The sequence below is a fragment of the Sphingomonas trueperi genome (genome assembly GCF_040545965.1).
GTDB lineage: Bacteria > Pseudomonadota > Alphaproteobacteria > Sphingomonadales > Sphingomonadaceae > Sphingomonas > Sphingomonas trueperi_C.
The window spans coordinates 279613-334614 of record NZ_JBEPMV010000005.1; the positions used below are offsets into that span (position 1 = coordinate 279613).

Consider the following 55002-nt stretch of genomic DNA (forward strand, 5'->3'; position numbering starts at 1 on the left):
TCACCCATGGCCATGCCGATCACGCGCGCGGAGGACATGGCGAAGTCTGGACGACGCCGGGGACGCTGGCGATCATGGCGGCGCGCTACGGGCCGCAGAACGGGCGGCCGGTCGACTATGGCGACAGCATCAAGCTGGGCCCGATCGACGTAGGCTTTGTGCCTGCGGGCCATGTGCTGGGCTCGGCGCAAGTGGTGCTGGACCATGCCGGTGAGCGGATCGTCGTCTCGGGCGACTACAAGCGCCGTCCGGACCCGACCTGCACGCCCTTCCAGCCGGTGAAGTGCGACGTGTTCATCACCGAGGCGACCTTCGGCCTGCCGGTGTTCCGCCATCCCGAGACCACCGACGAGATCGACAAGCTGCTGACCGCGCTCCGCACCGAGCCCGAGCGCTGCGTGCTGGTCGGCGCCTATGCGCTGGGCAAGGCGCAGCGGGTGATCGCCGAGCTGCGCGCGATGGGCTTCGACGATCCGATCTACATCCACGGCGCGCTCCAGGCGCTGTGCGACCTCTATGTCGAGCATGGCGTGGCGCTGGGCGAGCTTCGACCCGCCACCGGCGTCGCGAAGAAGGAGCTGGAGGGGCGGATAATCCTCTGCCCGCCGGGCGCGCTCAACGATCGCTGGTCGCGGCGGCTGCCCGATCCGATCACCGCGATGGCGAGCGGCTGGATGCGGGTGCGCCAGCGCGCCCGGCAGCGCAATGTCGAGCTGCCGCTGATCCTCTCCGACCATGCCGACTGGGACGAGCTGACCCGCACCATCGAGGAACTGGCGCCCCGCGAAGTCTGGGTGACACATGGCCGCGAGGATGCGCTGGTACATTGGTGCAGGCTCCGGCAGATACGCGCCCGTGCGCTCGATCTTTCCGGGTTCGAGGACGAAGACGATTGAGGGAGTTTTGGTGATGGCAAAGGGCAAGACCTGGGCCTGGGTAGGCGGCCTGCTGGGCGGCGCGGTGGTCGCGGGCGCGGCGGCCTATTATGCGTTCGAAAAGGCGAGCGAGCAGCCGCCCTTCACGCTGGTGGAAAAGGACGGCGCCTTCGAGATCCGCGACTATCCCGAGCTGGTGGTGGCGGAAACCCGCGCGATCGGCACCCGCGAGGCGGCGCTGAACGCGGGCTTCTCGCGATTGGCGGATTACATCTTCGCCAAGCGGCGCGGCGACAATGGCGGCAGCGGCGGCGAGAAGATCGCGATGACGGCACCGGTGCTCAGCACCAAGCAGGATGCCAGCTGGCGGACACAGTTCGTGATGCCGTCCAAGTTCACCCTGGAAACGCTGCCCAAGCCGTCCGACAATGTCGACCTGGCCACCCGCCCTGCCCGACGCGTGGCGGTGCTGCGCTTCGCGGGCTCGCCCGACGACGCGGCGCTGGAGAAGCGCGAGGCCGAGCTGCGCAGCTGGCTGGCGGCCAAGGGGATCAATGGCGGCGCGGTGGAATATGCCTTCTACAACTCGCCCTTCATCCCCGGCCCCTTGCGCCGCAACGAAGTGCTAATCGCGCTGTAACCTGGGGGGTGGAGGCGACGCGTACCGCCACCCCAACCGTCATCCCGGCGAAAGCCGGGATCCATTCGCCTCTCGCTTGCAGCAAGAGCCGATACGCAGACCGCAATGGATCCCGGCTTTCGCCGGGATGACGACTGTTGGGCTGCCACAGCCCACCACTTCTGCCGCGATCTTGCCGCGGACCTTGCCTAACGAGACCCAATGACGATTCGCCCGCTCCTCGCCGCCGCTGCGGCCTTCGCTTCGTTCCTCGTCCCCGCCGCCGCCCACGCCCAGGCCCGCGATCCGTTCGGCGAGTGCCTCCGCGCCCGTACTAGCCGCGCCGACCGCGACGTGCTGATCCGCTGGGTGTTCGCCGCCGTCGCGCAGAGCGCCGCGGTGCGCGACATGGTGAAGGTCGACGAGGGCCGTCGCGTCCAGGCCAGCCAGCAGGCGGGCCAGTTGATCACCCGCCTCGTCACCCGCGACTGCCGCGCGCAGGCGATGGACCGGATGAAGCGCGATCCCGGCGCACTGCAGAACAGCTTCACCGCGCTCGGCCGCGTCGCGCTGATGGACCTGGCGCAGGACCCGAACGTCGTCGGCACGCTGGCGGGCGTGCTGCAGTATACCGACATGGGCAGCATCACGATGATGCTGATGGAAGGCGGCCTGCGTCCCGGCGGCTGAGTCCGCTCAGCGTGCGAAACGGACCCGGGCGACGACCGGATAATGGTCGCTCGGGTAGATCTCGCCCCGATGGGTATCGATCGTCGCGATCCGCTCGACGGTGAAGCCGCGCGTCAGGATCCAGTCGATGCGGTTCTCGCCCTTGCCGGTGAAGCCGTGGAAGGTGAAGCCGGGCCCCGTCCGCGGCGCCCCGCCCAGCCAGGCATCCGCCAGCGTCGCGGTCAGCGCCCGGTGCGCGCCCGAGCTGTCGACCGTGTTGAAGTCGCCGGTCAGGATCACCGGGAGCTCCTTCGGCCCCGCAGCGATGCGCGCCGCCAGCAGCTTCGCCGCCTGCTCGCGCGCGCCTTCGTCCTGGTCGCGATGCGGGAAATGGGTGTCGTAGAAGCGGAACTTGTGGCCGTCCTTCGTCTCGAACGTCGCCCAGTTGACCATCCGGGGCAGGTCCGTGCCCCAGCTCATGCTGCCCGGCTTCTCGGGCGTCTCGGACAGCCAGAACTGGCCCTGCTCGACGATCTTGAGCCGGTCGCGCCGGTAGAAGATCCCCATATGCTCGTTGGCATGGCCGCCATAGCGATCGGTGCCGAACCAAGCATATTGCGGCAGCGCCTTGACCACGTCGTCGCCCTGGCGCTGGAACAACTCCTGCGTGCCGATTAGATCCGGGTCCGCCGCGCGGATTGTCGCGAAGGTGAGGTCGCGGCGCTTCTCCCACAGGTTCGCGCCGTCGCCGTCGCTGGGCATGCGGATGTTGAGGCTCATCACCGTCAGTTCAGGCGCACCCTGCGCCAGCGCCGGCACGCACGCCAGCATCGCGGCAAGCGCCGCCACCAAACCCCAAATCCGCTGCATCAACCCGCTCCTTCGAGTGCCTTCTGGCGCCGGCGTTGCACCGAGCTGCCAATGCCCATCGCCTCGCGATATTTCGCGACCGTGCGCCGGGCGATATCGAAGCCCTTCGCATTGAGCATTTCCACGAGCGTGTCGTCCGAAAGAATTTTCTTCGGGTCCTCGGCAGCGATCAGCGTCCGAATCGCGCTCTTCACCGCCTCGGCCGACACCGCCTCGCCGCCATCCGCCGACTGGATCGCGCTAGTGAAGAAGTATTTCAGTTCGAAGAGGCCCCGCGCGCAGCTGAGATATTTGTTGCTGGTGACCCGGCTGACGGTCGATTCGTGCATCTCGATCGCGTCGGCCACCTGGCGCAGCGTCAGCGGGCGGAGATGCGCGACGCCCTTCAGGAAGAAGCCTTCCTGCTGCTTCACGATCTCGCTCGCCACCTTGATGATGGTGCGCTGGCGCTGGTCGAGCGCCTTGACCAGCCAGTTGGCGCTGGCGAGCATGTCGGTCAGCCAAGCCTTGCTCGCCTTGTCCTGCTTGCCCCCCGAAACCTCGGCATAATAGGCGCGGTTGACCAGCAGCCGCGGCAGCGTCGCGGCGTTGATCTCCACCGCCCAGCCATTGCCCCTCCGCGCGACGAAGAGGTCGGGGGTCACCGCCGGCACCGGGTCGCCGCCATAGCGGCAGCCGGGCTTGGGATCGTAGTTGCGCAGCTCGCGGATCATGTCGGCGAGATCCTCGTCGTCAACATTGCAGATCCGCCGCAGCCGGCCGAGATCGCCGCGCGCGACCAGCTCCAGATTGTCGATCAGCCGCGCCATGCACGGATCGTAGCGATCGGCCTCCTTGGCCTGGAGCGCGAGGCATTCGGCAAGGTCGCGCGCGCCGACGCCGGTGGGGTCGAAGGTCTGGATCACCGCCAGGACGGCCTCGACCCGCGCGAGCGGCACGCCCAGCCGTTCGGCAATCTCGCGCAGCGGCACGGTGAGATAGCCGCACTCGTCGATCTGGTCGATCAGATGCTGGGCGATGAACAGGTCGGGACCCGAGACGCTGGAGCCCGCCTGCGCCAGCAGATGATCGGCGAGGCTGAGGTCGCTGGTGCTCAGGCTGTCGAGATCGGGCCCGTCCTCCGACCCGCCGCCGCTGGCGCCATTGATGCCGAGCCCGCCGTCCAGCCCACCGATCGAATCGCTCGCCGAATCATGGTGGAAAGCTTCGGTCGCAAGGTCGACGTCCAGCGCCGCCTCGCCGCTCGCTTCGCCGCCGCCGAGGATCAGCTCGCTCGCATCCGCGGGGCCGTCGCGCGGCTCGAACTCGTCGCCGCTGTCGGCGGGCTCTGACGGGCCGCCATCGTCCCCGCCCTGCGCATCGAGCAGCGGGTTGCGCTCGACTTCCTCGGCAATGAAGGTCTCGATCTCCAGATTGGACAGCGCCAGCAGCTTGATCGCCTGCTGGAGCTGCGGCGTCATCACCAGCGATTGCGACTGGCGCAGATCGAGGCGAGGCGCGAGACTCATCGCATTTAGAGCGAGAAGCTCTCGCCGAGATAGAGGCGACGGACATTCTCGTCGCGCACCAGATCGTCGGGCGAGCCGGCGAACAGCACGCGGCCGTCATAGATGATATAGCCACGGTCGACGATTTCGAGCGTCTCGCGGACATTGTGGTCGGTGATCAGCACGCCGATGCCGCGCTGCTTGAGCTGCTTCACCAGGTCGCGGATGTCGCTGATCGAGATCGGATCGATGCCGGCGAACGGCTCGTCGAGCAGGATGATCGTCGGGTTCGCCGCCAGCGCGCGGGCGATTTCCGCACGGCGCCGCTCGCCGCCCGAGAGCGCCATCGCGGGCGAGGCGCGCAACCGGGTGAGGCCGAACTCGTCGAGCAGTTCCTCCAGCCGCGCTGCACGCACCTCGCGGTTCGGCTCGGCGAGTTCGAGCACCGCGGCGATGTTCTTCTCGACGCTCAGCCCGCGGAAGATCGAGGTTTCCTGCGGCAGATAGCCGAGGCCGAGGATCGCGCGGCGGTACATCGGCAGGCGGGTAATGTCCTCGCCGTCGAGCATGATGCGGCCGCTGTCGGGCTTCACCAGACCCATCACCGAATAGAAGCAGGTCGTCTTGCCCGCGCCGTTCGGGCCCAGGAGACCTATCACTTCGCCGCGCCCCACCGAGACCGAGACGTCGGTCAGCACCGTGCGTTTATCGTAGGATTTGGCGATCGAGACGACCGCGAGGCCGCGATCGGGAAGCGGCACGGGATCCGGGGCGGAGCTTTCGGGGGCGGCGATGGCGACGTCGGTCATGACGGCTCCTGCAAGGTGAATGCTGTTCTGGTCCCCGCCAAGCGCGCGGCCGCTTGGCAAGGTTCCTGCATGATTACGCGCGCGAAGGGAAGGCTTTGCACGGCGTACCGTGGCATTGCCTCGGCTTACTGCTTCGGCGCGTCGCGATTGGGCACGGAGAAGCGGCCGGTCACGCGACCACCCGAATTCTGCGTCGCCGGGCCCGCCGGTGCGCCGCCGAAGGTGGCACGGCTGGTATCGAGGTTGATCGTCAACCGCGGGCCCGCCGCATTGGCGACGTTCGACCCCGCCTGCTGCAGCGTGACGTTGCCGATCATCGTGATGATCCGCCGATCGACATCGTATACCGCATAGCTGGAGCGCGCGGTCTGGTTGGGCCGGGTCACCGTCACCCCGCCGGTCGCGTCGAGGCGGGAAGCCTGAGGCGAGCCGTTGAGCGCGCTGCCGCTATAGGCCACGGTCACCCGCGCCGCGCGCAGCGTCATGTCCGACTGCTTGATGACGACGCCGCCGCTCAGGATCGCGCGGTTGGCCTTATCGTCGAGCTGGATGTTGCGCGCGTCGAAGTCGATCGGCGCATTCGAATCGTGCCGCGCCTGCGCGGAGGCGGGCACGGAGGCAAGCAGCAGCGGAAGCCCGAAGGCGAGCGGAGCGAGAGCGCGGGTCATCAGGGCCTCCTTGCCGGCTTCGGCGTCATCCGCAAGTGCGCATTGCCTTCGAGCGAGATCAGCCTCTTGTCGAGATCGGCGCGCAGGCGATCGGCGCGGAACGTGCCGGTGGGCGTATTGCCGGTCACCGCACCCCCGCTCTCCAGCTGTCGCGTCTTCAGGTCGATCGTCGCGTCGTTGGTATTGAGAAGGTAGCCGTCGCTTGTCTGGAAGCGGATCGGCCCGTCGATCATCATCTGATCGGTATTGAGATTGTAGCGCCCGTGATTCGCCACCAACGTGGCCGGCCCGTCGGTCAGGCTCAGCCGCGCGTTGAGCTGGTTGAGCTGGACCACCGGCTCAGCCGAGCTCTTCTGCACCGCGGAACCCGCGTGCAGCTCGAACTGGCGGCCCTTGGAATCCTCGCCGCGATAATCGGCGGCGACGATCTTCAGCCGCTCGGGCGACATCGCAACCTTGTTCTTGTCGAGCACGAAGCTGACGTCGCCGCCCATGAACAAGGGCGCGCTGATCAGGAACGCAGCGAGCGCGCCGATCAGGATCGGCAGCAGCACCAGCGCGATCCGCACCGCACGATCGTGACCGCTCCCGGGATGGGCCCAGGCGCGGTTCTGTGTGGTCAATCGGGCGGCGATCTCAGACATAGGCTCCCTTGTGGGGAGCCGAAACGGCCGAGACAACCACTCGATCCGTCGACTCACGCATGGGCAAAGATATCCACCTCGGGCCAGCCGGCGATGTCGAGCTCCGCGCGCCAGGGCAGGAAGTCGAAACAGGCCTGCGCCATTTCCATCCGGCCCTCGCGCTCGAGTCGCTTGTCGAGCTCGACCTTCATCGCATGCAGGAAGCGCACGTCGGACGCGGCATAGTCGCGCTGCGCGTCGGACAGCTCCGGCCCGCCCCAGTCGGACGATTGCTGCTGCTTCGAGATGTCCGCACCGACCAGCTCGCGCGCGAGATCCTTCAGGCCGTGGCGATCGGTATAGGTGCGCACCAGCCGCGAGGCGATCTTGGTGCAATAGACCGGCCCCGCCGTGACGCCGAGATAGAAGCGGATCGCCGCCAGATCGAATCGGGCGAAGTGGTAGAGCTTCAGTCGCTCCGGATCGGCCAGCACTGCGCGCAGGTTGGGCGCGGCATAGTTGGACAGCGGGCCGAAGCGCACCAGATGCTCGTCACCCGATCCGTCCGACAGCTGGACGAGGCACAGCCGATCGCGCGGGGTGATCAGCCCCATCGTCTCGGTGTCGACGGCGATCGAGGCGCCGGGTGCGAACACGCCTTCCGGCAGATCTTCTTCGTGAAAATGGACGGTCATCGCGTCCGCGTAGCGGGGTTGGCGCCGCACCTCAATGCTTTGCCGTGCCTGCACGGTTTTGCAATTCACGATTGCATAGAATACAGGGCGCCTTCGACCAGCCCCGCACCTCCAGCTGGTCGCAAAAACAGCACGCTTCGCATGCTGGACGCGCTCTTACCGTGGCGCGGCGGACACTTTCCTGCCGCAAAGCAGCCATGCGCGCGATTTTCGTTCGCGCGCCCGATTTTTTTGGGGTATGACCTGCACTGTGGCACTACGTTAGTGCCGTAAGACCTGCGTTTTTCGTCCGGCGCTCGGTTTTGATTGGTAGTTTGAGGGCGAACCGGGAAGACGAACAGGGCATGAGTTTCGATAGAGGACGTCGCGGCGAGCGCGGTGGGCGCGGCAGAGACAAGCGCGATGGTTTCGGCGACGATAACTTCGGCGGCGGCAGCAGCTTCGGCGGCGGCTTCGAAGATCGCGGCGGCTTCGGTGGCGGCAATCGTGGCGGCTTCGGCGGCGGCGGTGGCGGCGGCTTCCGCAGCGGTGGCGGCTTCGGCGGCGGCGGCGGTGGTGGCGGCTTCGGCGGCGGCGGCGGCGGTGGCTTCCGCGGCGGCGGCGGTGGCGGCATGCCCCCGCAGGTGATCGGCGAAGGCACCGGCGTGGTGAAGTTCTTCAACGCGCAGAAGGGCTTCGGCTTCATCGTTCGCGATGACGGCGGCGAAGACGTGTTCGTGCACATCTCGGCCGTCGAGCAGGCAGGCCTGACCGCGTTGGCGGAAGGCCAGCCGCTCGGCTTCACGCTCGTCGATCGCGGCGGCCGCATCTCGGCGACCACGCTGAAGATCGACGGCGAGCCGATGGAAGTCGTCGAGCGCGCCCCGCGCGAGCAGGGTGCAGGCGGCTTCGGCGCCGATCGCGGTGCGCCGCGTGGCGGCCCGCAGCGCCAGCTGACCGGCGAGAAGGCGACCGGCACGGTCAAGTTCTTCAACGCGATGAAGGGCTTCGGCTTCATCCAGCGCGATGACGGGCAGCCCGATGCGTTCGTGCACATCTCGGCCGTCGAGCGCGCCGGCATGCCGACGCTCAACGAAGGCGACCGGCTCGAGTTCGAGTTGGAGGTCGATCGTCGCGGCAAGTACGCGGCGGTGAACCTTTCGCCGCAGCAGTAACCCGCTCGGGCTACTGACGGATCGAAGAGGCCGGGCGGCAACGTCCGGCCTTTTCTATGGCCTCCCTCCGGCTGGAGCATCGCGCGTGCAGATCGCGGTCCTCACCTTCGACGGCTTCAACGAGCTGGACAGCTTCGTCGCGGCGGCAATCCTCAACCGGATGCGCAGCCAGGGCTGGGCGGCGCACATCACCTCGCCCACGGAAGAAGTGACCTCCCTCAACGGCGTGACGATCCGCCGCCAGCGCCCGCTGTCGTTCGCCGCGGAGGCCGATGCCGTCATTATCGGGAGCGGCAGCAAGACGCGGGAGATTGCAGCCGACGCCGAGCTGCTCGCGCAGATTGCGCTGGATCCGACGCGGCAGCTGATCGGCGCGCAATGTTCGGGCACGCTGCTGCTCGCCAGGCTCGGCCTGATCGGCACCCTGCCCGCCTGCACCGATCTCACCACCAAGCCCTGGGTGATCGAAGCCGGGGTCGAAGTGCTCGACGCGCCCTTCGTCGCGCATGGCAATGTCGCGACCGCGGGCGGCTGTTTGGCCTCGCAATATCTCGCCGCCTGGATGCTCGGGCGCGGCGGCTCGCTGTCGGCGGCCCGCGAGGCGATCCACTATGTCGCGCCGGTCGGTGAGAAGGCGGCGACGGTCGCCCGGGTTCTGGGCGTCGTCGCGCCGTTCCTTGCCGAGACGCGCAACGCGGAGTCGCACCTCGTCGGCGCTTAGGCGACCCCGTCGCCGGGCACCGCCGGTCCTTCGAACAAGACCGGCGCGGCCGCCTCGATCGTGCAGACCAGCCCTTCCGGCGCGAAATCGAGGCGCACCTCCGCCTTGAGGTCGCCCGCCAGCGCGCGTTCGAGCATGCGCGTGCCGAAACCACGGCGGGTGGGCGGAGTCACCCGAGGACCGCCCCGCTCGTGCCACTCCAGCAGGAGCCGCAGCGGCGCTTCCTCCACCCGCCAGGTAAACTCGACCCAACCAGACACGGTCGATAGCGCGCCATACTTGATCGCGTTGGTGCACAGCTCGTGCAGTGCCATCGCCACCGTCACCGCGATACGCGAATCGAGCCAGATCGTCGGCCCGCGCGCGCGGACGCGATCGGCGACGCCGCACGAATCGAGCGCACCTTCTACCACCTCGGCCAGTTCGGCTTTCTCCCAATGCACGCGCGTCAGCGTGTCGTGCGCGCGGGCGAGCGCCCCCAGCCGCCCCTCGAACGCCAGCTGCGCCGCGGCCGGATCGGGGTTGCGACCGATCGTCTGCCGCGCGAGCGATTGCACGACCGACAGCATGTTCTTCACGCGGTGGTTCAATTCGTCGATCAGCAGGCGCTGGCGCCGCGCAGCCTCGGCCAGTGCCCGCTGCGCCTCGCGTAGCTCAGTAGAGTCGAAATAATAGCAGATCACGCCTTGCCGCCCTTCGGGCAGGCGCGCGCGGTGCAGCTCCCACTCATAGCCTTCGACCTGGCCGACATCCGCGCGCGGCTCGACGAACGCATGGGAGCGATAGGGCTCGCCGGTCTCCAGCGTGCGGCGAAAGTGACCGACGATCTCCTGCGCGACCGGTTCCGGCCACAGGATGCGCATCGCGTCCTCGAACGGGCGGCCGATCACCGGCCGGACATTCCGGAACGCGCCTTCCTGGCTACGCTCGTTCATCGCGACGATCGTCAGCGCATCGTCGACCAGGTAGATGCCGAATGGGCATTTGTTGATCAGCTCGACGAAGATCTCGCTTTGCCTCGCCGTGTGCTCGGCAACCTCGCGGACCCAGTCTTCCGGAGCATCGCCCGCGACTCGGCGCAGCAAGGCATCGCGGCCGCTAAAGCGTTCCGACAATGCCGCGGATTCGAAGCCCGATCTGGTAGGCATGGCATCTCCTCCAGGCAGCATTGCGGACGCGACAAACCGATGCATGTCTCAGAACAGGCTTAGCTTCCTGTGCAACGGTTTGTCCAATAGACGCGGGGTACGCCCGATCGCCGCGGGACGATGCATGCCCGCTACCGTCGACGGAACCCCTCAGGTCACCATCCGCCGCAGCCCAGCGATGGTATCCGCCTCGGCGGCGGGCTTGTCGGTGCGGATGCGGGCGATGCGAGGAAAGCGCATCGCCAGCCCCGACTTGTGTCGCTTCGATTCGTGGATCGAATCGAACGCCACCTCGAGCACCAGCGACTTGTCAGTCTCGCGCACCGGACCGAAGCGGTTTACCGTGTGGGTGCGGACATGGCGATCGAGCCATTTCAGCTCCTCGTCGGTGAAGCCGAAATAGGCCTTGCCGACCGGGAGCAGTTCACCCGTCTCGGTCCAGGCGCCGAACGTAAAGTCCGAATAGAAGCTGCTGCGCTTGCCCGAGCCGCGCTGTGCATACATCAGCACGCAATCGGCGGTGAGCGGATCGCGCTTCCACTTGTACCACAGCCCTACCCGGCGCCCGGCAACATAGGGCGAATCGCGCCGCTTGAGCATCACCCCTTCGATCGCCGCGTCGCGGGCACCCGCGCGGATTTCCTCCAGCGCGGCGAAATCCGCAGCATCGATCACGGCGGAAATGTCGAAGCGTTCGGCATCGAGGCCGGGTACGAATGCCTCCAGCCGCGAGCGCCGCGCGTGCCAAGGCAGTTCGCGGACATCCTCGGTGCCGTCGAACAGGATGTCGTAGAGCCGGACGAAGGCGGGAAACTCCGCCAGCGTCTTGGCCGAGACGACCTTGCGACCCAGCCGCTGCTGGAGCGCGTTGAAGCTGCCCGCCTCGCCGCCCTGCACCTCGCCGCGCACCAGCAGTTCGCCGTCGAGCACGCCGGGCGTCGCAAATGCCGCCGCCACTTCGGGGAAGCTGCGGGTGATGTCGTCGCCCGCGCGGCTGTAGAGGCGGGTCTCGCCGCCGGCATGGACGAGCTGGACGCGGATGCCGTCCCATTTCCACTCCGCCGCATAGTCGGCGAGCGTGACCTGCGTCTCTTCCAGCGCATGCGCGAGCATGAACGGGCGGAACACCGGCACATCCTCCGCGCGCGGCTGCTCCGCGCGGCCCTCGGCCCAGTCGAACAGCACCGCATAGGGTGGATGCAGGCCGTGCCACACTTCCTCCACCGCATCGACATCAAGCCCGAAGGCCTGGGCAAGCGCGGTCTTGGCCAGCCGCGCCGAAATGCCGACGCGCAAGGCGCCGGTCGCCAGCTTGAGCAATGCATAGCGCTCGTCGGATTCGAGTCGGTCGAGCATCGCCGCCAGCACTGCAGGCGCGTCGGAGCGGGAGAGCCCGCCCAGCGTAGACACGACCTGCGAGAGGGTGAGCGGCGCGCTTTCGGGGGAGGGCACTTGCGGCTCGGGCCAGAGCAAGGCGATCGTCTCGGCCGAGTCACCTACGAAATCGCGGCTCATGCCGTACAGCACCGGATCGACTCGCGATTCGATCATCGCGCGCAGCAGCGCGGGCTTCACGGCCGGCAGATCGAGCGCGCCGGTCAGCGCCGCCATCGCCCAGCCGCGATCGGGATCAGGCGTCGCGCGCAGATAGTCGCCGATCAGGCGGAGCTTGGCATTACGCGAGCGGGTGTAGATCAGCCGGTCGAGCAGGTCGGCAAAAGCGCGCATGGTCAGATAGATGGGGGCGCCGCCCCGGTCGCGCTAGGGCGAGGCGCTGCATAGTCGAAGCGTTCGCACGCGCAGCAAAGAATGGTTCGACGGCACTCGGCTTTGGCGTACGGAAGGGTCATGAAGCGCTTCCTCTTCGCCCTGCTCGTACTGATCCTGCTGCTCGCGGGCGGCCTTGGCTTCGGACTATGGACGGCGATGCGGGACCCCGTCGTGCGGCGGCTGACCATTCACATGCGCGACTGGCCTGTCGGCGCGGCGCCGATGCGCGTCGTGCTGATCAGCGACCTGCATGTCGCCGGCCCCGAAACGCCGCCATCGCGGCTCGCGCGCATTGTCGGCCAGGTCAACGCGCTGCGGCCGGACCTGGTGCTGATCGCCGGCGATGTCGAGCAGCATCGGCGGGTAACGACGCGCGTCTATGGCGCAGCGGAGGCCACCGCGCCGCTCGCCGCGCTGCGCGCGCGCTACGGCGTGGTCGCGGTACTCGGCAATCACGATTATGGACGGTTCGACAAGACCGATCTGCCGCCCTGGCTGGAAAGGCAGGGCATCACCGTGCTGCGCAACGATGCGGTGCGCCGCGGGGTGCTGACGATCGCCGGTGCCGACGATCTCTACCATGGCAAATATCGGGAAAAGTCGCTCGACCATGCCGCACGCGCCCTGCCGGGGCCGACCGTGGTGTTGAGCCATACCCCCGACATCGCCCCAACGCTCCCCGCCCGCTATCCGCTGGTGCTGGCCGGACATACCCATTGCGGCCAGATCGTACCGCCGCTGATCGGGCCGATCACCGCCTCTTCCGACTATGGCCTGCGCTATGTCTGCGGGCTGATCCGCGACCCTGGCCGCGACGTGCTCGTCACCGCCGGGATCGGCACCAGCAACGTGCCGCTGCGCATCGGCGCGGTGCCCGATTTCTGGCTGCTGACCTTCGACGGGGCGGCGCACTGAGGATTCGCAAAGCTGCCTTATTTCGCCCCTAGCTTCGCGCTCGGGCGCGCATTGCGCCCGTCCAGGGAGGGCTTTTTCCGATGAAGTTTCTTGTCGCAGGCGCGATTGCCGCTGCCATGCTGAGCCCCGCCGCCATGGCGCAGCAGACCCCCGCGCCGGCCGCCGCTCCGGCAGCCGCAACCAAGTTCGGTCTCGATACGCCGATCGAGACGCTGCTCGCCGATGAAAAGGCCAAGGCGGTGCTCGACACTGACATTCCGGGCCTGTCGTCGCACCCGGCGCTCGACCAGTTCAAGGCGATGAGCCTGAAGGCGGTGCAGCCTTTCTCGAACGGCGCACTGACCGACGAGATGCTCAAGAAGGTCGAAACCGACCTCGCCGCGATCAAATAAGCGGCAAAAGGCCGGCGCGCGCCCGCAGCGCGCGCCGGCCTATCTCCCCGGCTCAGCCCTTGCGGCTGGCCTCGAACAGGAACCAGGCGCGCTCTTCGGCCTGGTCGGTCCATTCGTCGACGATGCCGCTGGTGGCATTGTCCTTGGCCTCTTCGGCCGCTTCCTTCACCGCGCGGAAGCTCTCGACCAGCTTGAGATTGTCGTCGCGCAGCTCGGCGAGCATGTCGCCGGGAGCCACGAACTCGGCGTCATTGTCCGAAATGGTCTGGCGGCGCGCGATGTCGCCGATCGAGCGCAGCGTGGTGTTGCCGGTCTTGCGGACGCGCTCGGCGATCGCATCGGTCACGCCCAGGATCTGCGCGGCCTGATCGTCGAGCATCAGGTGATAGTCGCGGAAGTGCGGGCCCGATACGTGCCAGTGGAAGTTCTTGGTCTTGAAATACAGCGTGAAGCAGTCCGCCAGCGCGCTGTTCAGGGCATCGGCAACGCTCTTGGTGTCGTTGCGGTTGAGGTCGGTCGGCGTCGCGAGTGCGGGATTTTCGGCCATGGGTTTTCCTCCTGAGGCGGTCGATTCGTTGCCCTAACGATCGGGATATAGGGTCCGGTTCCCCCAAGGAAACAGCCATACCCTAGGATAAACCCGATCAAGCTGATCGATAGAGTCGATGCCGCGCGCGGGCGCTTCGGCGCCAACACACTTGACTTTCCCGGGCGATTCGCGCATCCGCTCCCCCCTGTCAGCGGTGTGCCACAAGCGCGCCGCTCTTTTCTTTTCGCACGAATCAAGGGTTCCGGGTCATGGCAAAGCCGACCACCGTAAAGATCAAGCTCGTCAGCACGGCGGATACGGGCTTCTTCTATGTCACCAAGAAGAATCCGCGCACCCAGACCGAGAAGCTGAGCTTCCGCAAGTACGATCCGGTCGTGCGCAAGCATGTCGACTTCAAGGAAGCGAAGATCAAGTAAGGCTGCCGGGCGCGCTGGCCGCGCCCGCGCTGTTTGATCGCATCGCGCCGGATCCTCGCGGGTCCGGCGTTTTCGCTGCATCGATCGCTTAGTCCTCGATTTCGGCCATCAGCTTTTCGACCTGGTCGACGAATCGCGCCAGCGAGATCGGCTTGGCGACATAGGAACGCGCGCCCGCCGCGCGGATCCGCTCCTCGTCCTCATGGCTCGAATAGGCGGTCACCGCCATGATGGGGATGCGGCCGAGCACCGGATCCGCCTGCATCTGGCCGATCAGCTCGAAGCCGGTGACGTGCGGCAGCTGCACGTCCATGATCACCAGATGCGGCTTGAACCGGCGCGCGCTGGGCACGGCCTCGCGCCCGTCGCGGACCGGCTCGGCTTCATAGCCATGCGCGCGCAACAGGTCGCAGAACAGCTTCAGGTTCAATTCGTTGTCCTCGACAACGAGTACTCTTTTTGGCACGCGCTACCTCTACTCTGCGGGGCGGTGTTAGGCGATGGCGGGCGACGTGACAAATCCCGAAACGGTGGCGCTGCAGGCACTCGTCTGGATTCTAAGTGATTCCGGCCGAGCCGGCCGCTTGCTGGACCTTACCGGACTCGATCCGGACACGCTGCGCGCCCGCGCCGGCGAACCCGCGCTGCTCGCCGCCGCGATCGGCTTTCTCGAATCCTACGAGCCCGACCTGATCGCCTGCGCCGACGCGCTCGACCTTTCCCCCGCGGCGCTGGTCGATGCCCGCCGCCAGCTGGAATCCGCATGAAACCGCTGCTGATCACCGATTGCGACGAAGTCCTGCTGCACATGGTCCGCCACTTCGGCGAATGGCTGGGCGACACCCATGATATCGACTTCGCGCTCAACGGCAGCGAGTTCGAAGGCGCAATGCGGCGCCGCGGCGACGGCAGCACGCTGGAAGGCCCGGAAATGTGGGCGCTGCTCGACGGCTTCTTCCCCGCTGAAATGGAACGGCAGACGCTGGTGCCGCACGCCCGCGAGGCGCTGGCCCGGATCGCCGAGGTGGCGGACATCGTCGTGCTTACCAACCTGCAGGACCATTGCCGCGATCACCGCATCACCCAACTGGCGAATCACGGCATCGTCCACCGGGTGGAGTGCAACCAGGGCGGCAAGGGCAACCCCGTCGCGCGGCTGGTGGCGGAGCATGGCGCCTCGGTCGCGGTGTTCGTCGACGATCTCGCCACGCACCACGAATCGGTCGCCAAGCATGCGCCCGACGTGTTCCGCCTCCACATGGTGGCCGAGCCGAGCCTTGCGCCCAAGGTGCCCCCTGCCCCGCACGCCCATGCCCGCATCGACGACTGGCGCGAGGCGCAGGCGTGGATCCTGGAGCGCTTCGCTCAGGCCTGAGGGGCCCTTGACCCTGCCCGCGCCCGGTGGTTGGGTTCGGGAATGACCACTGTGATCGATCGCAAGCTCGCCGAGCTCGGCCTCGCCCTTCCCGAGGCCGCCGCTCCTGTCGCCGCCTATGTTCCGGTTGTCGAAGCCGGCGGGCTGCTCCACGTCTCGGGCCAGCTGCCGTTCAAGGATGGCGCGCTGATGACCGGCCGCCTTGGCGAAGACCGCGACATCGCCTTCGGCACCGAAGCGGCACAGCGCTGCGGCCTGATGCTGGTCGCGCAGATCAAGAAGGCACTCGACGGCGACCTCAGCCGCGTGAAGCGCGTCGTGAAGCTCGGCGTGTTCGTGAACTCGACCGCCGACTTTACCGACCAGCCAAAGGTCGCCAATGGCGCGTCCGAGCTGATGCAGGCGATGTTCGGCGAAGCCGGCCGCCACGCCCGCAGCGCCGTGGGCGTCGCCGCCCTGCCGCTGGGTGCCGCCGTCGAAGTCGACGCGATCTTCGAAATCGCCTGATGCCGGGCGCGCTTCCCCGCGGCCCGAGGCCCGGGAAGCGCGCCTGTGGCCCGTGAGCAACAGTTTGTAACAAACGCCCGCCCCTTAAACGGAAGACTATTGTGCGCAGCCCGTACGATCGGGCAATCTTTTGTTGCAAATCGGAAGTCGCCGGGTCGTAGAGCCCAGAACAACGCGATGCCGATTGCAGCAGGTGAGGAACCCTTTAGTTTCCATTGAAAGGGATTCCATGCGCTTCTCCTCGATCAGCCTCGGCGCGCTGCTGCTCGCCACGACCGCGCCCGCCTTCGCGCAGGAAACGGCCCCGGCCCCGGCGATCACGCTGAACGGCACCGCGACGGTGATCAGCGACTACAAGTTCCGCGGCATTTCGCAGACCGACGGCAACTTCGCCGTCCAGGGCGGCCTGACCATCAGCCATGCGTCGGGCTTCTACGTCTCCGCCTGGGGCTCCTCGATCGATGACTACGTCACCACCCACGGCACCGCGCACCAGGAGCTCGATCTGATCGCGGGCTTCAAGCACAGCTTCAAGAACGGCGTGACCGTCGATGTCGGGGCGCTCTATTATGTCTATCCGGGTACCCGCCCCGGCTTCGCCGGCGACAAGAGCTCGTCGGACTTCATCGAGCCCTATGCTTCGGTTTCCTACGCGATCGGGCCGGTAACTGCGAAGGCGACAGTGAACTATGCGCCGAAGCAGAAGGCGCTCTCCCTCGATCAGGGCCAGACCGGCACGCTGAAGAACGAGGACAATGTCTATCTTGCCGGCGACCTTTCGGCCGCGATCCCGAAGACGCCGATCAGCCTGACGGGCCACCTGGGCCACACGTTCGGACCCAGCTGGCTCGTCCCGATCCAACGCAAGGAATATACCGATTGGGCGGTGGGCGCGGCCTATACCTGGAAGAACCTTACGCTCGGGGTCTCCTATGTGGGTACCGACGTGAAGTTCATCACGCCCACCGGCAAGGATGCCGCCAAGGGCAGCGTGCTGGGATCGATCGGCGTCAGCTTCTGATCGCACGGCCTGGGGCAGGGGCGCGGGAGCGGCGAGGGCCGCTCCCGATTGCCGCGCCTATCGTGCCCCTCCCGCTTGGGGGCTGACGGTTGAGGGCGCCACCGGGCGATCGCCATCCCCTCCCCTAGCTCCTCCCGCAAGCGGGAGGGGAACGCGCATCTCAAGTGTAGCATCCGCCAAACGAAAAGCGCCGGCCCGCATCGTGCGGACCGGCGCTTTTCGTTGTGCCCGAAGGCGCGCGCTTACTGCGGCGTCTTGACGCTCGCATCCTTGTTATCGCCCTGGGGCGACTTGAGGATGTCCTGGGTCGTGCGGCCCTTGTCGACCACGGTGGTCGCGGGGCTGCCGGCATTGCTCCGCACGCCGGCATCGGCGCTGGCCGCGCCCGCCTGGTCGAGCGTCGCGGTCTCGGCCTGGCTGCGCGCCGCGGTGCCGCCGAACAGCGCCTCGAGCGCCTGGTCGGACGGATTGGTGTCCTGCGGGCGCGCCGCACCCGGCTGCGGCGGACGCAGCGAGAAGTCCGGCGGAATCACCAGCGGTGCCTGGCGGGCGACCGCGAACTCGTCCGGACGCGCCCGATCATACCCCTTCTTGCCGCACGCCGAGAGCGAGGCCACCAGGGCGACGCCGGTCGCGACGAGGATCAACTTACGCATTGAATTTCTTCTCCACAGGGGCAGGCGACTTGGGGTTCTTGTCGCGAACGAGCAGGGCACGAAGCAGCAGGATCACCACGCCGATGGTAATCGCGGCATCGGCCACGTTGAAGACCAAAAAGGGGCGCCACTCGCCGAAATGCAGATCGGCGAAATCGACGACATAGCCGAGGCGGCTGCGATCGAGGATGTTGCCGCACGCCCCGCCCAGCACCAGGCCGAGCGCGACGACGTCACCGGTCTTCTTCTCGCGCAGCATCCACACGCAGACGCCCACCGCGATGCACGCGGTCATCAGCACCAGCAGCCAGCGCATCGTCGGGCTGTTGGCCGAGAGCAGGCCCAGCGACACGCCGATATTCTTGACGAAGCGCAAGTCGAAGATCGGCAGAAGCGTCAGCGAATCATTCTGCACGACCAGCCCGAGCGGGCCGGTGACGATGTACTTGGTGAGCTGGTCGAGCACGAACACCGCCAGCGCCGCGGCGAAGCCATAGAGGCGAACCTGCTTCATCACGACACCACCTCTGCGCAACGGTCGCACAATGCCCCATCCTGCGTCACTTCGGGAAGATGGCGCCAGCACCGGCCGCATTTGTGGCGATCGGTGGGCGTCACCGTGACATCGACTGCCTGATCGACCTTGGACACGATGAACAGCTCGGTGAGCTCCTCGGCCGGCATCGGCAGCGTCGGCACGGTCACCTCGGCCTCGAGGCTGGAGCGGACCTTCTTCTCGCGGCGATAGGGCTCGATCGCCTCGGTGACGGTCTGACGGAGCGCGCGGATCGCGGTCCAGTCATGCTCGACCGAGGCGCCTTCCGGCAGCACCGGCCATTCCAGCTCGTGGACCGATCCGTCCTCGCTCGGATAGCGGCTCTGCCACACTTCCTCGGCGGTGAAGGCGAGGATCGGCGCGGCGTAGCGGACGAGCGCGTGGAACAGCACGTCGAGCACGGTGCGATAGGCGCGGCGCTTGGGATCGCTCTCCGCGTCGCAGTAGAGGCAGTCCTTGCGAATATCGAAGAAGAAGGCCGAGAGGTCCTCGTTCATGAAGTCGCCGAGCGCGCGCGCATAGCGATTGAACTCGAACGCCTCCGCCGCCGACCGCAGCTCGGCATCGAGCGCCGCCAGCTTGTGGAGCACATAGCGCTCCAGCTCGGGCATGTCGGCCACCGCGACCTTCTCGGCCTCGCCGAACCCGTCGAGCGCGCCCAGCAGATAGCGGAAGGTGTTGCGGATCTTGCGATACGCGTCGCCGGTGCCGGCCAGCACTTCCTTGCCGATGCGGACGTCGTCGAAATAGTCGGTCTGGGCGACCCAGAGGCGCAGGATGTCCGCGCCGCTCTCGCCGATGATCTTCAGCGGATCGACGACGTTGCCGAGCGACTTGGACATCTTCTTGCCCTGGCCGTCGAGCGCGAAGCCATGGGTGAGCACCGCGTCATAGGGCGCCCGGCCACGGGTGCCCGAGGATTCGAGCAGCGACGACTGGAACCAGCCGCGATGCTGGTCCGAGCCTTCGAGATAGAGGTTGGCGCGGACGCCCTCGCCGTAGCGCGCCTCGATCACGAAGCTGTGGGTCGAGCCGCTGTCGAACCACACGTCGAGAATGTCGGTGACGACCTCATAGTCCTCAGCGCGGTAATCGGGGCCGAGCAGCGCCTGATGGTCGGCCTGGAACCAGGCATCGGCCCCGCCGGCGCGGAAGGCGTCGAGGATGCGGGCGTTGACCACGGGGTCGCGCAGATAGTCGCCGGTGGCGCGGTTGACGTAGAGCGCGATCGGCACGCCCCAGGCGCGCTGGCGGCTGATCACCCAGTCCGGGCGGCCCTCCACCATCGCGCGGATGCGGTTGATCGAGCGCTCGGGCACCCAGCGGGTGTGCTCGATCGCATCGAGCGCGACTTCGCGGAGCGTGGGAGCGTTGCTGTCCGCGGCGCCCTCGCCCTTGGCGGGCGTGGGCTTATCCATTGGGATGAACCACTGCGGGGTCGCCCGGAAGATGATCTTCGCCTTGCTCCGCCAGCTGTGCGGATAGCTGTGCTGGAAGTCGTCCGAGGCGGCGAGCAGCGCGCCCGCGGAGCGCAGGTCCGAGCAGATCGGGCCTTCGGCGCTCACGAACTTCTTGTTGATCACCGATCCCTGGCCGCCGAGCCACAGCCAGTCGGCACGGTACATGCCGGCGCCATCGACCGCGAAGACCGGATCGATGCCGTGCGCCTTGCACAGCAGGAAGTCGTCCTCGCCATGGTCCGGCGCCATATGGACGAGACCGGTACCCGCATCGGTGGTGACGAAGTCGCCGGGCAGGAACGGCCGCGGCTTGGCGAAGAACCCCCCGAGCGCGTGCATCGGGTGGCGGGCAACGGCGCCGGAGAGCTGCGAGCCCACCACCTGCTTGTCAGCCACGGCGTTGACCTCACCCGCGATGTCAGCTGCGTCGAATTGGCCGCCCGCGAACTGAAGACCTGTTCTAGCCAAAAACTTGCTGATCAGATCGAACGCGACGACGTATCGACGGCCGTCGCTCGCTTCGAAGTGGAGGTAGGTGACCCCTTCGCCATACGCCAACGCCTGGTTCACCGGGATCGTCCACGGCGTGGTCGTCCAGATCACCGCATGCGCGCCGACCAGTTCGGGCGCGTTGGGCGCCTCGGTGATCTCGAACGCCACGTCGATCTGCGTCGAGGTGATGTCCTCATATTCGACTTCGGCCTCGGCCAGCGCGGTCTTCTCCACGGGCGACCACATCACCGGCTTGGCGCCGCGATAGAGCTGGCCGCTCTCGGCAAACTTGAGCAGCTCCGCCGCGATCCGCGCCTCGGCGTCGAACTTCATGGTGAGATAGGGATCGTCCCAGTCGCCGAGGATGCCGAGCCGCTCGAACTGGCCGCGCTGCACCGCCACCCATTTTTCCGCATAGGCGCGGCATTCGGCGCGGAAGGCGACGGGATCGACTTCGTCCTTGTTGAGCTTCTTGGCGCGATAGGCTTCCTCGACCTTCCACTCGATCGGCAGGCCGTGGCAGTCCCAGCCGGGGACATAGGGCGCGTCCTTGCCCATCAGGCTCTGGCTGCGGACGACGATGTCCTTGAGGATCTTGTTGAGCGCATGGCCCATATGGATGTCGCCGTTGGCGTAGGGCGGGCCGTCGTGCAGCAGGAAGCGCTCGCGGCCCGCGCGGGCCTCGCGCAGCTTCTGGTAGAGATTAATTCGCGCCCAGCGCTCGAGGATGGCCGGCTCCTTGGCAGCAAGGCCGGCCTTCATCGGGAAATCGGTCTTCGGCAGGAAGACGGTGTCGCGCCAGTCGCGCTGGGTGTCGGTTGCGTCAGTCATGGGTCGCGCGGGATTAGCCGGTGTGCGAGGGGAAGTCATCCCTGCTCTTCTTCTAAGCCCCTCCTCCTTGGAGGAGGGGTTGGGGTGGAGGGATTCCAGAACGTCTGGTGGTCTCGGCGAGACCCTGCCCCACCCCAACCCCTCCCCTGAAGGGGAGGGGCTAAGCGTGCGCTACTCGTGCGCGCCGTTGGGCTTGGGCGTCACCGCCTTGGCGTGCGCGCCGGACTTGCAGGCGCGGATCGTCTCCGGTTCGGGTCTTTCCCCACGCGCTTCGAACACCGCCATATAGCCGCCGGCCGAAGGCATCGGCAGCATCGAGACCTGCGCATAGCCCACCGCCGCGAACTCGCACTTGAGTAACGCGGGCGGCGTGCCGTGATTCTCGGTGGCGCGATCGGCGTCGACCACGATCACCTGCCCGCCCGGCGCCAGCGACGGGCGCAGCCGCCACAGGAATTCGTAGGGCGATTCGATCTCATGGTACATGTGCACCATCAGCACGCGATCAAAGCTGTTCTCGGGCAGCCGCGGATCGGCAGGCAGGCCCAGCCGCACGCTGACATTGTCGAGCTTCTCGCGCACCACGCGGGTGGCGAGCGCGCTGATGTAATCGGGGACGATGTCCTCGGCGACCACCCGCCCCTTGGCGCCGACGCGCTGGCCGAGGCGGATCGTGTAATAGCCTTCGCCCGCGCCGATATCGGCGACGGTCATGCCGGGCTTGATCCCGGCCAGGTCCATCACCTTGCCGGCCTCGTTCAGCCGGTCGCGCTCTTCCTCGCTCGACCAGCGCGAGGAGACGATCGTCGCCACCGGCCGATCGGCCGCCGGGAAGCCCGAGTTCGCCGAATCATGGCTCTCGTTGCGCAGCCCCCGCGGACTGCCGTCGCACGCCGCCAGCAGCAGCGTCACGCCGAGCAGCAGGGGCCGCGCGCGCAAGCTCAATCGACATCCTCCACCGCGACGGCCTCGCCCGTCACGCGCTGTGCTAGCGCGGCAGCCATGAAGCTGTCGAGATCGCCGTCGAGCACGTCGCTCGGCGCGGTGGAGGTCACGCCCGTGCGCAGGTCCTTCACCAGCTGATAGGGCTGGAGGACATAGGAGCGGATCTGGTGGCCCCAGCCGATATCGGTCTTGGTCGCGTTCTGCGCATCGGCCACCGCTTCGCGCTCGGCCAGTTCGCGCTCATAGAGACGCGCGCGGAGCTGGTTGAAGGCCTCGGCGCGGTTCTTGTGCTGCGAACGCTGGTTCTGGCACTGCACGACGATGCCGGTCGGCAAGTGGGTGATGCGCACCGCCGAGTCGGTGGTGTTGATGTGCTGGCCGCCCGCGCCCGAGGCGCGATAGGTGTCGATGCGCAGCTCGCTCTCGTTGATCTCAATCTCGATATTGTCGTCGATCACCGGATAGACCCAGACGGATGCGAAGCTGGTCTGGCGGCGCGCGTTCGAATCGAACGGGCTGATGCGGACCAGCCGGTGCACGCCGCTCTCGGTCTTGGCATAGCCGTAGGCGTTCTCGCCCTTGAACAGCAGGGTCGCGGACTTGATGCCCGCCTGTTCGCCGGCATGATAGTCGACCAGCTCGACCTTGTAGCCGTGGCGCTCGGCCCAGCGCGTGTACATGCGCTGGAGCATTTCGGCCCAGTCGTTCGATTCGGTGCCGCCGGCGCCGGCGTTGATCTCGACATAGGTGTCGTTGGGATCTGCCTCGCCCGACAGCAGCGCCTTGACCTTGTCGGCGTCGGAGCGCTCGGCGAGCTGGCGGAGGCTCTCGGTGCCGTCGACCGCCATTTCCTCGTCGCCTTCGGCCTCGGCCATCTCGATCAGCTCGACGGTGTCGTTGAGCTCGCTCTCGATCGCGCGGGTGGCGCTGATCGATTCGTCGAGGCGGCGACGCTCGCGCATCACGTCCTGCGCCTTCTTGGCGTCGTTCCACAGCGTCGGATCCTCGACGCGCGCGTTCAGCTCGTCGAGGCGGCGCAGCGCGCGGTCCCAGTCGAGCGAGCGGCGCAGCAGCGCCAGCGCGCTGTTGATCTTGTCGACATATGCCTGCGCTTCAGCGCGCATGTTCCAAACCTTCCGAAGTATCCGCCGGCCGCACCACAGACGATGCGGCGATCTCAAGCCATATAGGGTGTGGCGGCCTCGCTAGTAGATTCCGCCCTGTTGTTGCAAGAAGTCGCTATCGCCCTGGCGATCGGCCTTGCGCTGCACCGGGGCCACCGCGGCGGGTGCCGCTTCGACATTGGCGGTGCGGCGGGTGCGGCGCGGATCGCTGTCAGGCCGGAAGGCCTCCCAGATGATCGAGGAGAGCGGATCGTCGGTCGGCCAGCCATATTGGACCGGGCGGCCGCTGGCGCGATCGATGCGGACCATGCGGATGCCCGGCGGCGCGACGAAGGGCAGCGGATCCAGCCCTTCATAGGCGGGCACCGCGAATTCCTTGAAGATCGGCGCGGCGATCGAGCCGCCCTGGGCATAGCCGCCGAGGTTCGTCGGCGTGTCATAGCCGAGATAAAGCCCGCCGATCATCTGCGGGGTGCCGCCGACGAACCACACGTCGGTCGGGCCCGTCGTGGTGCCGGTCTTGCCCATCATCGGACGGTTGAGATCGCGCAGCACGGTCGCGGTACCGCGCTGGACCACGCCCTCGGTGATGTGGACCATCTGATAGGCGACCATCGGGTCGATCACCTGGCGCGCGCGGACGATCGGGCGCGGCATCGCCTTGCCGTCCCAGTCGCGCGCGTTGCACCCCGAACAGGCGCGCCAGCCGGCCGGGAAGATCACCTTGCCGCGGCGATCCTGGACGAAATCGATCAGCGTGGGGTTTAGCGCGCGGCCCTGGTTCACCAGGATCGAATAGGCGTTGACCATGCGCAGCACCGTCGTCTCGCCCGCGCCCAGCGCATAGGAGAGGTACGGCGGCAGCCGATTCCTGGAGACGCCCAGCCGCTGGATCGTATCGACCACCTTGTCCATGCCGGTGGCGTTGGCGATCTGCACGGTCATCAGGTTGCGCGACTGTTCGATGCCCCAACGCAGCGTGTGCGGGCCGGCGCCGCGGGCATTGCCGAAATTGCGGAAGCACTTCTGGCCCAGCCCCGCCCCCTGCCACACGCAGAACGGGCCATCGACGACGATCGACGCCGGGGTCATCCCGTTCTCGAGCGCGGAAGCATAGACGATCGGCTTGATCGTCGAGCCCGGCTGGCGGGTCGCCTGGGTGGCGCGGTTGAACGCCTGGAGGCGGGCATCGAACCCGCCCTGCATCGCCAGGATGCGGCCGGTCGAGGGATCCTCGACGACCATGCCGCCCGACACCTTGGGCACGCTGCGCAGGCTCCAGCTGCCGCCCTCGGGCGCAACGGCGAGGATGTCGCCGACCTTGATCGCATCGAAGGCATGGCCGCCCTTGCCGCGGATCGGCATCTGCGCGGCGCTCTCCGGCAGCGTGCCGGTGTCGCCATCGTCGAAGCCGAGCTGGGCGCTGCGCGAATCGCGGGCGATCACCACGGCGGCACGCCAATTGTCGTAATCGACGCCGATATTCCTGGAGACGAAGGCCGAATACCAGCCATCGCCTTCGAACTGCACCTTGCCGAGCGGCCCCGACCAGCCCCGCCCGCGATCGTAGCGCAGCAGGCCGTCGCGCAGTGCGCGCTGGGCATAGGCCTGGAGCCTGGGATCGAGCGAGCTGCGGATCCACAGGCCGCCGTCATAGACGCTGTACGGCCCGTCCTCGCGCTTCTCGCCGAACTGGCGGGCGAGCTGGCGGCGGACCTCTTCGACGAAATAGCCCCCCACCCGCTCGAAGCGCGGCGTCTGGCGCGGCACGGTGCCGAGCGGCGAGGCGACCGCCTGGTCGTGCTGCGCCTGGTTGATGAAGCCGTTGCGCAGCATTTCGCCGAGCACCCAGTTGCGGCGATCGAGCGCGCGCTGGGTGTTGCGATCGGGATCGTAGTTGGCGGGGCCCTTGGGCAGGATCGCCAGATAGGCCATCTGGGCGAGGCTCAACTTGTCGAGCGGCTTGCCGAAATAGGCATCGCTCGCCGCCGCCACGCCGCCCGAATTGCGCCCCAGCTCGATGGCGTTGAGGTACAATTCCATGATCTGCGGCTTGGACAGAGTGTCCTCGATCCGCCAGGCGATGATGGCTTCCTTGAGCTTGCGGGTATAGCTCGCCTCGTTGCCCACCGCGAGATTCTTGGCGACCTGCTGGGTGATGGTGGAGGTGCCGCGCGGGGTCTTGCCGCGGAGGATGCCCTCGCCCGCCGCGCGCACCAGACCGGGGAAATCGAGCCCGTGGTGCGAGAAGAAGGTGCGGTCTTCCGCTGCCATGAAGGCGCGGACCAGCAGCGGCGGGAACTCGCCATAGCTCAGCTGCACACGCCGCATCTGGGCATAGGCATGGATCGGCGCGCCGTCGGCGGAGCGGACATAGCTCGGCAGCTGCGGCTCGTAGCTGCGCAGCTTGTTGACCGAGGGCAGATCGCGCGCGACGAGCAGCCAGACGGCGAACACCAGCAGCCCGGCGAGCAGCGCCAGGATCGCGAGCGTGCGGAACCACCAGCGCCGCCGCAGCCGCGCCCAGCGGCCGGGCGTGCGTTCGATGGGCTGGGGAATTGGGGGAGTGTCGCCGTCGGCCATGCGGCGCGCGGTGTAGCACCTTTTCGGGCGGAAGAAAGGGAGCCGCGCCCGGTGCTTGTCCCAGGTCAGCGGGTGGCGAGGTAGATTTCGGTCGCCCGGCGCACCGCTGCGGCGAGCCGTGCGCGCGCCTCGGGCGAGCCGAGCGCCTGCGCATCCTCGGCATTGGAGACATAGCCGAGCTCGAACAGCACCGAGGGCATGTCTGGCGCCTTGAGCACCATCAGCGCCGCCATTCGCCGCGGCCGCGCATGCAGCCGCATCGCGGGTGCGACTTCGCGGGCGAGCAGATCGGCATAGCGCGCGGACACCCCCATGGTGCGGCGCTGGGCGAGATCGATCAGCAGCGAAGCGATATCGGCGCGTTCGCTCCCCAGATCGACGCCGGCGAGCAGATCAGCGCGATTCTCGCGCGCCGCCATCCGCGCGGCTTCCTTGTCCGAGGCGACTTCGGACAGGGTGTAGAGCGTGCCGCCCGAGGCCAGCGGGTCCGCCGCGCTGTCGCAGTGGAGCGACAGGAACAGCGCCGCGCCCAGCCGGCGGCCGATATCGGTGCGCTGCTGCAGCGGCACGAACGAATCATCGTCGCGCGTCATCGCCACGCGGACGCGGCCCGAGGCGAGCAGCGCGTCGCGGATCGCGCGGGCGGCTGCCAGCGTCAGTGCCTTTTCGGTGATGCCGTCGACACCCGGCGCGCCGGGATCGCGCCCGCCATGGCCGGGATCGAGCACCACCAGCGGCAGCCCGGGCGGCCCCTGTACCGGCGGCAGCGGCGCGCCCCTGGCCGCCACCGGCTCGGGCATGGCGAGGCTGACGCTATAAGCCTCCGATCGCCAAGCAAAACGCGGCCCGGCGTCGCCTTTCAGGGGTACGACCACCGCGCCATCCTCGACCCGCACCTGCTCGGCCAGCCCGATCCAGCCGGGCAGACCGGTCAGCCAGCCGGCGATCAGGAACAGCATCCAGGACACGGCGTCGCTATGCCGCGCCCGCCCGCGGCCGGTCCAGCCTCCAAATTGATGCGGAGGACTTGGTTAACCGGATGCGAAGAACCATTTGCTACGGCCAGGGATCGAAATCCTCCCAAATGCTTTGTGGCGCTCGGGGGACCCAAATCTTCCAAAGCCGAGCCGGTTGCCGCAACGACATAGCGGTGCTAGGCAGGATATGCTTCCGGCACTGCGCCGGATCAGGCACGCGACGCTTCTTTGTCGCGACAGTTCAGGTTGACGTTCGCATGAGGCAATTTCCCCACCGTCCGCATCGCCAGGCCTTCGCGGCCGGCAGCGTGGCGATGGTGGAGCAAGGGGACCGCTGGTCCGCTCGTGCCCGTGCAGCAACAGCAGTTTTTGAAACCCGCGCTACCCGGATCGGCCTCGCCGATCGTCTGGGGCGCTTCTTGTATCGCGCGCTCGCGCCCCATTCCCTCGAGGAACTGTGCCGGCGCGCCCGGAGAATCATCAATGACCATGCGTATGCTGATCGACGCACGCCACCGGGAAGAAACCCGCGTGGCCGTCGTCAAAGGGAATCGAATCGAGGAATTTGACTTCGAGTCCGCTGAGCGCAAGCAGCTCAAGGGCAATATCTATCTCGCGAAGGTGACCCGGGTCGAGCCGTCGCTGCAGGCGGCCTTCGTGGATTACGGCGGCAACCGCCACGGCTTCCTCGCCTTTTCGGAAATCCATCCCGACTATTACCAGATCCCCAAGGAAGATCGCGAAGCCCTGCTCCGCGAAGAGGCCGAGCATGCCGCGCAGGAAGCCGCGCTGCGCGAAGCCGATGGGGACGACGACGACGATCATCACGATCACGACCATGATCACGACGACCATGAAGACGGCGTCGAGATGGTCGAGCGCGCGCATGACGACGAGGAAGCCTCGGAAGGCGAGGACGCGCCGCAGGGCGGCCGTCGCCGTCGCGGTCGTGGCGGCAATGGCGACGAGGCCGAGGCGCTGCGCCAGCGCCGCATGAATCTGCGTCGCCGCTACAAGATCCAGGACGTGATCCGCCGCCGCCAGGTGCTGCTGGTCCAGGTCGTCAAGGAAGAGCGCGGCAACAAGGGTGCGGCGCTGACCACCTATCTAAGCCTCGCCGGCCGCTACTGCGTGCTGATGCCGAACACCGCCCATGGCGGCGGCATCTCGCGCAAGATCAACTCGGCCGCCGATCGCAAGCGCCTGAAGGGCATCATGGCGGACCTCAAGCTGCCCGCCTCGATGGGCTGCATCGTCCGCACCGCCGGCCTGCAGCGCACCAAGACCGAGATCAAGCGCGACTTCGACTATCTCGCCCGGCTGTGGGACGAGATTCGCGAGAAGACGCTGACCTCCTCCGCGCCCGCGCTCGTCTATGGCGACAGCGACCTGATGAAGCGGGCGATCCGCGACATCTACAATCGCGACATCGACGAGGTGATCGTCGAGGGTGAGGAAGGCTATCGCCAGGCCAAGGACTTCATGAAGCTCCTGATGCCGAGCCATGCCCGCAAGGTGCGGCAATATGCCGATGCGGTGCCGCTGTTCCAGCGCGCCGGGGTCGAGGAGCAGCTGTCGGCGATGTACCATCCGGTGGTGCAGCTGAAGTCCGGCGGCTATCTGGTGATCAACCCGACCGAGGCGCTGGTCTCGATCGACATCAACTCGGGCCGCTCGACGCGCGAGCACAATATCGAGCAGACCGCGACCGCGACCAACCTCGAAGCCGCCCAGGAAATCGCCCGCCAGCTCCGCCTGCGCGACATGGCGGGCCTGGTCGTGATCGACTTCATCGACATGGACCACTCGTCCAACGTCCGTAAGGTCGAGAAGGCGATGAAGGAGGCGCTGAAGAACGATCGCGCCCGCATCCAGGTCGGCCGCATCTCGCCCTTCGGCCTGATGGAAATGAGCCGCCAGCGCCTGCGCACCGGCGTGCTCGAAGCCTCCACCCGCACCTGCCCGCATTGCGAAGGCACCGGCCTGGTCCGTACGGCCTCGTCGGCGGGCCTGTCCGCGCTGCGCATGATCGAGGACGAGGCAGCCCGCGGCCGCGGCTCGCAGATCCTGCTGCGCGCCAGCCAGGAAGCAGCCTTCTACGTGCTCAACAAGAAGCGCGGCGAACTGGCCGAGATCGAGGATCGCTACGGCGTGCTGGTCGAGGTCGAGGCGGACGGCGAGCTGGAAGGCGCGCGCATGACCGTCGAGGCCTCGGGCCCGCCGCCGGCCTATGCGCCCAAGATCGAGCCGCTGCTCGAGGAGCCGGAAGAAGACTTCGTCGAGGAGATCGAGGAAGAGGAAGAAGAGCTCGAAGCCGAGGCCGAAGCCGAAGCCGCCGAGCCGCGCGAGCGTGGGGAACGCCCGGAGCGCGGCGAGCGTGAGGGTGAAGGCCGCGGCAAGCGCCGTCGCCGCCGTCGCGGTCGCGGCCGTCGTGGTCGCGAGGAAGGCGAAGGCCAGGACGAGCAGGTCGAGACCGAAGGCGCCGATGGCGACGTCGAGGCAGACGAGGCCGAGCCGGCCGAAGTCGAGGCAGTGGCCGAGACCGAGGAAACCGCAGCCCAGCGCGAGGAAGGCGAGCGCAACCGCAAGCGCCGTCGTCGCGGCCGTCGCGGCGGTCGTCGCGGTGCCGGTGAAGAGGGTGCCGAGCAGGCAGCCGAGGACGAGGGCGAGCCGGCAGAAGCCGAAGCGCCCGTCGCCGCGCCCGAGCCCGTCGCCGAAGCAGCCCCTGCCCCGGCAGCGGTAGAGGCCGAGCCGGAAGCCCCGGCTAAGCCCAAGCGCACCCGTCGCAAGAAGGCAGACGTTGAAGCGGAGGCCGCCCCGGCCGCCGTCGAGGCACCCGCCGAGGAAGCGCCGGCCAAGCCGAAGCGCACCCGTCGCAAGAAGGCGGATGTCGAGGCGGAAGCCGCGCCGGCCGCCGTCGAGACGCCCGTCGAGGAAGCGCCTGCCAAGCCCAAGCGCACCCGCCGCAAGAAGGCGGATGTCGCGGCCGAAGCGGCCCCCGACTCACCCGCCGTCGAGGCAGCGGTCGCGCAGGACGTGACCCCGGCCGCCGAGGAAGCATCGGCCGAGGAAGGCCAGCCCCGCCGCGGCTGGTGGCAGCGGACCTTCGGCGCCTGAGGAAGATCCCCGGCGCGACCAGCCCGGTCGCGCCGGGGCTTTCAGTGTAGGTTCAGGGCGTTGTTGCCAGGGCAGCCCTTCGAAACGAGTCCCCGGGGAGTATCGAACATGGCGCGCATCCACCGATTGGCCACGCTGCTCGCGATGCTCGGCCTCGCCGCGTTCGCGTCGCGCCCGGCGATGGCGCAATCAGTGCTCCGCGACGCCGAGACCGAGGCGCTGCTGGCCGACATGGCCAAGCCGCTGTTCACCGCCGCCGGGCTCAACCCCGCCAACGGCAAGGTCGTGCTGATCGGCGACCCGTCGATCAACGCCTTCGTTGCGGGCGGCCAGATCGTCTATGTCAATTCCGGCCTGATAGACGCGGCGGATACCGCCAATCAGGTCCAGGGCGTCGTCGCCCACGAAATCGGCCACATCGTCGGCGGACACGCGGTGTTCCAGCGCGACGGCGGCTATGGCAACATCTCGATCCTCAGCCTGTTGCTCGGCGCCGCGGCGATGGCGGCGGGTTCGGCCGAGGCCGGCACCGGCATCCTGATGGCCGGCCAGCGCGCCGCGATCGGCAAATATCTCGCCTATAGCCGCGTGCAGGAATCCTCGGCCGACGCGGCGGGCGTGCGCTTCCTGAACACCGCGGGCATCACCGGCAAGGGCATGCTCAGCTTTTTCGACAAGCTGACGCAGGAGATGCATCGCTACGGCTATTACAGCACCGATCCCGAGGTCGATCCGTTTGCGCAGACCCACCCGATGTCGCAGGATCGCGTCCAGACGCTGAAGGCGGATCTTGAAGGCTCGCCCAACTGGACCAAGCCGCTCGACCCCGATCTCGAGCGCCGCTTCAAGCGCGTGCAGGCCAAGCTGCGCGGCTATACCAATGATCCCAAGAAGACGCTGCGGATCTACCCGAAGACCGACCAGTCGATCCCGGCGCATTATGCGCGCGCCTATGCCTATCACCAGTCGGGCTATCCCGAGCAGGCCGCCGAGGAAACCGCGGCGCTGGTGAAGCTTGCGCCCAACGACCCCTATTTCCTCGAGCTGCAGGGCCAGATCCTGCTCGAATCGGGCCAGCCCCAGGCCTCGCTCGATCCGCTGCGCAAGGCGACGCAGCTCTCGAACAACTCTCCGCTGATCGCCAGCACCTTCGGCCACGCGCTGGTCGCGACCGAGGACAAGGCGAACCTCAAGGAAGCCGAACAGGTGCTCCGCGATTCGCTCACGCGCGACCGCGACAATCCCTTTGCGTGGATCAACCTCGGCACCGTCTATGATCGCGAGGGCGATGAGCCGCGCACCGCGCTCGCCACCGCCGAGCGGGCCAATCTGATCGGCGATGCGCGCACCGCGATGGTCAGCGCGCGGCGGGCGATGGGTGGGCTGCCGCAAGGCTCGCCCGAATGGATCCGCGCGCAGGACATCGCGATGGTCTCCGAACAGGCGATGAAGGACGACAAGCGCAACAAGGGACGCAATCTCCAGTAATGACGCGATCGAGGCTTTTTTTCGCCAGCGCGCTGCTGCTGGCCGCGGTCCTCGGCGGCCTGGTCGTGCTGGGGCTGCAGGCGCTGCTGCCGGGAATCGGCGGCAACAAGGCGCAGGTGGAGCGGATCGTCCACGGCTATCTGCTCGAAAACCCCTCGATCCTGCGCGACATGATGGAGAAGCTCCAGCAGCAGGAAAATGCCGAGGCGGCGAAGGCGCAGGACAATGCGCAGGCGTCCCTCCCCGCCGCGCTGCCCGCGCTGACCACGCCCTTCGCCAGCGCCTGGGCGGGCAATCCCAACGGCGACGTCACCGTCACCGTGTTCATGGATTATGCCTGCGGCTATTGCCGCGCGAGCCTGCCCGGCCTGGCCGAGCTGATCGCCAAGGATCCGAACGTCCGCGTCGTGTATCGCGAATATCCGGTGCTGGGCGAGGCGAGCGTGGTCGCTGCCCGCTTCGCGCTGGCTGCGGCGCAACAGGGCAAGTTCCGCGCCTTCCACGACGCGATGTTCGCCAGCGATGGCCCGAGCAATGCATCGATCAGCGACGCGCTGGCCAAGGCCGGGCTCGATCCTGCCGCTACGCAGAAGCTCGCCAATAGCGATGCGATCGCCAAGGAGATCGACGCCAACCACCGGCTCGGCGTCAAGCTGGCGATGAATGGCACGCCCGCCTGGGTGGTCGGCAAGCAGATCCTCTACGGCGCGCGCGACTATCAGGCACTGGTGGATGCCGTCGCCATCGCGCGGAAGACGAAGTAAGGCCCACGCACACGCAAAGCTGAAAGCATATCCTCCCCCGCCAGGGGGAGGTGGCCCGCGAAGCGGGTCGGAGGGGGAGGATGCCAGAACGATAGCGGCGTGCGTCCTCCCCCTCCGTCGCCTTCGGCGCCACCTCCCCCTGGCGGGGGAGGAAACCCTTATGAGCGGGGGAGGAAACGCTTGAAACGAAAGCGATTGGCCGCACACCTTGCCCCAGGATGAACGCCACCCTAGCTAACGGGCTCCTTCCGGCCGGGGCCACCATCCATGCAACCCATCCTGTCGCTACGCCAGGTCTCCAAGACCTACGCGTCGGGCCATACCGCGCTCGACCATGTCGATCTTGACATCAACCGCGGCGAGATTTTCGCCCTGCTCGGGCCGAACGGCGCGGGCAAGACCACGCTCATCTCGATCATCTGCGGCATCGTCACGCCCAGCACCGGCACCATCCTGGTCGGCGGGCATGACGCGATCCGCCAGCCGCGCGCGGCGCGCTCCAAGATCGGCCTGGTGCCGCAGGAGATCGCGGTCGACATGTTCTCGCGCGTCGGCTCGGCCGCCCGCTATTCGCGCGGACTGTTCGGCAAGGCGCCGGACAACGCCTATTGCGACCAACTCCTCAAGGACCTGTCGCTGTGGGACAAGCGCGACGCCAAGATCATGGAGCTGTCCGGCGGCATGAAGCGCCGGGTGATGATCGCCAAGGCGTTGAGCCACGAGCCCGACATCCTGTTCCTCGACGAGCCGACCGCGGGCGTCGACGTCGAGCTGCGCCGCGACATGTGGAAGCTGATCGGCCGCCTGCGCGACCGCGGCACCACCATCATCCTGACCACTCACTATATCGAGGAGGCCGAGGAAATGGCCGACCGGGTGGGCGTGATCAACAAGGGGCACTTGCTGCTGGTCGAGGAGAAGACCGCGCTGATGAAGAAGCTCGGCAAGCGCGAGCTCGATCTCAGCCTGGTCGAGCCGCTCGCCGCCATCCCGGCCGAGCTTGGCGAATGGCAGCTGAGCCTCGCGGACTACGGCCACAAGCTGCGCTACACCTTCGACGCGCAGGCCGAACGCACCGGCATCCCGTCGCTGCTGCGCAAGCTGCACGACCTGAACATCGCCTTCAAGGATCTCGACACCTCCAAGTCGAGCCTGGAGGACATCTTCGTCGACCTGGTGGGGGCGCAGGCATGAACGGCATCAACTTTCCCGGCATCTGGGCGATCTACAAGTTCGAGATGGCGCGCACGATCCGCACCCTGTGGCAGTCGATCGCGACCCCGGTGATCACCACCTCGCTCTATTTCGTCGTGTTCGGCGGGGCGATCGGCAGCCGGATCGATGCGATCCACGGCGTGAATTACGGCAGCTTCCTGGTGCCGGGCCTGATTATGCTGTCGCTGCTGATGCAGAGCATCGCCAACGCCTCGATCGGCATCTACTTCCCCAAATTCACCGGCACGGTGTTCGAGCTGCTCTCGGCGCCGATATCGGCGATCGAGTTGGTGGTGGGGTTCGTGGGTGCTGCGGCAACCAAGTCGGTGGTGATCGGGCTGATCATCCTCGCCACCTCTGCGCTGTTCGTGCCGCTGCGGGTGGACCATCCCGCCGCGATGCTCGCCTTTCTGGTGCTGACGGCGGTGACGTTCAGCATGTTCGGCTTCATCATCGGCATCTGGGCGAAGAGCTTCGAACAGCTCAACATCGTGCCCTCGCTGCTGGTGACGCCGCTGACCTTCCTCGGCGGCGCCTTCTACTCGATCGACATGCTGCCCGAGCCCTGGCACACGGTGAGCCTGTTCAACCCGGTGGTGTATCTGGTGAGCGGCTTCCGCTGGAGCTTCTTCGGGCATGGCGATGTCGACATCGCCTGGAGCCTGGGCTTTACCGGCGTCTTCCTGCTGCTGTGCCTGGGGCTGATCGTGTGGATCTTCCGCACCGGGTACCGGCTGAAGAATTGAGCGGCTAACTTAAGCCCCTCCCCTTCAGGGGAGGGGTTGGGGTGGGGCAGTGTCTCACCGAGACCAGGCTGCGTTCTGGAATCCCTCCACCCCCCAACCCCTCTTCCAAGGAGGAGGGGCTAAGCAGTTACTTCACCACCGGCAGCGTCACCGCCGACCCCGCACACACCCGCTGCGTCGCCTTGCGGTAATCCTCCGGCTTGGCCTTGTAGATGTTGGGCACGAAGGTCTGCGGGTTGCGGTCGATGACCGGGAACCAGCTCGACTGGACCTGCACCATGATCCGGTGGCCCTTCTTGAACACATGGTCATGGTCGCGCAGCGGGAAGTCCCAGGCGGTCACTTGGTCGGGCACCAGCGGCATCGCCTGTTCGAAGCTCTTGAGGTAGCGGCCGCGGCGGATCTCCATCGCGATCGGCAGTTCATAGCCGTTCAGGCCCTTGGCGTAGGCGCCAAGCGCCGTGGGCGCCTTCTCATAGTTCTCCGGGAACACGTCGATCAGCTTGACGACGAAGTCGCTGTCGGTGCCGCTGGTCGAGGCCATCAGCTTGGCGGTGACCTCGCCGGTGACGGTCAGGTCGTTCTCGAGCGGCGCCGAGACATAGCTCAGCACATCGGGGCGGTCGTCGACGAAGCGCTGGTCCTCCGCTTCCCACCAGCGCCAGTCGGGCGTCGCATAGGTGGCGGACATCGGCCGCGGGCGGAACGGGACCGGGCGGGCGGGATCGCTCACATAGTCGCGACACCCTTCGTCCGCCGCCGGCGCGGTGAAGCTGAGCGCGCCATCGGCATGGAGATACAGGCTCGTCGCCTGGGCATTGGCGAGCGGATAGGTCTGATAGGTCTTCCACTGCCACGAGCCCGACTGGAAGCTCTTCAGCGCGAAGTCGGGCTTGGTGCCGGTGCCGTGCAGCCAATAGGCGAAGAACGGCGCCTCGATCTGTTCGATGAACTGGGTACCGCTGTCGACGCCGAACGGGATCCGCCCCAGGCTGTTCGCCGGCGACTGCCACACGCCGTGCGCCCAGGGGCCGGCGACCATCAGCGCGAGCTTGTTCGGATCGTTGGCGCGCTGCTTTTCCCAGATCTTCCAGCTGCCCCAGGGGTCTTCCTGGTCCCAGTACCCGGCGACGTTGAGCGTCGGCACGGTCGTCTTGCCGAGCGCGTTGGACCAGACCTGCTTCTTCCAATGCTCATCATAGTCCGGATGCTCGATCATCTCGCGATAGCGCGGCACCCGGCCCTGGAAATATTTCTTCTCGATCTCGTCGGGCGAACCCGCGTGGAGGAACCAGTCATAGGTATCGTAGCGATCGTACAGGTCGATGCCTTCGTTATTGGTCTTGTCGGCCTGCAGCCCGTTAACCCAGTCGCTGGCATAGGTTAGCCGCATCGCGCCCCAGCGGTGGAGATCGTCGTTCTTCCAGTAATCGATCCAGGCGGCCTGCGGGCTGGTCGCCTTGAGCGCCGGATGCGGCTTGGCGAGTGCGATCGCGGCGGTGAAGCCGGGATAGGAGACGCCCCACATCCCGACCTTGCCGTTGTTTGGGCGGACGTTCTTCACCAACCAGTCGATCGAATCATAGGCGTCGGTCGCCTCGTCGACGGCGCCCTTGCCGGTCTTCACTTCGGTGGAGAGCGTGAACGGCCCGCCTTCGGACTTGAAGCGGCCGCGCATGTCCTGGAACACGAAGATATAGCCGTCGCGCACCAGCGGCGCCCAGCTGTTCGGCACGCGGCCCGGTGCGGCGTCGGGCGAGCCATAGGGGCTGCGCTGGAACAGGATCGGCAGCGGGCCCGCAACGCCCTTTGGCCGCAGGATGACGGTGTGTAGCTTCACCCCGTCGCGCATCGGGATCATCGCCTCTTCGAAGGTGAAGGGCGCGTCGGTGGCGGTGGGGGTGAGCTGCGGCGGCGTGGCGGCCGCGAGAGGGGCGGCAAGTGCCGCAAGTGCTACCGTAACCAGCCAGTGCCGCATGTTCGTCGATCCCCCACAAAGCAAGGGTGACTTGGTGCGGCAAGACGCCGCCGGGATCAAGCGGGCGGCGCCGCTTACCTGTTAGTCGATGCGGTGCTCGCCCTTGACCCAGCGCACCGTGCCCGAGCTGGCGCGCATCACCACGCTCTCGGTGGTCATCTTGCCCTTCACCCGCTTCACGCCCGCGAGCAGCGAGCCGTCGGTAACGCCGGTCGCGGCGAAGATACAGTCGCCCTTGGCGAGTTCTTCGAGCACATAGACCTTGTCGAGATCCTCGATGCCCCATTTCGCGGCCCGCGCGCGCTCATCGTCGTTGCGGAAGACGAGACGGCCCTGGAACTGGCCGCCGACGCAGCGCAGCGCGGCGCACGCCAGCACGCCCTCGGGCGCGCCGCCCTGGCCCATATAGACATCGATCGTGGTCGTCGGATCGGTGGTGGCGATTACGCCCGCCACGTCGCCGTCCGGGATCAGCATGATGCCGCAGCCGATGCTGCGCAGTTCGGCGATCAGCTTTTCGTGGCGAGGACGATCGAGCACGCAGGCGATGATCTCGCTGGGCTTCACACCCTTGGCGGCGGCGATCGCCTCGACATTCTCGGTCGGAGTCTTGTTGAGGTCGATCACGCCCTGCGGATAGCCGGGACCGACCGCGATCTTATCCATGTACACGTCGGGCGCATTGAGCAGGTTGCCCTCTTCCGCGACCGCGAGCACCGCCAGCGCGTTGGGGCCGGCCTTGGCGGTGATCGTGGTGCCTTCCAGCGGATCGAGCGCGATGTCGATCTTCGGGCCCTTGCCGATCGCCGAACCCACCTTCTCGCCAATATAGAGCATCGGCGCCTCGTCGCGCTCGCCCTCGCCGATTACCACGGTGCCGTCCATGTACAGCTGGTTCAGCGCCTCGCGCATCGCTTCCACTGCGGCAGCATCGGCGGCCTTCTCGTCGCCGCGGCCGACCAGGCTGGAGGCGGAAATCGCCGCCGCTTCGGTGACGCGCACCATTTCGAGCACGAGGACACGGTCGAGAACTTGGCTTGCGTTCGGCATCGGCTCGGGATTCCCTTTTCGATTTGTGCACCGCGATACGGGGCGGCTCCCCCCCTGTCGAGCAGTGCTAACGTTGTCAGCAAAACTGCAAAGGACTTTAGTGCTTTTGGTCTGCATTCGCGCTAATTTGCACGCAGGCATGGGGGATCGACACGATGTTGCTGCCGCTTCTACTGATCGCGCAACAGGCACCGTCACGACCATACTCGCGGACTATCATAGTTTGACGCGCGCCGAAATTCCTTGTCGCACCCCGAATGACGAAGGCGAGATCGTCGTCTGTTCGCGGCGCGAGGCAGATCGCTATCGGGTGCCCTTCGTCGCTCCGCACCTCGGCCGCGATGCCGATGCGGCGCGGCTCAACCGGCTGATCGGGGATCCCAGCCAGCAGGGGATCACGCCGTGCGGCGAAGGCGCCTTCACGGTGAAATGCGGCAGCGTCGGCCTCACCGCGACGATGGGCCTCGACGGCAAGGTGAAGATGCAGCAGCGGGAGCTTGCGCCCTAATCGCGCTGCAACATTTGCACGGTTGCGCAACCCGCATCGCCTCGGCGCGTTGCTTCAGCGGGACACAACAGGAGGGCATATGTTGTTGATCGCGCTGGCACTTCACGGTGCTACCATGACGGGCACAGGACGCGCGGCAGAATTTTCGCGGCCGCGGGTGATCCGCGCGACGCTCAAGCGCTCGGCGCGACCGCATCCCGAACGATCCGCGCTGATCACCCCCTGCGACGTCGACCGCGATTGCGGCACCCGCGCGGCACGGAAACGCTTCCGAGTGGCCGGCGGGCCGGCGCCCCTGGTCGACCGCAAGCTAGAAATGCTCCAGGCGGCGCAGGGGCCGAGCTGCAATCGCACTGGCATGCCGGTGTGCCCTGGTAGCGGCCGTCAGCTGCTCCGCCTCGACTACTGAACCGGCTGCTGCCCCCGGTGGGGGCAGCACTCACGCGTCGAGAATGTGCATCCACATCGGCTCGCCGGTGAGGCTCTGCGAGCCCCGCAGCTTTTCCAATGCCTGGGCGATGCTCCGCTCCGGCGCCTCATGGGTGACGATCGCGACCAGCGCGCTGCCGTCCGGGCTGACGCCGCGCTGAATCAGGCTCTCGATCGAGACGCCCGCATCGCGCATCGCCGCCGCAATTTCCGCCAGCACGCCGACGCGGTCGGCCACGGTGAACCGCACGTACGAACGCCCGCGCCGCTCGCCGCTGTCTGCCGCGGGCTGCGAGACCAGCGCGGCCGCCGGCATCGCATAGGGCGGGCCAAATTCGCCGCGGGCGATGTCGATCAGGTCGGCAACCACGGCGCTCGCGGTCGGGCCGTCGCCCGCGCCTGCACCCTGGAACAGCAGGCGACCGACGAAATTGCCCTCCGCCACCACGGCGTTGGTCGACCCCGTGACATGCGCCAGCGGATGGCCGAGCGGCACGAGATGCGCATGGACGCGCTGGAAAAGCCCGTGCGGACCCGCATCGGCGATGCCGAGCAGCCGCACCCGGTAGCCGAGCGTCGCCGCCTCGGCGATGTCGGCGGCGAGGATGTGGCGGATACCGCTCGCCTTCAGGTCGCCGAACGCCGGCTGGGTGCCGAAGGCGATGCTGGCGAGGATCGACAGCTTGTGCGCGGCATCGATGCCGTCGATGTCGAAGGTCGGGTCTGCCTCGGCATAGCCCAGTGCCTGCGCCTCGGCGAGGATCTCGGCGAAGTCGCGGCCCTCGGCCTCCATCTTCGAGAGGATGAAATTGCAGGTGCCGTTGAGGATGCCGTACACACGGGCAATTTCGTTGGCAGCAGCGCCCTCGCGGAGCCCCTTGATCACCGGCACGCCGCCGGCCACCGCCGCCTCGAACTTCAGCGCTACGGCCGCATCTTCCGCGGCCTGCGCCAGCTCCAGACCGTGATGTGCGATCATCGCCTTGTTGGCGGTGACGAAGCTCTTGTTGGCACCGAGTGCGGCGCGCGCGAGCGCCAGCGCCGGGCCGTCCGACCCGCCGACCAGCTCGACCACCACGTCCGCCTTGGCATGGCGGGCCAGTTCGACGGGATCGTCGACCCAGTCGAAGCGCGCCAGATCGATGCCGCGATCCTTGGTGCGATCGCGGGCGGAAACGGCGACCACCTCGATCGGGCGGCCGGCGCGGCGGCTAATCAGCTCGGCATTGGCGTCGAGCAGGCGAATTACGCCGCCGCCCACCGTACCGAGCCCCGCCAATGCCACGCGCAACGCTTCCGCCATTCCTCGTTCCTCTAAAACTCTACAGCAAGGCGGCGGCCGAGCATGTCGCCCGGCCGCCGCCTGCCGTCCCTAGCGCCTCTCCTTCGTAGAAGGAAAGACAGATTTTGTCGCGACAGCACGTCGCCACGTGCCGTTTATTTCTTGATCAGGCCGATCTCGACCAGCCGCTCATGGAGATAGTCGTGCGCAGTGATCGGCTCCGGATAGCGGTTCGGGTTCTCGGCGCTCACGCAGCCGGGCAGCGTCTTGATCAGGAAGTCCGGCGCCGGATGGAGGAAGAAGGGCATCGAATAGCGCGAATGGCCGCGACGCTCGGCCGGCGGATTGACGACGCGGTGGGTGGTCGAGGGCAGCACATGGTTGGTCAGCCGCTGCAGCATGTCGCCGACATTGATCACCATCGCGCCTTCGGGCGGCTTCACCGCCAGCCACTTGCCGTCACGGTCGAGCAGCTCGAGCCCGGCTTCCTCGGCACCGAGCAGCAGGGTGATCAGGTTGATGTCCTCATGCGCGCCCGCCCGCACCTCGGGCGCATCGGCGGCGACGGGCGGATAGTGGAGCAGGCGCAGCACCGAATTGCCGTCCTTCACCGCCGTATCGAACCAGTCGGGCGCCAGGCCGAGATAGCGCGCCACCGCCGAGAGCAGCTTGTCGCCCGCGGTGTCGAACGCGGCGAACAGCTCGACGAAGGTCTCGCGGAACCCCTCGGGCTGGTTCGGCCATACGTTCGGCGCCATCACGTTGCCGAAGCGGTGCCCGGCGGCCAGCTCGCGGCCGATATGCCAGAATTCCTTAAGGTCGACATGGGTGGCGCCCTTGGCGATCTCGGTCTTGAACGGGGTATAGCCGCGCGCGCCGCCGCCGCCGGGCAGGAAATAGCCGCGCTTCTCTTCCTCGGGCAGCTCGAAGAACGCCTTGGTCAGCGCCCAGGCGCGCTCGATCAGTTCCTGCGGCACGCCGTGATCGCGCACCACGGCAAAGCCGAAGCGCTGGAACGATCCGCCGAACGCCTGGGCAAAGCCCTCCGGATCGTTCGCCTGCGCCGCCAGCGACAGCACCGGAATTTCGGCCAGGGTATCCAACATCACAGTCTCCGAACGCAAAAACCGGCGGTTAGTCCCGCCACCACGGCCATCACAAGCCTGGGAAGATTCCCAATGGCCGGCGCCCTGTCCCGATCGGGATCAGCGGCCGACCTGCATCAGCCCCTTGGTCTTGGCATCGCCCTGCGCGGATAGCTGCAGCGCAAAGGGCTGGCCGTCATCGGTGGTGCCGATCAGGTTATCGTCCTTCGTCGTCACCTTGAAGCCTTGCTTAGTCATGTTGTCGCGGAACCAGTCGCGCACCGTCGTGGGTGCTGCCGGGCTCTCGAACTCGACGATCACTTGGCCGTCCTTGTCGCCGGTGCCATCGTTGACCTTCAGGTTCTTCAGCGTCGACCCGGGATAGAGCGTCACTCCGTCGATGTCGAAATTCTTCGCGTCGAGCGGCATCTTGGGCAGCGTGATCGAGCCCTGGATGCCCGGCGCCTTGATCTGGATGCGGCCGTTCGAATCGGTGGAGATGACGCTGTTGCCGTCGCTGTCATTGCCGTCGAAGTTGATGTTCGCGCTGCCATGGCACGCGGCGAGTGCGATCGGCAGCAACAGGGGTGCGAAACGGCGATTCATGCGGATACTCCTGCGGCGGTTGCACAAGGCAATGTTGTTGCGCGGGCATCCACGTCAATGGGAAAAAGGGTGACGTGGCGGAAGGCTTGGGCCATGGCCGGCTGATGGACGCTCCGCACCTCAGCACCGCTTCCGCCGGCCAGGCGCCGCTGCGCTTCGGCGAGTTCGTGCCGCTGGCCGCCGCGCTGATGGCGCTGACCGCGCTCGGCATCGATTCGATGCTGCCCGCGCTGCCGGCGATCGGCACCAGCCTGGGGGTCGACTCGGCCAATCATCGCCAGTTCGTGATTACGGCTTTCCTGGTCGGATTCGCGGTGGCGCAGCTCGCTTATGGTCCGCTTTCCGATCGGTTCGGACGGCGACCGGTGCTGCTCGTCGCACTCGGCTGCTATGTCGTAACCTGCGCGATCGCGGCGATTTCGGGCAGCTTCGTGCTGCTGCTGGTCGCGCGCGTGGCCATGGGGACGGCGGCGGCAGGCGCTCGGGTGGTGACGGTGGCGCTGGTTCGCGACTGCTATTCCGGTCGCGCGATGGCACGCGTGATGAGCCTGGTGTTCATCGTCTTCATGGCGGCGCCGATCTTCGCCCCCGCGGTGGGGCAGATCATCCTCTCGGCCGGCGGGTCGTGGCGGACGATCTTCTGGGGCATTGGGGCGATCGCGGGACTGGTACTGCTATGGTTCGCGCTGCGCATGCCGGAAACGCTGGCGGTCGACGCACGCCAGTCGCTTCACCCGGCGCGGGTGGTTGCGGACTATGGCCTCATGCTTCGCGACCGGGCGGCGGTGGGCTACACGATCGCGACCGGCCTGCTTTCGGGCGCACTGTTCGGCTTCATCGGATCGGTGCAGCAGGTGATGGCCGACGTGTTCCATCGGCCGGACCTGCTGACCGTGGTCTTCGCCGGCGTCGCGAGCACGATGGCGCTGGGTTCGTTCCTCAACTCGCGGATCGTGATGCGGCTGGGCACGCGGGTGATATCGCATACCGCGCTCACCCTGCTGACCCTAATCGCGGCCGTCCACCTCGCCGTCACCGTGCTCGGCTGGGAGACGCTGTGGAGTTTCGCCGTGCTGCAGGCGCTGATGATGGCCTGCTTCGGCCTCGCCACCTCCAACTTCTCCGCCATGGCGATGGAGAGGATGGGCGCGATCGCCGGCACGGCCTCCAGCCTGCAAGGGTTCGTCACGACGCTGGCCGGCGCGCTGATCGGCGCGGCGATCGGCCAGGCCTTCGACGGCACCACCATCCCCCTGTATAGTGGTTTTCTGCTGATGGGTGCGCTCTCGCTCGTGGTAGTAGCGGTAACGGAACGCGGACGGATGTTCCGCCCGAGCTGAGTCGGAACGCAGCCGGGGCCAGCGCCGTTGCGCATTCGAACCCCGGCGATCCCCGCCGGGCCAGTGATGAGGTTTGGCGATGAGCGGCACCCAGGGTCCCAGCGACGACGTGTATGACGCGGAAGGCTATGACGAGAGCCAGCGCGCCGAAATTCTCGAAGTGACCGGCGACGGGCCGGACGACGGCGCACTGCTGACCGACATCAACCCCGATCTCGGCGGCAGCGAGGACGACGACGACGATCTCGACGAACTGTCGATGGCGGACGACGAGATCGGCGAGGAAGACGACGACGCCGACGAGGATGAGGACGACCTCGACGAGGACGACATCCAGGACGATTTCGACGACGAGGATGTCGACGAGGACGATCTCGACGAGGAACTCGACGACCCGGACGACGTCGCACTCCGCCCGTGACGCTTGACGGCATGGCACCTGCGGCAGACGCTGCCGGTGCCATGCCGACGGACCCGCGAGTCGACGCCTATATCGCTGCGAGCGCCGACTTCGCCCGTCCGCTGCTTGCCTGGATGCGCGCGCGCGTCCACGCTGCCGTGCCCGAGGTCGACGAGGCGATCAAATGGTCGCGGCCGGCCTTCCTGCTGGGCGGCCGCCCCTTTGCGATGATGGTCGCGTTCAAGGCGCATGCAAGCTTCGGCTTCTGGGAACATGGCGCTGCGGCGGGCGAAAGGGTCGAGCAGTTCGATCGCATCGCCGGCTTTGCGGATCTCCCCGACGCCGCTGCGTTCGAGGCGCTGGTGATGGCGGCTGCTGCGCGACTCGCCACCGGTGCACGGCCCAGGCGACCGGCGCCCACGCCCCGGCCCGAGGCCGAGGTTCCGCCGGAACTTGCCGCCGCGCTGGCGGGCGATCCTGCCGCGCAGGCGACCTTCTACGCTTTCCCGCCGAGCGCCCGCCGCGACTATTGCGAGTGGATCGGCGAAGCCAAGCGGCCGAGACCAGGGCGCGCCGCGTCGCCGAAGCGGTCGCCCAATTGCGCGAGGGCAAGCGCCGCAATTGGAAGTACGAATGATGCTTGCCGGGGCCTCTGGAAATGTTACGATATACCGTAGCAAAAAGGAGGAGAGGTCATGCCCAAGTTCGTGTCCACCGCCGAACCCCAGCCGATCGGCGCGATCAACGTCACGCCGTTCATCGACGTGATGCTGGTGCTGCTGATCGTGATGATCCTCAGCATGCCGATGGTGACCCACAAGGTGCCGGTCGACCTGCCGCAGGGCGGGCCCGCCGCCACCGACGACGCAACGCATCGGCTGACGATCGACAAGGCCGGCGCACTGTTCTGGGACGGCGTCCGCCTCGCCGATGCCGCGCTGCCGGCCAAGCTGGCAGCCTTGCGCACCGATGCGGCGGTGCTCCAGCTGCAGACCGATCCGGAGGCGCGGTATGAACGCTTCGACGCAATCCTCGCCTTGATCAAGCGCGCCAACATCGTGAAGCTCGGTTTCGTCGGTAACCAGCCGCTGGCCGATTGAGGAACCGGCGCATCCGGTGGCTCGTTCGCATGTTCCTGTTTTGGAAGAGACCTGGATGCGCCTGACCCCTGCCCTGCTTGCCGCCTGCTCGCTCGCCGCCTGTTCCTCGGGCCTGCCCCCGGCAGCGGACAACACGACCAACGCCGCGAGCACCACCGAGATCAACCAGACCGCGCCCGCCGCGACCGAGCTGGCGCCCGGCAATGAGCAGCTGGAACCGCTCAATCCGCCCGCCCCAGGTCAGCCGGGCGGCCTGCCCGACGACCGCACCCCGGTAAGCGAGGCCAAGTTCACCCCGGACAGCGCGCAGGGCGCCGCCAATGTCGTGCAGACCTACTACGCACTGATCGAGAGCGGTCGCTACGATCAGGCCTGGGCGCTGTGGAGCGACGGCGGCAAGGCTTCGGGCGGGGAGGCCAAGGCGTTCGCGGCGCGCTTCGCCCCCTATTCCGAATATCACGCCAATGTCGGCGCGCCGGGGCAGATCGAAGCGGGTGCCGGCCAGCGCTACGTCACGGTACCGGTGCAGGTCTATGCGCGCATCAAGGCGACCGGCAAACCTTTCTACCAGCTCGGCGAGGTGACGCTGCACCGTGCCGGCGACATCGACGGCGCCACCCCCGAACAAAAGGCCTGGCACATTCGTGCGGTCAAGTTCCAGGCCGACCCCGGCAAGCCGGCGCAGTGATCAGCCGCCGATGACGTTCCGGAGCAACGCCAGATCGTCATTGTCGATCGGCTGCCCCGTCACGTCGGTGGCGTTTTCGGCCGGCGCCGCGTGGCTCGGCGCCTTGCCGACGCCTGCGACGCTCACCGCCGTCCACAACACCCCCGCCGCCCAGAGCAATGCCGCCCAGCGGCTGCGGAACAGGGCGGAAGGGCGGCGCAGCATCGCGTGAACCCTGCTCCCCTTTGGGTGAACGGCGCGCTACGCTCCATGGTTACCGCCCGAGGATTCGTGATGCCCCGCTTTTCCCGCCCGATCACCGCGACGCCTGCCGACATCGACGTGCTGGGCCACGTCAACAATGCAGTGTGGGTGGCGTGGATCCAGGACATCGCGGTCGAGCATTGGGACAGCCTCGCCACGCCAGAGGAGCAGGCCGCCTATGTATGGGTGATCACCCGGCACGAGATCGACTATCGCGGCAATGTCCGCGTCGGCGAGACGGTGACCGGCGAGACCTGGGTGCCCGAGCCGCCGCGCGGCGCCCGCTTCAACCGTCATGTCCGCTTCCTGGGCGACGACGGCAAGGTGCGGGTGGAGGCGGTGACCACCTGGGCGCTGCTTGACCGCGCAACCGGCCGGCTGCTTCGCGTCCCCGCCGAGCTCGGCGAACGCTTCGTCGAGGCGACGCGCTGACGAAGCGAGTCACTCGCGCGACGAACCGTGGTTCGCGCCGTCACCGAACTCGACTAGGGTGCACGCCCATGGCGTTCTCGCGTGTGTTCCCGCTGGCGGTGCTGGCCCTGCCCTTGCTGCTTTCGGCCTGTATCTTCGGCAGCGGCGGCGGCGACAAACGCCCGGCCCCGGCGCCCACCCGGCCGCGCGGCAGCCCGCCGATCACGCTCAACCGGCCGACGCCGCGCGACACCCAGCAATGCTTCACCGATCTGTCGCGCGCCGGCGTACGGTTCGGCGCCTTGCCCGATCGCGACTATGGCGGCGGCTGCATCGTCGAAGGCGCGGTGCAGTTGATCGACATCGGCGTGCCGGTGGGCGGAATCAAGGGGATGCGCTGCCCGCTCGCGCGCGCCTTCACCGGCTGGGTGCAGTACGCCGTGGCGCCGGCGGCGCGACAGATCCTGGGCAGCGATCTCGTCCGGGTGGACACGTTCGGCACCTATGTCTGCCGGGCGATCGTCGGCAGCGCGCAGGCCTCGACCAAGCTTTCCGAGCATGGCCGCGCCAACGCGGTCGACGTCTCCGGGTTCGTGCTGAAGGACGGACGGCGGATCACCATCCTCAAGGACTGGCAAAACCAGGATCCCGCGATCCGCAAATTCCTCGAGACGATCCACGGATCCGCCTGCAGGCGCTTCGCTACCGTATTGAGCCCCAACTATAATTACGTCCATCGCGACCATTTCCATCTCGATATGGGGCGCGGCCCCTTCTGCGCCTGAGGCTTTCCAAGCGGGGCGGATGCGCCTAATCCGCGGTCAATGAGCGATACGAGAGTCCCGTCGCGCGTCTTCCGCCCTGCCCAGCAGGAAGCCGAAGCCGCCAACACCGCCACCGGCACCCCCCAGACCGAGCATCCCGCCTACCGGCTCGCCTTCCAGGACATGGACTTCCTGCTGCGCGAGGACCTGCGGCCGATCCGCTTCCAGCTGGAGCTGCTGAAGCCGCAGCTGCTGCTCGACGAAGCGAACATCGCCTCGACCTTCGTGATCTACGGCTCGGCGCGCATTCCGGAGCCGGCGAAGGCCGAAGCCGTGCTCGCGCTCGCCGAAACCGAGCAGCAGAAGCGGATCGCCGAGAGCCTGGTCGCCAAGTCCAAATATTATGACGTGGCGCGCGAGCTGGGCCGTCTGGCGAGCAACTTCCCGGTCGACACGGCCGGCAAGCGCCACTTCGTCGTCACCTCGGGCGGCGGCCCCTCGATCATGGAAGCGGCGAACCGCGGTGCGCGGGACGTGGGCGCGGAAACGATCGGGCTCAACATCGTGCTGCCGCACGAGCAGGCGCCGAACCCGTATGTCACGCCGGGCCTGAGCATGCAGTTCCACTATTTCGCGCTCCGCAAGATGCACTTCCTGCTGCATGCGCGCGCCGTCGCTGTGTTCCCGGGCGGCTTCGGCACCTTCGACGAAAGCTTCGAGCTGCTGACGCTGATCCAGACGGGCAAGGTCGATCCGATCCCAGTGCTGTTCTACGGCAAGGAATTCTGGAACCGCGTCGTCAACTTCGAGGCGCTGTGCGACGAAGGCGTGATCTCGCCGCGCGACCTGAACCTGTTCCGCTTCTGCGAAACCGCCGAGGAAGGCTGGGAAATCGTCCAGGACTTCTGGCGGAACAAGGAAGTGACGGCGGGCTGAAACCGATCCTCCCCCTCCCGCCTGCGGGAGGGGGAGGAAAGAAGGCCCCCTCGCGCCGCCGCCGCATTGCGCTATAGCCCCTGCCCATGACCGATCCGCTGATCCGCATCGCCGAGGCGCTCGAACGGCTGGCGCCGCCCCCTGCTCCGCCGGCCGATCTGGAGGCGCACCCCGCCTATGTGTGGCGCGGCCGCAACATCGTGCCGGCGCGCGCTTTCGCCCCCACCCCGCTCGCGCTGCTCCAGGGCGTGGAGAAGCAGCGGACCGCCTTGCTCGCCAATCTGGAGCGGCTCGCCGCCGGCCATGCCGCGCAGGACGTGCTGCTGTGGGGCGCGCGCGGCACCGGCAAGTCGGCGCTGGTCAAGGGCGCGGTGGCCGAGGTGCAGGCGCAGGGCGGGCGGCTCGCGCTGGTCGAGGCCGCGACGACGCATCTGGAGACGCTGCCCGAGTTGTTCGCGCTGCTCGCCACCACCGATCGCCCCTTCGCGATCTTCCTGGACGATCTCGGCTTCGACGCCGCCGCCGATGCGCGCGCGCTGCGCTCGCTGCTCGAAGGCGGGGCCGAGGCGCGGCCCGCGAATTGCCGCCTCCTGGTCACTTCCAACCGCCGCCACCTGCTCCCCCGCGACATCGACGCCCAGTCCAGCGCGATCAACCCGCGCGACTCAATCGACGACGATCTCGCCCTTGCCGATCGCTTCGGCCTCTCGCTCGGCTTCCATGTCGTCGACCAGGACACCTATGTGGCGATCGTGCGCGGCTACGCCGAAACGCACGGCCTCCACTTCGAACCGCAGGACGCGATCCAATGGGCGACACGGCGCGGCAGCCGCTCCGGGCGCGTGGCCTGGCAATATGTCGTCGAACTGGCGGGGCAGCAGGGCAAGCGGCTCTGATCGTCTCGCCCCCGCATAATTTTTCTCGGGATTGTCTCGAAAAAACACAGCCTTGTGCGATCGGCGGGACGAACGGAACGACGACAACGCGGTTGCAGCAACGTTGCGGTAACGTTTCGGTCTTCCAATCCGCAGGTCATTTCTCCTCCTAAAACCGACGCAAACGTGCGATCGTTTGCACGTGCAGTACGAAAATCGGCTGGGATTACCTCCATTTCGGCTGATTATGCCGCCTCGCACAATGCAAACCTTCGCATCTTCATCGATGAGAACGTTGTTGTCGTTCCCTTTCATAAACTTAACGTCGGGTTAACGGCCGCAGAGCCGAGTCGCTCACATCGCCGTTAACAAGGGAAAGGGTGCGCCAATGCGTATTCATACAAAGCTTGCTGCTGCGGCAGCCTTACTGTGCGCGGCAGTTCCCGCGCAGGCCGCGCAGATCCTCGGGCAGATCAGCTTCAACGGTTTCGTCCGCCCGGTCGGGGCGTCCAACATGGGTGCTGCCACCGGTCTCGACTTCTACAATTTCGGCATGCCGGGCTCGTCCATGGGCGACGGCGGGGCGCCGGGCACCATCTTCGCCGCGCTGGGAACCACCGGCGTGTTCACCGGCATCACGTGCATCGGGCCGTGCGGCACGATCAAGGACCTGCCGACCTTCACGGGCGGTCCGGTCGCGTCGTTCTTCGACATCGGCTCGTCGATCTTCTTCGACCTCAAGACGATCCAGTCGGTCACCTACTCGGCGGACAACGCCGGCGGCAGCCTCAAGCTGATCGCATCGGGCACCTTCCGCATCGCCGGCTATGACGATACGGCGGCGCTCCTGACCCTGACCACGCAGGGCGACGGCGCAACCAGCTTCTCGGCAACCGCGCTGTCGGCCGTGCCGGAGCCGGCGAGCTGGGGCCTGATGATCGCCGGGTTCGGCATGATGGGCGGCATGCTCCGCGCGTCGCGTCGCTCGGTGAAGGTCCGCTACGCGAAGAACTGAGCTCCCAGCCTCCCTGGTAGCGCGAAGCCCGCCGGAGCGATCCGGCGGGCTTTGTCGTTCGGAGGCTTACGCCAGCCCCTCGACCATTTCCGCCAGCTCCAGCCAGCGCATCTCGGCCGCGTCCTTTTCCTCGCGCAGCTTGGCGATGCCCTCGCTCAGCTTGGCGAACTTCGCCGGATCCTTGGTGTAGAGCGCCGGATCGGCGAGCAGCGCCTCGTCGCGGGCGATCGTCTGGTCGATCTCCTCGATGCGCTTGGGCAGCAGCTCGTAATCGCGCTGGTCCTTGTAGCTGAGCTTGGTGCGCGCCTTGGGTGCTTCCACCGCCGGTGCAGCAGCGGCCGGCTTGCTCGCCTTCTTGGCCTCGATCCGCGGCCGCCGCTTGGCTTCCCAATCGGCATAGCCGCCGACCACCACGTCCACCGTGCCGCTGCCGTCCAGCCCCAGCGTAACCGTGACGGTGCGGTCGAGAAAGTCGCGGTCGTGGCTGACGATCAGCACCGTGCCGGCATAATCGGCGATCACTTCCTGGAGCAGGTCGAGCGTTTCGAGATCGAGATCGTTGGTCGGCTCGTCGAGCACCAGCAGGTTGGACGGCCGGGCGAATTCGCGCGCGAGCAGCAGGCGCGAGCGTTCGCCGCCCGAGAGCGTGCCGATCCGCGCCTCGGCGATGCTGGGATCGAACAGGAATTCCTTGAGATAGCCATGGACGTGCTTGCGCGCGCCCTGCACGTCGATCCAGTCGCCGCCGTCGGCCAGCACGTCACGGACCCGCTTGTCGGGCGCCATCAGGCTGCGCTGCTGGTCGATGATGATCGCATCCAGCGTCTGGGAGAGCTTGACGGTGCCCTCGTCGGGCTGGAGCTCGCCGGTCAGCATCTTGAGCAGCGTCGACTTGCCCGCGCCGTTCGATCCGACGATGCCGATCCGGTCGCCCTTGGTGACGCGGAAGGTCAGATCCTTGATGATCGTCCGCTCGCCGAAGCGCTTGGTGACGTGCTTGGCGTCGATCACCACCTTGGTCTGGTTGCCGTCCGAGGCGGTGGCGAGCGCGGCCGTGCCTTGGGGACCCGTCATCGCGGCGCGTTCGGCGCGCATTTCCTTGAGCTTCGACAGGCGGCCCTGGTTGCGCCGCCGGCGGCCGGTGACGCCGCGCTGGAGCCAATGCTCCTCAATCTTAAGCTTGGCATCGAGCCGCTGCGCGTTGCGCTCCTCCTCGGCATAGACCTGCTCGGTCCATGCCTCGAACCCGCCGAAGCCAATCTCGGCACGACGGATGGAACCGCGATCGAGCCACAGCGTCTGGCGCGTGAGCCGAGTGAGGAAGGTACGATCGTGGCTGATGACGACGAAGGCGCCCTTGTAGCGCGTCAGCCAGTCTTCCAGCCATTCGATCGCGCCGAGATCGAGATGGTTGGTCGGCTCGTCGAGCAGCAGCACGTCGGGATCCTGCGCCAGCGCGCGGGCGATGGCGGCGCGGCGGCGCTCGCCGCCGCTCGCGGTCGCAGCCTCGCGCGACAGGTCGATGCCGAGCTGGTCGGCGATCGCCTCCGCTTCGTGCTGCGCGGGGGCATCGTCGCCGGAGAGGACATAGTCCATCAGCGTGGTGCAGCCGAGCATGCGCGGCTCCTGCTCCAGCAGGATCACGCGGGTGCCCGGCACGATGGTGCGGCGACCCTCGTCGCTGTCGATCGCGCCGGCGATCAGCTTGAGCAGGGTCGTCTTGCCCGCACCGTTGCGGCCGATCAGCGCGAGCCGATCGCGCTCGCCGACATGCAGGTCGAGATTGCGGAAAAGCCAGCCGGATCCCTGAACGAGACCCAGCCCTTCATAGGAAAGCACCGGAGCAGCCATGGTGCAGCACCTAGGAGGCGGCGGGCCTCCCCGCAAGCGGCGAGGCGTGGGCAGCAGCGATGCACCAATGCCACAATTGCCGAACCGCGGCTGACGTTCATGTTCAGGGGCTATTCAATGCCCGGACCCTATGCCATTCCCATGCCGATGTTGGTCAAACCCGTTCTGATCGCGTGTCTTGCGAGCCTCGCGCTCACGAGCCCGGTCCTCGCGCGCCCGATCGGCGCGGAGCAGGATGACGGCCAGCGTGCGGCGCGCGAGCGGCGGCTTCGCGGCCAGAATCTGCCCGCGCGCGAGATCGAGCGGCGAGTGATTCCCCGCATGCCGGGCGCGCAATATCTCGGGTTCGACTATGATCCCGAGCACGACGTTTACACGCTCAAGTTCCTGCGCAATGGATCGGTGATCTGGGTGGAGGTGGACGGCCATACCGGCCAGATCCTCCGGCGCATGGGCAGCTGAGCAGCTTAGAAAAGGACGGGACAGCGAATGCGACTTCTGATCGTCGAGGACGAACCCAATCTCGGGATCCAGCTGCGCACCGCGCTCGAGGGCGCGGGCTATGCCGTCGACCTCGCGACCGATGGCGAGGAAGGCCATTTCCTCGGCTCGACCGAGCAATATGACGCGATCATCCTTGATCTCGGCCTGCCCGAGATCGACGGGCTGACCGTGCTCGATCGCTGGCGCAAGGAAGGCCGCACCATGCCGGTGCTGGTGCTCACTGCGCGCGACAGCTGGTCGGACAAGGTGGCGGGTCTCGATGCCGGCGCCGACGACTATGTCGCCAAGCCGTTCCAGACCGAGGAACTGATCGCCCGCCTGCGCGCGCTGATCCGCCGCGCCTCGGGCAATGCCTCGGCCGAGCTGACCGCGGGCGACATCCGGCTCGACACCCGCTCGGGCAAGGTCACCAAGGCCGGCGAGCCGGTGAAGCTGACCGCGCAGGAGTACAAGCTGCTCAGCTATCTGCTCCACCACAAGGGCAAGGTGGTGAGCCGCACCGAGCTGATCGAGCATATCTACGACCAGGATTTCGATCGCGATTCGAACACGATCGAAGTGTTCGTCACGCGCATCCGCAAGAAGCTGGGTGCCGATGTGATCACCACTATCCGCGGCCTGGGCTACAGCCTCGACGAAGCCAGCTTCACCTGAGGCCGGCTGGGTGGACGCGACGCTGATCTCCGGCGAGGAACAAGACGCCGCGCCCGCGCCCGCCGAGGCGAATCCGCGCGAACGCCGGCCGGTGCGCGTCACCGGTTCGGTCAGCCGGCGCATGCTGCTCGTCGCGACCGCGTGGATCCTGTTGCTGCTCGTCGGCGGCGGCTATGCCCTTGATCGCGTGCTGACCACCGCGATCACCCGCAATTTCGACGACCAGCTCGATTATCTCGTCTCGTCGATGATCGTCTCGGCCGAGTTGAGCTCGAGCGGCGAAGTGGTGATGAACCGCGAACTGGCGGATCAGCGTTTCCTTGAGCCCAATTCGGGCGCCTATTGGCAGATCAGCGGCAAGGGGTTCGAGCCCTTCTATTCGCGCTCGCTCTGGGATCGCCGCCTCAAGGTCGATCAGGTCCATAACGACCGCGAGATCCATTTCTACGACAGCAACCAGTTCCCCGACCAGAAGCTGCGCATCGCCGAGCGTGACCTGACCCTGCCCGGATCGCCGGTGCGCTGGCGCTTCCAGGTGGCGGAGAGCCGCGACGTGCTCGATGCGCAGATCGCCACCGTGCGTCGCACGCTGGTGCGCAGCTTCGCACTGCTGGGCCTGGGGCTGGTGGCGATGGCGGCGCTGCAGACCTGGTACGGGCTGCGGCCGCTGCGCAAGGTGCGGCGGGAGATCGCCAGCCTCCGCGCCGGGCGCACCCAGCGGGTCGGCGGGCCGATGCCCGCCGAGGTCGGGCCGATGGTCGACGAGCTCAACGCGCTGGTCGAGCATAACGATCGCCAGGCCGAGGAGGCGCGACGCCATGCGGGCAACCTCGCGCACGCGCTCAAGACGCCGCTCAGCGTGATCATGAACGCTGCCGCCGCCGGCCAGGAAGACCTGCCCGATACGGTGATCCGCGAGGCGCGGACGATGCGGCGCCAGATCGACCACCATCTCGCCCGCGCCCGCGCGGTCGGCCGCCGCGGCAGCGCGCACAGCCGTGCCGAGGTGTGGCCGTCGATTGAGGCGGTGGAGCGCGCGGTGGCGCGGCTCTACCCCAATGTCCGCATCGACGTGGACGGGGTGAAGGACGCGGTCGCGCATATCGAGCGGCAGGACCTAGACGAGATCCTCGGCAACCTCGTCGAGAACGCCGCCAAGTACGGCGGCGGCAGCGTGTTCGTCACCGCGCGGCTGGATTCTGGGTTCGTCGAGATCCTGGTCGAGGACGACGGCATGGGCATTCCCGAAGCCGATCGCATCCGCATCTTCGATCGCGGCGTGCGCCTCGATACCGGCAAGCCTGGCACCGGTCTCGGCATGGCGATCGTCCGCGACGTCGCCGAAATCTATGGCGGCACCGTCAGCCTGGAGGAGAGCGAGGATCTGGGCGGCCTGCTCGTCCGCCTTCGCCTTCCCGCCGCGGGCTGATTTCGCACCTGCAACATCGTGAAATTCCGCTGTGATGTGCGCCGTGCAGACGGCGATCGTTGCTCTGCGCCCGCGTGACATCGCGCCAAGATCTTCACGGCGCGGCAACGGTTACTTAACCGATATGGTGTAAACTGCGGTGGGGAATGTTCCCCATTGGAGGGCAACCATGAGCAGCATTTCTGCACTTTCCACCGCCAGCACCGCGATGCCGTCGCCGCACGACCGCATCAACGATCGTATTTCCGCCGCCGTTTCCTCGGGCGAGATCAGCGCCACCGATCAGAGCGCGCTGTCGACCGCGCTCGACTCGATCGACTCCAGCCTTGCGTCCGAGCGGAGCAGCGGTGGCAAGCCGTCGGGCGACGTGAAGGCGAAGATGGAGTCGCTGATCCAGGGCCAGGTCGACAACGGCACGCTCACCGAGGACCAGGCGACCGAGCTGAAGGGCATGTTCGCCAAGGGTGCGGGCGGCAAGCATGGTCCGCACGGCGCCCATGGCGGCAAGGGCCCGGAAGGCCCGCCGCCTGCGCAGGATGCGGACGCCGATACGGACGCAAGCGCCGCGAATACCGCGGACGCCGCGAGCGACGCGGTTTCGCAATTCCTGAAGCAGTTGCGCGACCAGGCCGACGATAGCGCCAGCTATTCGGCGTCGGGCGATACCAGCAAGAGCAGCAGCACCAAGTCGACCGGCCTGGTTCTCGATACCCTGGCCTGACCGGCAGGGGGCGGCGCTGCCGGGGCATGCGCCGCCCGATCTTTCAGGCGGGTTCGACCGCGCGCATCGCCTCGGCGGCGATCTCCAGGCTGCGCTTGCGGGCCTGATGGTCGAACATCGCGCTGGTCAGCATCAGCTCGTCGGCCTGGGTGCGTTCGAGGAACGCCTCGATCTCGCGCCGCACCTTGGCGGGACCGCCGATCGCCGAGGCCGACAGCACATGGTCGAGCACGGCATTGCCCTGCGTGCCGAGGCTCTCGCGATAGCCACGCACCGGCGGCGGCAGCTGGATGCCGCGCCCGGTGGTGCGGATCGCGACGAACGCCTGTTGCTGCGAGCTGGCGAGATATTCCGCCTCCTCATCGCTGTCCGCGCCGAACACGTTGAACCCGAGCATCACGTGCGGCTTGGCCAGCGCTTCGGACGGGCGGAAGTTGCGGCGATAGACCGCGATCGCCTCATCAAGCAGGCCCGGGGCAAAGTGCGAGGCGAAGGCATAGGGCAGGCCCAAAGCGGCGGCGAGCTGCGCGCCGAAGGTGCTCGATCCGAGGATCCACAGCTTCACGTCCGCGCCCGCGCCCGGGGTCGCGCGGATGCCGGTGCGGCCGTCATCGGCGAAATAGCTTTGCAGCTCCATCACGTCCTGCGGGAAGTCGTTGCCGTCGCTCTCCAGATTGCGGCGGATCGCGGCGGAGACTCGCTGGTCCGAGCCAGGTGCGCGGCCGAGCCCCAGGTCGATGCGGCCGGGAAACAGTGCGTCGAGCGTGCCGAACGCCTCGGCCACCTGCAGCGGCGAATGGTTGGGTAGCATGATGCCGCCCGCGCCGATGCGGATCGTGCTGGTGGCGTGGCCGACATGGGCGATCACCACGGCGGTGGCGGCGCTGGCGATGCC

General features: G+C 67.3%; 58 protein-coding genes (2 of these 58 cut by a window edge). 33 read left to right on the forward strand and 25 right to left on the reverse strand.

Annotation, left to right across the window (positions count from 1 at the left end):
- From ABIC35_RS16240 to ABIC35_RS16250, 3 genes are all read left to right on the forward strand, one after another.
- On the forward strand, positions 1-896 hold the 3' portion of the coding sequence (locus ABIC35_RS16240; protein WP_121073203.1) for a ligase-associated DNA damage response exonuclease. Its footprint begins 100 nt before the window's first position; only the last 896 of its 996 coding nucleotides appear in the window; its start codon lies off the left edge, out of view; its stop codon occupies positions 894-896.
- A gap of 13 nt (positions 897-909) precedes the next feature.
- Complete coding sequence (locus ABIC35_RS16245) at positions 910-1515, forward strand: SOUL family heme-binding protein (RefSeq protein WP_121073201.1); 606 nt, start codon at positions 910-912, stop codon at positions 1513-1515.
- 201 nt (positions 1516-1716) lie between these two features.
- The gene (locus ABIC35_RS16250) at positions 1717-2184 is read left to right on the forward strand and encodes a hypothetical protein (protein ID WP_121073199.1); all 468 of its coding nucleotides are present in this window, start codon (positions 1717-1719) and stop codon (positions 2182-2184) included.
- Between the two features lie 6 nt (positions 2185-2190).
- Here the strand turns inward: ABIC35_RS16250 and ABIC35_RS16255 are convergent, their stop codons facing one another.
- The 6 genes from ABIC35_RS16255 to ABIC35_RS16280 all read right to left on the reverse strand — a co-directional run bounded on the left by ABIC35_RS16255 (position 2191) and on the right by ABIC35_RS16280 (position 7315).
- On the reverse strand, positions 2191-3033 hold the full coding sequence (locus ABIC35_RS16255) for an endonuclease/exonuclease/phosphatase family protein (RefSeq protein WP_121073196.1): 843 nt from the start codon (positions 3031-3033) through the stop codon (positions 2191-2193).
- The gene (gene rpoN / locus ABIC35_RS16260; RefSeq protein WP_121073194.1) at positions 3033-4541 is read right to left on the reverse strand and encodes an RNA polymerase factor sigma-54; all 1509 of its coding nucleotides are present in this window, start codon (positions 4539-4541) and stop codon (positions 3033-3035) included. Before rpoN ends, ABIC35_RS16255 begins: the two co-directional genes overlap by 1 nt.
- Before the next feature lie 5 nt (positions 4542-4546).
- Complete coding sequence (gene lptB, locus ABIC35_RS16265; RefSeq protein ID WP_121073192.1) at positions 4547-5329, reverse strand: LPS export ABC transporter ATP-binding protein; 783 nt, start codon at positions 5327-5329, stop codon at positions 4547-4549.
- 125 nt (positions 5330-5454) lie between these two features.
- On the reverse strand, positions 5455-5997 hold the full coding sequence (locus ABIC35_RS16270) for an LptA/OstA family protein (RefSeq protein ID WP_121073190.1): 543 nt from the start codon (positions 5995-5997) through the stop codon (positions 5455-5457).
- Entirely contained in the window at positions 5997-6641 is a 645-nt protein-coding gene (gene lptC / locus ABIC35_RS16275) for an LPS export ABC transporter periplasmic protein LptC (protein WP_121073188.1), read from the reverse strand. Before lptC ends, ABIC35_RS16270 begins: the two co-directional genes overlap by 1 nt.
- 53 nt (positions 6642-6694) lie before the next feature.
- Positions 6695-7315, reverse strand: a complete 621-nt coding sequence (locus tag ABIC35_RS16280) for a ribonuclease D (RefSeq protein ID WP_121073186.1) — start codon at positions 7313-7315, stop codon at positions 6695-6697.
- A 344-nt stretch (positions 7316-7659) separates the two neighbouring features.
- Between ABIC35_RS16280 and ABIC35_RS16285 the strand changes: the two genes are divergently transcribed.
- Both ABIC35_RS16285 and ABIC35_RS16290 read left to right on the forward strand, forming a co-directional pair.
- A complete protein-coding gene (locus tag ABIC35_RS16285) occupies positions 7660-8469 on the forward strand; it encodes a cold-shock protein (protein WP_121073184.1) in 810 nt (269 codons plus the stop codon).
- Positions 8470-8554: 85 nt separating this feature from the next.
- Complete coding sequence (locus ABIC35_RS16290) at positions 8555-9190, forward strand: DJ-1/PfpI family protein (protein WP_121073182.1); 636 nt, start codon at positions 8555-8557, stop codon at positions 9188-9190.
- Here ABIC35_RS16290 and ABIC35_RS16295 read toward each other — a convergent pair.
- Together ABIC35_RS16295 and ABIC35_RS16300 are read right to left on the reverse strand one after the other, a co-directional pair.
- A complete protein-coding gene (locus tag ABIC35_RS16295) occupies positions 9187-10338 on the reverse strand; it encodes a sensor histidine kinase (protein WP_121073180.1) in 1152 nt (383 codons plus the stop codon). The two genes, ABIC35_RS16290 and ABIC35_RS16295, sit on opposite strands and share 4 nt — an antisense overlap.
- A 150-nt stretch (positions 10339-10488) precedes the next feature.
- Positions 10489-12066, reverse strand: a complete 1578-nt coding sequence (locus ABIC35_RS16300; protein ID WP_121073178.1) for a cisplatin damage response ATP-dependent DNA ligase — start codon at positions 12064-12066, stop codon at positions 10489-10491.
- A gap of 120 nt (positions 12067-12186) precedes the next feature.
- Here ABIC35_RS16300 and ABIC35_RS16305 point away from each other — a divergent pair, with 120 nt between their 5' ends.
- Positions 12187-13023 carry a metallophosphoesterase gene (locus ABIC35_RS16305; RefSeq protein WP_121073176.1) on the forward strand — a complete coding sequence of 279 codons (837 nt, stop codon included), beginning with the start codon at positions 12187-12189 and terminating at the stop codon, positions 13021-13023.
- Between the two features lie 80 nt (positions 13024-13103).
- The gene (locus ABIC35_RS16310; RefSeq protein ID WP_121073174.1) at positions 13104-13415 is read left to right on the forward strand and encodes a hypothetical protein; all 312 of its coding nucleotides are present in this window, start codon (positions 13104-13106) and stop codon (positions 13413-13415) included.
- Between the two features lie 52 nt (positions 13416-13467).
- Here the strand turns inward: ABIC35_RS16310 and ABIC35_RS16315 are convergent, their stop codons facing one another.
- Positions 13468-13962 (reverse strand): Dps family protein, encoded by a 495-nt coding sequence (locus ABIC35_RS16315; RefSeq protein WP_093298386.1) that lies wholly within the window; start codon positions 13960-13962, stop codon positions 13468-13470.
- Between the two features lie 251 nt (positions 13963-14213).
- Here ABIC35_RS16315 and rpmG point away from each other — a divergent pair, with 251 nt between their 5' ends.
- A complete protein-coding gene (gene rpmG, locus ABIC35_RS16320) occupies positions 14214-14381 on the forward strand; it encodes a 50S ribosomal protein L33 (protein WP_010125625.1) in 168 nt (55 codons plus the stop codon).
- Positions 14382-14469: 88 nt separating this feature from the next.
- On the opposite strand, the gene ABIC35_RS16325 is transcribed toward rpmG, so the two are convergent.
- On the reverse strand, positions 14470-14847 hold the full coding sequence (locus ABIC35_RS16325) for a response regulator (RefSeq protein WP_121073172.1): 378 nt from the start codon (positions 14845-14847) through the stop codon (positions 14470-14472).
- Positions 14848-14893: 46 nt separating this feature from the next.
- On the opposite strand from ABIC35_RS16325, the gene ABIC35_RS16330 reads away from it, so the two are divergent.
- From ABIC35_RS16330 to ABIC35_RS16345, 4 genes are all read left to right on the forward strand, one after another.
- On the forward strand, positions 14894-15148 hold the full coding sequence (locus ABIC35_RS16330; protein WP_436286786.1) for a DUF3572 domain-containing protein: 255 nt from the start codon (positions 14894-14896) through the stop codon (positions 15146-15148).
- Positions 15145-15756: an HAD family hydrolase gene (locus tag ABIC35_RS16335; RefSeq protein WP_121073168.1), complete on the forward strand. Its 612-nt coding sequence runs from the start codon at positions 15145-15147 to the stop codon at positions 15754-15756. The genes ABIC35_RS16330 and ABIC35_RS16335 overlap by 4 nt, the downstream gene beginning before the upstream one ends.
- 42 nt (positions 15757-15798) lie before the next feature.
- Entirely contained in the window at positions 15799-16263 is a 465-nt protein-coding gene (locus ABIC35_RS16340) for a RidA family protein (RefSeq protein WP_121073166.1), read from the forward strand.
- Positions 16264-16492: 229 nt separating this feature from the next.
- The gene (locus ABIC35_RS16345) at positions 16493-17284 is read left to right on the forward strand and encodes a TorF family putative porin (protein ID WP_121073164.1); all 792 of its coding nucleotides are present in this window, start codon (positions 16493-16495) and stop codon (positions 17282-17284) included.
- A 242-nt stretch (positions 17285-17526) separates the two neighbouring features.
- On the opposite strand, the gene ABIC35_RS16350 is transcribed toward ABIC35_RS16345, so the two are convergent.
- From ABIC35_RS16350 to ABIC35_RS16380, 7 genes are all read right to left on the reverse strand, one after another.
- Positions 17527-17940 carry a DUF3035 domain-containing protein gene (locus ABIC35_RS16350; protein ID WP_121073162.1) on the reverse strand — a complete coding sequence of 138 codons (414 nt, stop codon included), beginning with the start codon at positions 17938-17940 and terminating at the stop codon, positions 17527-17529.
- Entirely contained in the window at positions 17933-18454 is a 522-nt protein-coding gene (lspA, locus tag ABIC35_RS16355) for a signal peptidase II (RefSeq protein ID WP_121073160.1), read from the reverse strand. Before lspA ends, ABIC35_RS16350 begins: the two co-directional genes overlap by 8 nt.
- The gene (ileS, locus tag ABIC35_RS16360; protein ID WP_121073158.1) at positions 18454-21279 is read right to left on the reverse strand and encodes an isoleucine--tRNA ligase; all 2826 of its coding nucleotides are present in this window, start codon (positions 21277-21279) and stop codon (positions 18454-18456) included. Before ileS ends, lspA begins: the two co-directional genes overlap by 1 nt.
- Positions 21280-21450: 171 nt before the next feature.
- Entirely contained in the window at positions 21451-22218 is a 768-nt protein-coding gene (locus ABIC35_RS16365; RefSeq protein WP_121073156.1) for a class I SAM-dependent methyltransferase, read from the reverse strand.
- A gap of 2 nt (positions 22219-22220) precedes the next feature.
- Positions 22221-23348, reverse strand: coding sequence for a peptide chain release factor 2 (prfB, locus tag ABIC35_RS16370; protein WP_121073154.1), 1128 nt, complete (start codon positions 23346-23348; stop codon positions 22221-22223).
- A gap of 81 nt (positions 23349-23429) precedes the next feature.
- Positions 23430-25931 carry a penicillin-binding protein 1A gene (locus ABIC35_RS16375; RefSeq protein ID WP_121073151.1) on the reverse strand — a complete coding sequence of 834 codons (2502 nt, stop codon included), beginning with the start codon at positions 25929-25931 and terminating at the stop codon, positions 23430-23432.
- A 65-nt stretch (positions 25932-25996) separates the two neighbouring features.
- Positions 25997-26890 carry an N-acetylmuramoyl-L-alanine amidase family protein gene (locus ABIC35_RS16380; RefSeq protein WP_354278524.1) on the reverse strand — a complete coding sequence of 298 codons (894 nt, stop codon included), beginning with the start codon at positions 26888-26890 and terminating at the stop codon, positions 25997-25999.
- 501 nt (positions 26891-27391) lie between these two features.
- On the opposite strand from ABIC35_RS16380, the gene ABIC35_RS16385 reads away from it, so the two are divergent.
- The 5 genes from ABIC35_RS16385 (at position 27392) to ABIC35_RS16405 (ending at position 34238) form a co-directional block, all read left to right on the forward strand.
- Positions 27392-30025: an Rne/Rng family ribonuclease gene (locus ABIC35_RS16385; RefSeq protein ID WP_220667326.1), complete on the forward strand. Its 2634-nt coding sequence runs from the start codon at positions 27392-27394 to the stop codon at positions 30023-30025.
- A gap of 108 nt (positions 30026-30133) precedes the next feature.
- Positions 30134-31513, forward strand: coding sequence for a M48 family metalloprotease (locus ABIC35_RS16390; protein ID WP_121073147.1), 1380 nt, complete (start codon positions 30134-30136; stop codon positions 31511-31513).
- On the forward strand, positions 31513-32277 hold the full coding sequence (locus ABIC35_RS16395; RefSeq protein ID WP_121073145.1) for a DsbA family protein: 765 nt from the start codon (positions 31513-31515) through the stop codon (positions 32275-32277). Before ABIC35_RS16390 ends, ABIC35_RS16395 begins: the two co-directional genes overlap by 1 nt.
- A 267-nt stretch (positions 32278-32544) precedes the next feature.
- Entirely contained in the window at positions 32545-33471 is a 927-nt protein-coding gene (locus tag ABIC35_RS16400; protein ID WP_121073143.1) for an ABC transporter ATP-binding protein, read from the forward strand.
- Positions 33468-34238 carry an ABC transporter permease gene (locus ABIC35_RS16405; RefSeq protein ID WP_121073141.1) on the forward strand — a complete coding sequence of 257 codons (771 nt, stop codon included), beginning with the start codon at positions 33468-33470 and terminating at the stop codon, positions 34236-34238. The genes ABIC35_RS16400 and ABIC35_RS16405 overlap by 4 nt, the downstream gene beginning before the upstream one ends.
- A gap of 127 nt (positions 34239-34365) precedes the next feature.
- Here ABIC35_RS16405 and ABIC35_RS16410 read toward each other — a convergent pair whose 3' ends face one another.
- Both ABIC35_RS16410 and glpX read right to left on the reverse strand, forming a co-directional pair.
- Positions 34366-36216, reverse strand: coding sequence for a CocE/NonD family hydrolase (locus ABIC35_RS16410; RefSeq protein ID WP_121073140.1), 1851 nt, complete (start codon positions 36214-36216; stop codon positions 34366-34368).
- 81 nt (positions 36217-36297) lie between these two features.
- Positions 36298-37266, reverse strand: coding sequence for a class II fructose-bisphosphatase (gene glpX / locus ABIC35_RS16415; protein ID WP_121073138.1), 969 nt, complete (start codon positions 37264-37266; stop codon positions 36298-36300).
- A 223-nt stretch (positions 37267-37489) separates the two neighbouring features.
- On the opposite strand from glpX, the gene ABIC35_RS16420 reads away from it, so the two are divergent.
- Together ABIC35_RS16420 and ABIC35_RS16425 are read left to right on the forward strand one after the other, a co-directional pair.
- The gene (locus ABIC35_RS16420) at positions 37490-37774 is read left to right on the forward strand and encodes a hypothetical protein (RefSeq protein WP_354278517.1); all 285 of its coding nucleotides are present in this window, start codon (positions 37490-37492) and stop codon (positions 37772-37774) included.
- Positions 37775-37853: 79 nt separating this feature from the next.
- Positions 37854-38183, forward strand: a complete 330-nt coding sequence (locus ABIC35_RS16425; RefSeq protein ID WP_121073136.1) for a hypothetical protein — start codon at positions 37854-37856, stop codon at positions 38181-38183.
- 30 nt (positions 38184-38213) lie between these two features.
- Here ABIC35_RS16425 and ABIC35_RS16430 read toward each other — a convergent pair whose 3' ends face one another.
- From ABIC35_RS16430 to ABIC35_RS16440, 3 genes are all read right to left on the reverse strand, one after another.
- Positions 38214-39506 (reverse strand): homoserine dehydrogenase, encoded by a 1293-nt coding sequence (locus ABIC35_RS16430; protein WP_121073134.1) that lies wholly within the window; start codon positions 39504-39506, stop codon positions 38214-38216.
- 134 nt (positions 39507-39640) lie between these two features.
- Positions 39641-40591: an isopenicillin N synthase family dioxygenase gene (locus tag ABIC35_RS16435; RefSeq protein ID WP_121073132.1), complete on the reverse strand. Its 951-nt coding sequence runs from the start codon at positions 40589-40591 to the stop codon at positions 39641-39643.
- 99 nt (positions 40592-40690) lie between these two features.
- Positions 40691-41176 (reverse strand): hypothetical protein, encoded by a 486-nt coding sequence (locus ABIC35_RS16440; RefSeq protein WP_121073130.1) that lies wholly within the window; start codon positions 41174-41176, stop codon positions 40691-40693.
- Between the two features lie 104 nt (positions 41177-41280).
- Between ABIC35_RS16440 and ABIC35_RS16445 the strand changes: the two genes are divergently transcribed.
- From ABIC35_RS16445 to ABIC35_RS16465, 5 genes are all read left to right on the forward strand, one after another.
- Positions 41281-42516, forward strand: coding sequence for a multidrug effflux MFS transporter (locus tag ABIC35_RS16445; RefSeq protein ID WP_121079064.1), 1236 nt, complete (start codon positions 41281-41283; stop codon positions 42514-42516).
- Between the two features lie 79 nt (positions 42517-42595).
- Positions 42596-42937, forward strand: coding sequence for a DNA primase (locus ABIC35_RS16450; protein ID WP_121073128.1), 342 nt, complete (start codon positions 42596-42598; stop codon positions 42935-42937).
- An 11-nt stretch (positions 42938-42948) separates the two neighbouring features.
- Positions 42949-43593, forward strand: a complete 645-nt coding sequence (locus ABIC35_RS16455; RefSeq protein ID WP_354278519.1) for a YdeI/OmpD-associated family protein — start codon at positions 42949-42951, stop codon at positions 43591-43593.
- Between the two features lie 18 nt (positions 43594-43611).
- Complete coding sequence (locus ABIC35_RS16460) at positions 43612-44016, forward strand: ExbD/TolR family protein (RefSeq protein WP_121073126.1); 405 nt, start codon at positions 43612-43614, stop codon at positions 44014-44016.
- A gap of 55 nt (positions 44017-44071) precedes the next feature.
- Positions 44072-44704, forward strand: a complete 633-nt coding sequence (locus ABIC35_RS16465) for a hypothetical protein (RefSeq protein ID WP_121079062.1) — start codon at positions 44072-44074, stop codon at positions 44702-44704.
- On the opposite strand, the gene ABIC35_RS16470 is transcribed toward ABIC35_RS16465, so the two are convergent.
- Positions 44705-44908, reverse strand: coding sequence for a hypothetical protein (locus tag ABIC35_RS16470; protein WP_121073124.1), 204 nt, complete (start codon positions 44906-44908; stop codon positions 44705-44707). It abuts the gene before it with no gap.
- 69 nt (positions 44909-44977) lie between these two features.
- Between ABIC35_RS16470 and ABIC35_RS16475 the strand changes: the two genes are divergently transcribed.
- From ABIC35_RS16475 to ABIC35_RS16495, 5 genes are all read left to right on the forward strand, one after another.
- On the forward strand, positions 44978-45379 hold the full coding sequence (locus tag ABIC35_RS16475) for an acyl-CoA thioesterase (protein WP_121073122.1): 402 nt from the start codon (positions 44978-44980) through the stop codon (positions 45377-45379).
- Positions 45380-45447: 68 nt separating this feature from the next.
- Positions 45448-46143 (forward strand): extensin family protein, encoded by a 696-nt coding sequence (locus tag ABIC35_RS16480; protein ID WP_121073120.1) that lies wholly within the window; start codon positions 45448-45450, stop codon positions 46141-46143.
- A 39-nt stretch (positions 46144-46182) separates the two neighbouring features.
- Entirely contained in the window at positions 46183-47058 is an 876-nt protein-coding gene (locus tag ABIC35_RS16485) for an LOG family protein (protein ID WP_121073118.1), read from the forward strand.
- Between the two features lie 86 nt (positions 47059-47144).
- Positions 47145-47954 carry an ATP-binding protein gene (locus tag ABIC35_RS16490; protein WP_121073116.1) on the forward strand — a complete coding sequence of 270 codons (810 nt, stop codon included), beginning with the start codon at positions 47145-47147 and terminating at the stop codon, positions 47952-47954.
- A gap of 367 nt (positions 47955-48321) precedes the next feature.
- On the forward strand, positions 48322-48948 hold the full coding sequence (locus ABIC35_RS16495) for a PEPxxWA-CTERM sorting domain-containing protein (protein WP_121073114.1): 627 nt from the start codon (positions 48322-48324) through the stop codon (positions 48946-48948).
- 66 nt (positions 48949-49014) lie between these two features.
- Here ABIC35_RS16495 and ABIC35_RS16500 read toward each other — a convergent pair whose 3' ends face one another.
- Entirely contained in the window at positions 49015-50799 is a 1785-nt protein-coding gene (locus ABIC35_RS16500) for an ABC-F family ATP-binding cassette domain-containing protein (protein WP_121073112.1), read from the reverse strand.
- A 117-nt stretch (positions 50800-50916) separates the two neighbouring features.
- Between ABIC35_RS16500 and ABIC35_RS16505 the strand changes: the two genes are divergently transcribed.
- The 4 genes from ABIC35_RS16505 to ABIC35_RS16520 all read left to right on the forward strand — a co-directional run bounded on the left by ABIC35_RS16505 (position 50917) and on the right by ABIC35_RS16520 (position 54107).
- Positions 50917-51261, forward strand: coding sequence for a hypothetical protein (locus ABIC35_RS16505; protein WP_183049286.1), 345 nt, complete (start codon positions 50917-50919; stop codon positions 51259-51261).
- Between the two features lie 27 nt (positions 51262-51288).
- Positions 51289-51957, forward strand: coding sequence for a response regulator transcription factor (locus tag ABIC35_RS16510; RefSeq protein ID WP_064310484.1), 669 nt, complete (start codon positions 51289-51291; stop codon positions 51955-51957).
- A 121-nt stretch (positions 51958-52078) separates the two neighbouring features.
- Positions 52079-53386, forward strand: coding sequence for a sensor histidine kinase (locus tag ABIC35_RS16515; RefSeq protein ID WP_183049466.1), 1308 nt, complete (start codon positions 52079-52081; stop codon positions 53384-53386).
- A 169-nt stretch (positions 53387-53555) separates the two neighbouring features.
- Positions 53556-54107: a hypothetical protein gene (locus ABIC35_RS16520; protein ID WP_121073108.1), complete on the forward strand. Its 552-nt coding sequence runs from the start codon at positions 53556-53558 to the stop codon at positions 54105-54107.
- Positions 54108-54150: 43 nt separating this feature from the next.
- Here ABIC35_RS16520 and ABIC35_RS16525 read toward each other — a convergent pair whose 3' ends face one another.
- Positions 54151-55002: the 3' portion of an LLM class flavin-dependent oxidoreductase gene (locus ABIC35_RS16525; protein WP_121073106.1), read on the reverse strand. Its footprint extends 147 nt past the window's final position; 852 of the gene's 999 nt are visible here — the last part of the coding sequence; the start codon falls outside the window, past its right edge; the stop codon is at positions 54151-54153.

Bases quoted from the DNA above. Each gene is read 5' to 3' on its own strand.
- ABIC35_RS16440 (WP_121073130.1), bottom strand. From the start codon at position 41,176: ATGAATCGCCGTTTCGCACCCCTGTTGCTGCCGATCGCACTCGCCGCG.
- lptB (WP_121073192.1), bottom strand. From the start codon at position 5,329: ATGACCGACGTCGCCATCGCCGCCCCCGAAAGCTCCGCCCCGGATCCC.
- ABIC35_RS16520 (WP_121073108.1), top strand. From the start codon at position 53,556: ATGAGCAGCATTTCTGCACTTTCCACCGCCAGCACCGCGATGCCGTCG.
- ABIC35_RS16350 (WP_121073162.1), bottom strand. From the start codon at position 17,940: ATGCGTAAGTTGATCCTCGTCGCGACCGGCGTCGCCCTGGTGGCCTCG.
- ABIC35_RS16375 (WP_121073151.1), bottom strand. From the start codon at position 25,931: ATGGCCGACGGCGACACTCCCCCAATTCCCCAGCCCATCGAACGCACG.
- ABIC35_RS16490 (WP_121073116.1), top strand. From the start codon at position 47,145: ATGACCGATCCGCTGATCCGCATCGCCGAGGCGCTCGAACGGCTGGCG.
- ABIC35_RS16480 (WP_121073120.1), top strand. From the start codon at position 45,448: ATGGCGTTCTCGCGTGTGTTCCCGCTGGCGGTGCTGGCCCTGCCCTTG.
- ABIC35_RS16470 (WP_121073124.1), bottom strand. From the start codon at position 44,908: ATGCTGCGCCGCCCTTCCGCCCTGTTCCGCAGCCGCTGGGCGGCATTG.
- prfB (WP_121073154.1), bottom strand. From the start codon at position 23,348: ATGCGCGCTGAAGCGCAGGCATATGTCGACAAGATCAACAGCGCGCTG.
- ABIC35_RS16380 (WP_354278524.1), bottom strand. From the start codon at position 26,890: ATGCTGTTCCTGATCGCCGGCTGGCTGACCGGTCTGCCCGGCTGGATC.
- ABIC35_RS16385 (WP_220667326.1), top strand. From the start codon at position 27,392: ATGACCATGCGTATGCTGATCGACGCACGCCACCGGGAAGAAACCCGC.
- ABIC35_RS16515 (WP_183049466.1), top strand. From the start codon at position 52,079: ATGCTGCTCGTCGCGACCGCGTGGATCCTGTTGCTGCTCGTCGGCGGC.
- ABIC35_RS16495 (WP_121073114.1), top strand. From the start codon at position 48,322: ATGCGTATTCATACAAAGCTTGCTGCTGCGGCAGCCTTACTGTGCGCG.
- ABIC35_RS16435 (WP_121073132.1), bottom strand. From the start codon at position 40,591: ATGTTGGATACCCTGGCCGAAATTCCGGTGCTGTCGCTGGCGGCGCAG.
- ABIC35_RS16400 (WP_121073143.1), top strand. From the start codon at position 32,545: ATGCAACCCATCCTGTCGCTACGCCAGGTCTCCAAGACCTACGCGTCG.
- rpoN (WP_121073194.1), bottom strand. From the start codon at position 4,541: ATGAGTCTCGCGCCTCGCCTCGATCTGCGCCAGTCGCAATCGCTGGTG.
- ABIC35_RS16485 (WP_121073118.1), top strand. From the start codon at position 46,183: ATGAGCGATACGAGAGTCCCGTCGCGCGTCTTCCGCCCTGCCCAGCAG.
- ABIC35_RS16405 (WP_121073141.1), top strand. From the start codon at position 33,468: ATGAACGGCATCAACTTTCCCGGCATCTGGGCGATCTACAAGTTCGAG.
- lspA (WP_121073160.1), bottom strand. From the start codon at position 18,454: ATGAAGCAGGTTCGCCTCTATGGCTTCGCCGCGGCGCTGGCGGTGTTC.
- ABIC35_RS16395 (WP_121073145.1), top strand. From the start codon at position 31,513: ATGACGCGATCGAGGCTTTTTTTCGCCAGCGCGCTGCTGCTGGCCGCG.
- ABIC35_RS16510 (WP_064310484.1), top strand. From the start codon at position 51,289: ATGCGACTTCTGATCGTCGAGGACGAACCCAATCTCGGGATCCAGCTG.
- ABIC35_RS16255 (WP_121073196.1), bottom strand. From the start codon at position 3,033: ATGCAGCGGATTTGGGGTTTGGTGGCGGCGCTTGCCGCGATGCTGGCG.
- ABIC35_RS16250 (WP_121073199.1), top strand. From the start codon at position 1,717: ATGACGATTCGCCCGCTCCTCGCCGCCGCTGCGGCCTTCGCTTCGTTC.
- ABIC35_RS16505 (WP_183049286.1), top strand. From the start codon at position 50,917: ATGCCCGGACCCTATGCCATTCCCATGCCGATGTTGGTCAAACCCGTT.
- ABIC35_RS16345 (WP_121073164.1), top strand. From the start codon at position 16,493: ATGCGCTTCTCCTCGATCAGCCTCGGCGCGCTGCTGCTCGCCACGACC.
- ABIC35_RS16455 (WP_354278519.1), top strand. From the start codon at position 42,949: ATGGCACCTGCGGCAGACGCTGCCGGTGCCATGCCGACGGACCCGCGA.
- ABIC35_RS16430 (WP_121073134.1), bottom strand. From the start codon at position 39,506: ATGGCGGAAGCGTTGCGCGTGGCATTGGCGGGGCTCGGTACGGTGGGC.
- ABIC35_RS16285 (WP_121073184.1), top strand. From the start codon at position 7,660: ATGAGTTTCGATAGAGGACGTCGCGGCGAGCGCGGTGGGCGCGGCAGA.
- glpX (WP_121073138.1), bottom strand. From the start codon at position 37,266: ATGCCGAACGCAAGCCAAGTTCTCGACCGTGTCCTCGTGCTCGAAATG.
- ABIC35_RS16270 (WP_121073190.1), bottom strand. From the start codon at position 5,997: ATGACCCGCGCTCTCGCTCCGCTCGCCTTCGGGCTTCCGCTGCTGCTT.
- ABIC35_RS16295 (WP_121073180.1), bottom strand. From the start codon at position 10,338: ATGCCTACCAGATCGGGCTTCGAATCCGCGGCATTGTCGGAACGCTTT.
- ABIC35_RS16390 (WP_121073147.1), top strand. From the start codon at position 30,134: ATGGCGCGCATCCACCGATTGGCCACGCTGCTCGCGATGCTCGGCCTC.
- ABIC35_RS16465 (WP_121079062.1), top strand. From the start codon at position 44,072: ATGCGCCTGACCCCTGCCCTGCTTGCCGCCTGCTCGCTCGCCGCCTGT.
- ABIC35_RS16245 (WP_121073201.1), top strand. From the start codon at position 910: ATGGCAAAGGGCAAGACCTGGGCCTGGGTAGGCGGCCTGCTGGGCGGC.
- ABIC35_RS16315 (WP_093298386.1), bottom strand. From the start codon at position 13,962: ATGGCCGAAAATCCCGCACTCGCGACGCCGACCGACCTCAACCGCAAC.
- rpmG (WP_010125625.1), top strand. From the start codon at position 14,214: ATGGCAAAGCCGACCACCGTAAAGATCAAGCTCGTCAGCACGGCGGAT.
- ABIC35_RS16310 (WP_121073174.1), top strand. From the start codon at position 13,104: ATGAAGTTTCTTGTCGCAGGCGCGATTGCCGCTGCCATGCTGAGCCCC.
- ABIC35_RS16500 (WP_121073112.1), bottom strand. From the start codon at position 50,799: ATGGCTGCTCCGGTGCTTTCCTATGAAGGGCTGGGTCTCGTTCAGGGA.
- ABIC35_RS16425 (WP_121073136.1), top strand. From the start codon at position 37,854: ATGTTGTTGATCGCGCTGGCACTTCACGGTGCTACCATGACGGGCACA.
- ABIC35_RS16280 (WP_121073186.1), bottom strand. From the start codon at position 7,315: ATGACCGTCCATTTTCACGAAGAAGATCTGCCGGAAGGCGTGTTCGCA.
- ABIC35_RS16410 (WP_121073140.1), bottom strand. From the start codon at position 36,216: ATGCGGCACTGGCTGGTTACGGTAGCACTTGCGGCACTTGCCGCCCCT.
- ABIC35_RS16450 (WP_121073128.1), top strand. From the start codon at position 42,596: ATGAGCGGCACCCAGGGTCCCAGCGACGACGTGTATGACGCGGAAGGC.
- ABIC35_RS16445 (WP_121079064.1), top strand. From the start codon at position 41,281: ATGGACGCTCCGCACCTCAGCACCGCTTCCGCCGGCCAGGCGCCGCTG.
- ABIC35_RS16335 (WP_121073168.1), top strand. From the start codon at position 15,145: ATGAAACCGCTGCTGATCACCGATTGCGACGAAGTCCTGCTGCACATG.
- ABIC35_RS16460 (WP_121073126.1), top strand. From the start codon at position 43,612: ATGCCCAAGTTCGTGTCCACCGCCGAACCCCAGCCGATCGGCGCGATC.
- ABIC35_RS16340 (WP_121073166.1), top strand. From the start codon at position 15,799: ATGACCACTGTGATCGATCGCAAGCTCGCCGAGCTCGGCCTCGCCCTT.
- ileS (WP_121073158.1), bottom strand. From the start codon at position 21,279: ATGACTGACGCAACCGACACCCAGCGCGACTGGCGCGACACCGTCTTC.
- ABIC35_RS16305 (WP_121073176.1), top strand. From the start codon at position 12,187: ATGAAGCGCTTCCTCTTCGCCCTGCTCGTACTGATCCTGCTGCTCGCG.
- ABIC35_RS16475 (WP_121073122.1), top strand. From the start codon at position 44,978: ATGCCCCGCTTTTCCCGCCCGATCACCGCGACGCCTGCCGACATCGAC.
- ABIC35_RS16300 (WP_121073178.1), bottom strand. From the start codon at position 12,066: ATGCGCGCTTTTGCCGACCTGCTCGACCGGCTGATCTACACCCGCTCG.
- lptC (WP_121073188.1), bottom strand. From the start codon at position 6,641: ATGTCTGAGATCGCCGCCCGATTGACCACACAGAACCGCGCCTGGGCC.